This is a genomic window from Saccharicrinis sp. 156 (assembly GCF_050589685.1).
GTDB lineage: Bacteria > Bacteroidota > Bacteroidia > Bacteroidales > Marinilabiliaceae > Saccharicrinis.
On record NZ_JBNGOS010000020.1, the window covers coordinates 1 to 57,671 of the forward strand.

Sequence of the window (57,671 nt, forward strand, 5' to 3'; positions counted from 1 at the left end):
ATCCCCGCAACATCAAGTGCGATGAAATTTTAATGTAATTTTTTTACCCACGATAAATTCTTTGAAAGTAATCGGGAAAAGTTATGCCTCGTTTCAGCAACTCCTTGTTTTATCGTATTTTAAATACGCATTACATACCTCTAATACATAATCCGGGTTAAACCACGTAAACGTTTACTTCCATTTATTGGCAATTGCCACCAGCGACAACATTACCGGAACTTCTACCAAAACCCCGACAACCGTTACCAAAGCGGCAGGTGATTGCAATCCAAACAATGCAATTGCAACGGCCACAGCCAACTCAAAGAAATTGCTTGCACCAATCATAGCTGCCGGTGAACATACCGCATGTGGTAATTTAAGTTTTTTACCGCCAAGCCAGGCAATAAAAAAGATAAAGTAAGTTTGAATGACCAATGGCACTGCGACCAATAGAATTATCAATGGGTTTTCACTGATGGTATTTCCCTGAAACGCAAATAACAATACCAATGTTAGCAACAATGCTATAATGGAAACAGGCTTAAACTTAGGTAGAAATGATTCTGTAAACCATTTTTCTCCCCTTCTCTTTATTAACTGTTTATTGGTGATATATCCTGCCAACAGCGGAATAACCACAAATATTAACACACTTGCTACCAAGGTATCATAAGGGACTTGTACATTTGTCATTCCCAACAATAATCCTACAATAGGTACAAATGCAACCAATATTATTAAGTCGTTTACAGCTACCTGAACCAAGGTATAATTTGGATCTCCATTGGTTAAATAACTCCAAACGAAAACCATTGCCGTACAAGGAGCTGCTCCTAACAAAATGGCGCCTGCAATATATTCTCCTGCAAGTTCGGGCGAAATATAAGCCGCATAAATTATCGAAAAGAAAATCCATGCAAAAAAGGCCATGGTAAAGGGTTTTATCAACCAGTTTACAACAAGGGTTAATATTAAGCCTTTTGGGCGCTTTCCTACGTTTTTTATGCTGGAGAAATCAATCTGTAACATCATAGGATAAATCATCAACCACACTAAAATAGCGACAGGGATATTAACTTTAAATACCTCTAACGAGCTTAATACCTGCACGCTGTCCCCGGCAAAATTACCAATAAGAATACCTGCACCAATGCACAAGGCAACCCAAAGGGACAGGTATTTTTCGAAAAATCCTATCCCAGCTTTACTTTCAGCCATAAGTCAAATATTTGAAGTAATGAAGGGGCCGTCTCAAAATTAATTTATGTTAACAGTGAAACTTACGGATTGTAAGTTGGAAGGCAATAAATCCCCATCCATTCGTTTGGCGTTTACAATTCGTAAGTTTATCATTTTCATAAATTAAATTCCGAACACCCTCAAGGTGAAGTCTTAATTTAATTGAGGTTCGATTTTCTCAGTATATAACTTATGAAATCCTTCTTTAATCTCGTCCCTAACACGGATAAATTCACTCCAGATAAACTCCTCTGTTCCTTCTGCGTGCGACGGATCGTCAAACCCAATGTGCAAACGATTTTTTACTTTGCCCATAAATGCGGGGCAGGCTTCATTTGCTCCGCCGCAAACCGTTACGACATAATCCCATTCTTCGTCCAAATAATCGTTTACCGAATCTGAACTATGACCGCTGATATCCAAACCAATCTCTTTCATGGCCTTAACCGCTTTTTGGTTAAGTTTACCCGAAGCTTCGGTTCCCGCTGAACGAACCGTGATTCTCTCGTCAAAAGATTGTAAAAATCCATGAGCCATCTGACTGCGACAGCTGTTACCTGTACATAAAATTAATACCTTCATTGTTGTAAGTCATTTGAATCAGGAAAAATGAACACAGGGACACAAAGGAAAAGCGTTTGTTTGACTGCTTTTTGTTATTCCTATATCATTTTCCAAAGTTTATATGATTATTTACATTTATAATTTTTTGTGTTTAGCTGATCAAAGAAAGCAAGCGAAGTAAGCTTTAATTCATCGATCTTTTTCACATTTAAACAATACTTTGTTTTTACCCCTGCAATCTCACCTTCAATCAACCCCACTTCTTTTAATTCCTTAATATGCTGATTCACGGTTGTTCGCCCCAGGGGCAACTCATCCGATATGTCACCTGTAATACATGATTCTGATTCAGCGATGAATATAAGGATTTGCAACCTGGCAGGATGCGAGAGCGCCTTGAAAAGGTTCGCACTTTCCGTCAGGCTTTTTTCGAATAATTCCGATTTTGCTTGTACCATAACCCATTTGTTTGACGCAAATATACGTCATATTTTAACATGACGTATAAATACGACATTAATTTAATGTTAAAAAGGTAAAATTTTAATTTTCTTTATTCAAATCTAAAAACCAGTAGTACATAGCAAGAGATTGCTACTACGGCATTTTACTAACTTATAACAATGTATGACTGAACTTTTTGTGAAGAAAACTAAATAGGTTAAGGATAGCATCGCCTGTAGCGATTCTATCCTTTTTGTAAATCAAATACTATATCTGTTCGCTATTACGAACTTTATAAATTTTCTTTTGCTGTGATTCGTGGTTGGTTCGCATTAACAGATCCAAGGTAATACCTGTCATAATCAGCTGAAAACCGCCAAGCAGGAATACAATTGCAGCAAAAATCAAAGGACGTCCCCAAATATCCTCCCCCATTAATTTCACTACCAATAAGTAAGCCATCAGAACAACTCCAATAGCAAAACTACCTGCACCAATAGGCCCCAGAAAGTGCATTGGTTTTTGGGAGTATTTATTGGTAAATCGCATTAAAATCAAATCGCTGATTACCTTAAAAGTACGCGAAAGCCCATATTTTGATTCCCCTGCAACACGAGCCCTGTGATTTACCGGAATCTGTTCAACTTTTGCACCTTCATTAATGGCAAGGATGGCAATAAAACGATGCATTTCGCCGTATAGCGGGATATCCTTTGCAATATCACTTCTAAAAACCTTTATGGCACATCCATTATCAATGATAGGTGTATCGGACACTTTTCGCACCAGCGAATTTGCAATCTTCGAAGGTATTTTTCTCAGAAACATATCATCTTTGCGTTGTGCCCTGATTCCGGTGACAACATCGCATCCCGTTTTTTCCATCACCTCCATCATCTTGATTAAATCGGCAGGGTCGTTTTGCAAATCGCCGTCTAATGTAGCAATGATATCTCCTGTAGCATAATCAATACCGGCCTTTAAGGCAGGACATTGGCCAAAGTTTTTTCTCAAGTCGATTAAAACAACATTTTTACCTTTTTGCTGTTTAATTTCTTCAACGGTTTTGTCTTTTGAACCATCATTAATCAGTATCGTTTCAAAATCGTATTTTGAAGGGTTCAGTGCTTCGTACACTTGATTTACTAACGGCGTAATGTTACCCTGCTCATTATAAACCGGAATAACTACAGAAATCTTCATGTTATGTTTTTTTAAAAAACTTATTCTATTTTCAGCAAATATACTTTTTTTAAGGACTTTTCGCGTGTGACAGGATTTAAAAACTCACCGGACATCCTTGATATTAATCGATGTGGAAAAGCTTTTTCAAAACCTATCCTGGACGGCATCATCTCCTTGATATCCTTATAACCTTCCTCGTTGGTTACCACCCAATAGTTGGCGTTATTCATCACTTTTTCGAAATCTTCTTTTTCCTGGTACCAGGAAGAAATTTTTGAGGGGTAAAAATAAGTTTCGAACTGACGAAACTTATAGGTATATAAATCTTCTTGCGCATTAGCCAATTGGCTGTATGCATCGCTAGCCCTGATACCGCCATGATATTGAAACGCGCTGGGTATAAAATGTGCATTTAAAACAAAATTTAATACAATGGAGGAAATGGCTAATGGAACAATGATTTTTTGATACAATTCATGCCTGGGCAATACAAAATAAATAGCAACTGCCATCCCAACGATCACCGGAATCCAAATTGTCAAGTTTCCGGTTTTAAAAACATAGGTGAGTATAAAAACCAATGCCGCAGTGATAATGGCCAGCATTACATTACGTGCTCCCAGCAACCACTTGCCTAACATATGGTTTTTGCTTTCCACTATTCCCTGGTAAAGAAATTGGGCTACAATTACCGATAAAAACGGCGTAACCGGATATAAATAATGAGGTGCCTTCTGACTCGCCACGGACAATATTAAGGTATAAATTATAACCACTGCATAAGTCATATACTCGGGTCGCTTAAATCTTTCGCTTCCCTTTTTTACAAACATACCTTTGATATGATTCCCGATGGTAATCAGTGTGAACAAAGACCATGGCAAATAAATGTAAATCATGGTATGCAGATAAAAAGAGATATCTCCATCCACTGCACCTCCTTTGTTGTAGGCACCTTGAATTCTACCTACATTATTCGACCAAAAAAAGAATTCGATCCCTTCCCAGCCAAAATTATCGTAATTGGCCTTTAACGTGGGAAACAGAACCAACCCTAATATTGGAAACGCCAACAACCAAACCGGATTAAAAATGTTTTTCCAGTCTTTTTTCAACAATAAATGTCCGCCAACAGCAAAAACAGCCACTGCTAATCCAACAGGTCCCTTGGTTATCATGGCAAAACCAATAAACACAAAACCTAAAATAAAATTGATAGCACTTTTATGATGAAGAAAGAAAGCCAGGAAAGATACGCCTAGCACAACATTAGCCGTCAACAGGGCATCCGTATGTAAGTCGTTATGGTACAGAAACATCATTTCGGATGTGGCATACATTAAGGCAGCCAGCAATCCTGTTTGTTCGCCATAATACAGTTTAGCCATTCTGTAAAGCGCGATAACACTTGCTATCGAAAACAATAAAGTGGGTAGCTTAAAAGCAAATAAAGATATCCCAAACAAATGAAATGAAGCAGTGCTCAGCCAAAAGAAAAAATGAGGTTTGTGCAAATATGGATGACCGTGTATTTGTGGAGTCATCCAATCTCCGCGCTCAAACATGATTCGGCTTATGGCGGCATACTTTCCCGAATCGATACCAACTTCCGGAAATAAGCCAATTACATAAACAATCAGGGCGGCGATAAACAATCCCGCTCCAACCTTTTTATTGTTCATATTAAGTGTCAACTATAATGCGTTAAAATCGTCGGCAAATATATTACTTTAATCCACAACAATATGGTATTTATGCAATAAACCAACTAATCCGGGTACTGAAAACCTTGCATTGCGGATTGAATTTTGTTCGGGATTAATGGAGAAATTAGTCGCAGTCCTAAAATCCGCTTTTTCCAGGTTGCTCCGCTGGAATATCGCTCCGCTTAAATCGCAGTTATGAAATGATGAACCGGTAAGCACTGTTCCAGAAAAATCTACCTCGGTCATCCTACAGGTATCAAAACCAGTCTTTTTTAGCTTTAGCTTATAAAACGAGGAATAATCCAATATACATTCGCTAAACCGGAACGATAACGAAAAGGTATTGCAATCATCAAACTGCAGACCGATCATTTTACAGCTTTTAAAGTGTACATCCCTGAAAGCACAATCGGTCAGCTTCATATTGCTTAGGTCACATTCAATAAATTCACATTCTGAAAATATGTAACCCGACAAATCACCCTCGGAGAAATTGCAGTTACGAAATATACAATCGTCGTATTCGCCCAAAGGCAAATCAATCATGATCATATCTTTAAATTCTTTACTAACTTGATAGCTGTTAGACACCTTATTCTGATTTTTATGATGAATACCTCTGTTGTTTTTTGCAAAAGGTTGAGTGTATGATTTCGTCAGGGATTTCGGACCTCAAACCCATCCAGTTACCGCCCAAGATTGAGGCGGGTGATAGCACTTGAAAACCTCTAGAAACCTTATAAATTATACACATTATTGAACTAAACCTCACTTCGCTCGGTGGCCAAAAGTCACTCCATTCGACTACCTTAATAGCTTACATGTTCCATTAACAGTTTACAATAATGACAAATTTAAAAAAACATTCGATCAGAAGGCCATCCTTCGCAATATAAGTGAGCGCATACGGGAACGTTACTGGTGGCACAATAATGATTATGCCAGCTTCGTCGAAAAAGAGCCTGAACAAACCAGTATCGAAGAACTACGTAACGATTTCCAGGCCCAACTAACCGAAGGGCAACGTGAAGATGGGATATTACGCGCCCTCGCATTCCCTTTTCTCCAATGTGATCCACAAATAGCCTGAACGGAAAAAATACACCCGATTGTCAATGAAAATAAGGAAGATAATGAAGAACTAAAAAGAGGTTTGAGAATAACACAGCCAGGCGCGAGATGCCCTTACCGAACAGAAAGCAGAATATTAAACCTCTTTAATTAAAAGGCTATAATAAAGGGATTTAGCCCAACACAAATTAAAACCCAATTGAGCGCTGGTCTTGAAGATTCAGCAAAAAAAAACGGCAGCAGGGACTTTTCTCCCTGTTGTTTTTTTTGTGCTCCGCTGGGCTTTAATATCTATCCTATATGGTTAGCGATTCGTGCTTTTATTTCTTATTTTTTCAAACTTTCCTTTTCAAAAAAATCAACTAAGATATCACACAATAGTTGGGGGCTTTCAATAGCGGGGCAATGTCCAACGCCGGGAATAATGTGCAATTCTTTTTCGTCCTTGGACAAACCAGATAATGCATTGTAAATTAATTCAGCGTGCCCTGTACCAACCACATAGTCTTGTTCGCCCTGAATAACAATTGTGGGAGTTTTTATCTGCCTTAATTCCGGTTCAATATTGATGTTGTTGTACGAAGGTGTGTTTCGGAAAGCAGCATTTACGATTTCTGCTTTATCTCCAACTTCTGCATATTCCTTGGCTGTATATTTCATCAATTTCATTAAGGCAGTATCTTGAACTACATCTTTAAATGAAATAACCTTGGAAGTATCGGCAAAATAAGCGTTGAATCCAAGTTTTGGAGGCACTTCATGTTTCATCCAGTTTACATCGGTATGGAAGTGTGCAAAATTACTGCTTTTAATTCGTTTCAGTTCTGCGACAATATGCTCCAATTCAGCTTTTTGTTCTTCAGAAATTTTGGTTTGAAGCATCTCTTTTGCTCTATTTGTTTCAAAATTAATAAGTGATTGGTTTTGATATTGGCTGTTCACTTTTCCGTCAATACACGCATAAGCATGCACTTTAGTCTGGTCTTTTAACAAGTACAAGAAACCATACATTCCACCCCATGAGGTTCCCATGATATTTAATCTATCTTTCTGGTATCTGGCGCGCAGGGTATCGATTACAATATCTAAATCTTCAAGATACTGCGCTACTGTAAGTAATATTGTGTCTGAACATGCCAAAGATTTTCCGCATCCACGTTGGTCAAGGTATGCCACCAGAAATTTATCTTCCAGTCCCGGTCCCATCAACTTTATGTCTATCCCGGAATATCCGCCAGGGCCACCATGTAAATTAATGATTAATGGTTTGTTTGCATTTCCACGCACTCGGACATAGACTGCTGATTCGGGGACATCAACCATTATCTCCTGATCAATAATTTTAATTGGAGATTCATTTTGGCAAGAGTAGGCTAAAAAAATAGCTCCTGTAATAAATACAATAAAGAAGATTTTTATTTTCATGATATACATTCAATTATTTAAAGACAATTTGTGGTCGTTTTTCAAAAATTATTACCACCGGTTTCGTTTAAGAAACGTTTTAATGGCTTATATACCTTATTGAATACTAGACTTTGTTCAATATCGCTTTAATTCAGCGCATTACAGGTTATATTCCTTCTAAATTAATCATCTTATACCTTCCGGCAAAGGCGCCAGGTTTTTATTTAGTGATCATTCTTTTGTCTCTTTTATTTTACTTATGAGATATTTCAGATTAAAGATCATGGATAAAATAAAGAGTAGAATGATTGCAATAACTAATAAAGTATTATTATCCAGAATAAAATAATTGATTATAAAAGTCGTAAACCCAATCAGCATAAAACTCTGCCCTATAATTAGGGTCAAATAGTCCGTCTTCTTTTTAGTCATTTTTTCTGCTTATTTATGGTTTATAAAAAATCTTGTATCTCAAAAAATAGACTAATTTCAGCCTTACATACAACTCAAACATAGATAAACCTGTCAGTTTTCGAATATATTTTGCAGAGTTACAATTACAAATACTACTTGTTTTTTAAGGCGGATGGTCCAAGAATATAATTAGTATCATACCTAATTTTTAAAATAGCATATCCCAGGGAGATATTTTTTTAATAGGCCAACTACTCATCCTCCATGGATTTTACCGCATTGTTGGGTAGCTCCAATGGTTTAGAAGATGAATTATCATCAGACCTGTTTAGCGCAACATAGAGTCCGGTAATTGATTTAATGAGGGCAGCTATTGCAGTAAGAATGGCCGGTGTTATCATCCAAAATGAATTCTTTTTTTCTTTCATCTTTGTAGAATTTGCTGATTGACCATCATTAAGATACAAAAATTTGATCGTTTTTAATTGAATGAAAAAGATTATATCACAGCAAATTATCTAAGATATCTCATTTATTTTCATGAGCTAAGGGAACTATTTATCCCAGTTTGCTAATTTTCCTTAGGATATCTGGTTTTAGTATTTCAATATTTTTTCCGTCAATATCGATAATTCCTTCATTTTTAAATTCAGTCAACAATTTAATGGTACTTTCTTTTGAGATACAAGCGAAATCAGCTATATCTTTTCTTGTAATAAATTTGAACACGTTTTCGTTGTTAAATCTGTCTGCGGTCAAATATAACAAGGTATCCGCAAGCCTTCCTGGCATCTGTTTGTAACCGATACTTTGTATAATATTAAAACATAGTTTTTCCTGTCTGCAATACCGTTTTATCATTTCAGAAGCAAAACTTGCGTTGTTCTCCAGCAGTTTTCTAATGGCATTTTTATCAATAAGGCATACATCAGTTTCTTGAAGGGCAACGGCCGAATAAAAATAAATATTGTCACCGTATATAGATTCTATAGCAATAAAATCGGACGCTTTAAGTATTTTGATGTTGGTAAATTTATTATTCTTGTTTTCCAGATAAAGTTTTACCAGGCCGTTGGAAACATATAAAACATAAGAAGCAAAAGCTCCCTGTTTACAAAGGTTCTCACCTTTTCTATAGGTAATTTGTGTTTTCTTTTGATTAATAAATTCTAATTCGGACGGAATTAATTTCCTGAAGCATTTCGAACCTATCTTACAATCAATGCATGTGCTGGTTAAACTCATAATCGCCTAGTTCTATTACATTATAAATTTAGGATAAAAATCCCAATTCCGAACAGGTTAGATAACTCATTTATTTTTGTGAGCTATCTTAGTTGATACGTTAATGACTAAGATGGCTATTTCAAATTTTTAGACGTATTATCAGGTAACTTTGATATTGAGGAATTAACAACTAAAAAGGAGGTCGATATGCCAAACAGAAATGGAACAGGTCCGGAAGGTAAGGGAGCCAGAACTGGCAGAGGATTAGGCAACTGTAATCCTCAAGAATCCGGGAACCAGGACAGATTTCAAAGAAGGGGATCCGCTCATCGGCTTGGACGGGCAAGACGCAACAGATGGAGACAAGGTCGGAGCTGAAACGCATAGTAGGTTGAACGATAGGAGGATGCCCAAAACGATAATGGGATTTTAAGATTCTTACAATTTGGGAGTTTGTTTCTTGTATCTAACCCCTATCTCCCCTGAAGGGGACTTTAAGACTTCCGGAAGCTGCCGGAGAGCTTTGGAGGGGTAAAATGGAAGACATCTTGTAAATCGTAAGTTTCAAATTTTATAATTGTCAATTTTGGACATTCTCTTTAAATAAAAAAACATGAATACGTCAAAGATTGCTATCCCGGTTGATAACGGGCAATTAAGCAACCATTTCGGGCACACGCAACAGTTTAATATCTATAAGGTAAAGAAAAATTCGGTATCCGGGGAGGAAGTTTTGTCACCTCCTTGCCACGAATCAGGCCAATACCCCGGCTGGCTGGCTAATATGGGAGTAACCGACGTGATTGCCTGCAGTATGGGCCAAAAAGTAATAGCCTTGTTCAATCAGAAAAAGATAAATGTATTTGTGGGGGTGACCATTAAACCACCTAAAGAGTTGGTATTGGAATTACTTAACGGGACCCTTGAAACCAGTGATAATACTTGTCACCCTTAAGGCAGGCGCATATACAAGGATTTGTGGCCGTAAAAGTTGCGAATATGTTGCGTTAGTTACCGGAGCAACAGGCTTATTTTGGGAGGTTTAATGGGCTTTAAAATACAACAATGCTCCATTCTCATAAGGTAAACTCTGGAACCTAATTTTTTTTTTGCTAAAACATTTCTTTTAGCTCATCCTCAGCATAAAGTGTCCCACCGATTTTTACGTCAGTTTTTTTCTTCTCTGGTGTTGGTGTGCCGCTAAAGAATATTCCTCCCGGCTTTAGCACTCTTTTTAATTCTAGTATAAAATTGTCGATATTGGTAAAAAAGTTTAATGTCAGGTGACACAAGCTTAAATCAAAAAAATTGTTGCCGAATGGCATATTGTTGGCATCAGTAACATAGAATTCAGCATTTTCAAACACACTATGATTGAATTTTTTTGCTGCCATACCAAGAAGCCCCGAACTGATATCAGTGCCGATATATGAGTTATCATTGCGCAGAAATTCTACGGCATTCCCACTACCGGCTGCAATATCCAATATTTTTTGATGGTGAATGTCTTGAAATTCACCTTTTAAAATCTCGAAGTGCTTTTGAATAGAGCCATTAAACTTATTGGGGAAAACAGATTTGTCCATGATCATGTTGTACAGGAATGAAAACATATCGCCAAGCCAGGGTTTATATTTCCGAATTTTCCCGTTATCGTATAATACATTGAAAACTTTCTTCTCCTTTGTTACCCGCACCGATTCTTTACGTTTACGGGTGTTCATCATTAAGTGTTTTTATTTTATGTATACCGTTGCCATGGAACAATAAATAGATTTCCATCCTGGGCTGAAACACTATTTTTTTTGCTTTTTTGGTTAAGATGATTTGCTTTGGATAATGGAATTTGCCCGCCTTCTATTTTCAGGTTTCCCCTTAACGCATCTTTCTGGGGTCCGCTGTTTTTTCTGTTTTTCATGACATTTTTTTTACTGACTATATCATCCGCTCAGTTGGTGAATTAGTATAACACTGACTATTATTTCCGATAGTTACTTGTATGAATTCATCGCCCGTAATTGATTAAATCATAGAGAACAACTACCCGATTTAACTTATGAATTAAAAATCCAACGTTCGAATTAGGTTGTATTAGTTCGAGCGCTCATCCTCGAAAAGGTGTGAAGAACCTTTATCGGCTAAAATGTATAATCAACTTTTAGGATCCCAGATAAAAAGGATTAAAGTATCATCCTTCGATTCGAAAGGACCATGCTTTTCATGTGCTTTGAACATTTCATAGGATCCTGCCGGATATTTTTTATCCTTGCTGATATATTCGCCTTTGAGTACTAAAAATTGCTCGCAGGTGGCATGCGAATGACGATCTACATGGAAGCCTTTGGGAAGCTTGAGTAAAATCGTTTTTGCAAATTCATCATCGCGCAACACTTTTTCTTTTGTACCTTCGGCATATCCTTCTACGTCTTGCCAGTTTCGGTCGTCGAATAAATCTCTCATTTCATTCATTTTAATTTCTAACATTTTAATTTCCTCCATATTTGTTTAACCATTGCCTACACCTCAAATAATTATATATCAATCCTGATATAATTATAGCTGGCCACATTAATTTGTTATTTTTGGGTTCAAAAATCAATCGCATAAAACCATCCTCTATCTGCTCTAATAGTTTTAACTTTACCTTCCCCTTCCAGCACACCCAAATATTTGTTAATCTCATTATGATGGATTCCCAGAATTTTATGAAGATCGTCAAGCGTACAGGACCTCCTGGATATGGTTTCTACAATGGTGCTTTCAATATCTTTACGATAAGATGTCATGTCTTTTCGTTCAGGTATCGGTGCAATAATTTCAACATTATCCAGTCCCCATAATTCGATAATTTTTTGCAGTTCATCCCACCTAGCTGCCCGTAATCCATGTACAATACCCGGTCTGTCGAGTGTATTTAACTGAATCTTGTCCGGTTTAATTTTTAATATGGCGTCCTTTATTGAATTTAGGTTATCCATACCGTCGTTATATCCCGGTATGATCATTACCTCAAGCCAGATGGTTCCTTTGAACTCGTTCCTAAAATCAATTAATCCCGGAATATATTTATCAACTGTCAGCTGTGTTGCCGGACGGTTTATTTTCCGGAATGTAGTTTCTGTTGCCGCATCAAGCGATGGAAGTACAACGTTTGCACCCATTAATTCATGACGAACCTTTTTATTGTAAAACAATGTACCATTGGTTAAAACTGCAACCGGAACATCTTTTTTTATCTGTTTAACAAATTGTAATACCTCCCCTATTTTTGTGTTGAGGGTTGGCTCACCAGAACCCGAGAAAGTAATATAATCGGGATCGGGGTTGTTGGCAAAATAATGTTCTAACTCACTGGTGACTTTATCATAGAGAATGTATTCTTTTCTTTCGGTTGTTAATAGCGTGGTGCGCCCCACCTCGCAATAAACACAGTTGAGGGAGCAAACTTTTTTAGGCACTAAATCTACCCCCAGGGACATTCCAAGCCGCCGTGAAGGTACCGGACCGAATAGAAATTTATACATTATGATATCTTTTTATCGTACTATAAAAATGGTGTCGTATCCCGCCTGTCCCCGCAGATATGACTTGACACTGGCTATAAGCATTGTTGTTCCACATGTAATGTTTTTTCAATTTCCAGTACAATTTTAAAAATCGCAATAGATATATCTGCTTCCTTGTTTTCAAGGATAAAAGGTTTTCCTTTATCTGCGCATATCCTTACCTCCAAATGAATAGTTTTGTTGGGGCTCTTCTGTTAACATGGTATGTTCCTCCTTGTTGACCGACACTAATCTCTTGTTTGGTTATTTATTACAAAAACATGTTGGGACAAACAATTGATTCGGGAATGTTTTTACTTCCCGATTCTTCAAAGACTTTTCTGCAACTACTCCATATTGAAACCTTAAAAAACTATATGTCCTTAAGCCTCGTAGCATCCCGCACAAGATCCCTCTCTTCCTTTTCGATTCTTTTTAATAAACTAATAAATACCTCTTTGACTTCATCAATTTTTGTCTCCTCTATTAAACCTTTGTATAATTTGATAAGACAATTGTTCATCAACAGCGCACTATCCACTACTTCGTCAACGGACATATCAGGTTTAATCACCATTTTTTCCAGACACTCTGACGAGATGTTTCCAGGAACATATTTGAACCAGGTATCCATTACTTTTTCCGATGCTTCTTTCTCGTAATTGGCGAGTGTCTCTTCACGATGTTTTTCATGTTTACTCAAGTACTCAAGCAACATTTTCACCCTTTGTTTTTCAGATTTTTCATGTAGTTGCTCATAAAAATCATTCAATTTCTTATGAAACAACCGGGCATAATCAATAATTTCGAACGTTTGTTTATAAGCCTTCATAAGATCCTCCCTTTCTTATTATCAATAGTACGAAAACACATCGTTTATCCGGCAGGCAGTCTTTGCTAGAATACGTCAGATGACAGGAGCAATGAACTTTTACACATCGCCCTTGGTAAAATAAAGTTACTGAATTTTTAGGTTTTTTAAAAGGAGGAAAGGAGGGTGCAAATTATTAAAAAGCCTAAGATATCTCATTCATTTTTATGAGCTACTACTAATTTTGTAATGCAATGTGCCTTAAAATTCAAATTAGCATTGCAATGTTATTCATGGAATGGTTTCATTTATATAAAGGCAGGAGCTATCCTGCTTTTAAACGCATAACAAATCTGATAAATCACCCCCGAAAAATTAAGGTTACCTAATAAACTTCTCTCTACCTTGCAAATTAATCAATCCCCAGAGTACCGCGGCTATTGAAACCGAAATAATAATGAGCCTGTTTTGGAACAACATGGTTTGAAACAGTGACTCACTGATATTATTGGGTGTAGAAAACGGATTCAAAAACACATTCCATTTGGAAACATCTATGAAGCCATGTAAAAACCAAAGGCATAGCCCCACAATAACCATAACCACTGCAGTTCCGTTGCCGTTTTTTACGATGGTACTAAACAGGAATCCCAACGTTCCGAATAACACGAGTACCACAATCAATTGTGCACCCATTTCAAGCACCGGGAGTTCAACCAATAAATAATTGTTGATAAAAGCCAGGATGGTAACGATGATAAAAACCATGACAAAAATGATAGACAAACGTACCAACCATACCTTATATCGATAGTTGGGAATGCCGAAAAGTATCTCAAGAATCCTGGAGTCTTCGTCGTTTTGTATCCCAAAGGCGGTCGGAAAAAACATGAGCAGGATTCCCGGAAAGATCAGTTGATAATAAACATCTTCTACGTTAATCATTTCATCGGAAAATAGGGATATACCGGTGAACAATAGATAGAAAATAAGTGAAGCCCCCAAAAAATAAATAAATCGGTTACCGAAAATAATTTTTAGGTTGTATTTGATAATATGCAAAATGTTTGTCATGACTACAGTTTAGAGGATTAAATATCAAGCATTAAGATGAACAACGCTATTCAGGGATTAAGTATTATGGTTTTTACCGACCTTAACCAATGTTTTTAACGATGGCAAAGGCATAACTACTATTTGCTCAAATGTTCTTTTAATATACGGTCCAGTTCTTCCAGTTTACCCAGCGGCACCTCGTTGAGCGTTTTTACAAAATCAACCTCATGTTTCGGTTTTTTCAAGTTGTTCATCGGGTGATTTTCCGATATCTCTGTATTGGGTTCCGGGGTCCATTCCATAAAATCATTGGGGGTACACCTAAGCGCCAGGCAAAGTCGCTCAACGTCTTTAAGTTCCAGACGTTTGGCATTGTTGTTTTTAATTTTGGTTGCAAAATTATCCGAAAAGCCTGCTTTACGTAAGTATGCATGAACTTTTTCGATTCCTCTTGCCCTAAAAACTCTTTTAAAATTATATCGTAGCATCGTACCTGTTATTATCAATTGGTTTGTAAATAACTTGATCTATATTTTGACACATCCTTTTTACCATTTACTGGAGTCGCTTACGAACTTCTCATACGAAAAGTCGCTTTTTATAATCCTAAACTTACAATACATTGCAAAGTGCCACTTTTATGCGGTCTTTTTCCTTTCAAACCCTATAAAAAACCACTTATATAAAAGGATTAACTATTCATATCGGATATTTTACCACTCGTATATTAATTTATACCTTTTATAAAACCTTAAATACCACTTGCATAACACTATTAACCGCTTGTTTAATATTATTTACCGCTTGCAACCCATTTTTTTGTGCGTTTTGCCAAGAAACCCCGTTTGATGGCCTTCTATAGAGGCTTAATTCAAATCATGCGTTTATTGCGCGGATGTTTCATTCCTCAATAACCAAAGATACGAATCTTCGAGGCTTGAATGGACTTGCTCCGCGTTTTCCACCGGTTTATCGTTGGCCAGAACCCTAACCCGAACGGTCGCACCTGTTCCGATATGATGTACCACCTGATATTGCTTGTTAACTCGTTCAAACTCGTTGGCAGGAACCTCAAAAGTCCATACTTTACCTTGGGTGACCCGAGATAATTCGGAAGGTTTACCCCAATATTTGAGTTCGCCCCGTTTCATTACTGCCACCTGGTTACAAGAGCTGGAAATATCCTCGATAATATGGGTGGAGAAAATCACGATCCTGTCGCGGCTCAATTCCACCAACAGGTTACGGAAACGGATTCTCTCCCTCGGGTCCAGTCCTGCCGTCGGCTCATCTACCACTAAAATCCGAGGTAAGTGCAGCATGATTTGGGCAATTCCGATTCGCTGTTTCATACCACCTGAGAACGAACCGATTGCGTTGTCTTTCCTGTCCCACATGTGTACTGCTTTTAATACGTACTCCACTCGTTTGTATCTTTCTTCTTTTTTCCTGAGTCCCTTTAGCAAAGCCATATAATCCAGGAACTCGAACGAAGTCATATTTTCGTACGAACCAAATTCCTGGGGCAAATATCCAATCAGGCCTTGCAGTTCTTCCCGGTATTTAATCGAATCCAATCCATTCACGAATATCTTACCGTAGCTCTGATCAAGAATTCCGCAGATAATACGCATGATGGTTGTTTTTCCAGCGCCGTTAGGGCCTAACAATCCAATCATACCACTTTCCATGGTTAAGGATAATCCCTGGAGGGCTTTAAAAGACTGTTTTTGTTTTCCGATAACGGGGATAGAGCGCACAAAAACATACCATGTTCTGCGAATGCCGGCAAAGCGACCTTTCAATCGTTCTACGTTAATATTTTCTGATTGTAACTTTTTGCCGGTAACATAAATATAGATACCCAAATACCAAAGCAATGCCCAAACAATGGCAGATGCCACACTATCAAACTTATAGGCAAATAAGGCTAAGGTAACGGCAGGATATGCCCACAACATCGATTTAAAGATTATGTTATTCGCCGAGAACAAACGTTTAAACCGTCCTTTTTTGTCTGGCCATTGTCTCAAATAAGCCGTATAAGATAAAAAGATAAAATAGCTGACAAACAAGAAGATAAAGTTCCATAATGAGGTTTCAAGATAAAACCAGGTCATCCATATCAAGAAACCAAACAACGGTATTTGCCAGATAATACCTTCCCTATAATTCTTAACCCCTTTGGTGGCCTGTTCCCTGCCACCATAAAGTTTACCCATTTTCCATTCGCGCATAAACCTGTTGTCGCGGTCGTATACTTTAACCACACTCTGCAGGCGAATCGTAATGGGCTCATCGGGTTTAATCAGTTGCGTATTGGCCTGTCTTAAGCTGGTCAACACAAAATACATCGTAGCAGGAATACCAACAATACACGCAAAGTATTCCACCAGCATCCAAATAAAAGTATGGTTCAACACAAATTGGATCAATAAGATACCTATCCCCCATGCACTAAAAATAATAAGTTTATACACGATATTTAAGGAGCGGATCCAAGCCAATGCGGTTTCTAAACCAAAACTAAAAGTGGGTATAAAAACCAGGGTCAACAGGGTACTGACCAACAGACCGCCCACAACGGTTATGGCAAAGGGCGCTCCCAGACTACCTACATATTCCGATTTACCCATGGCCAGGGGCAACATGGCAATAATGGTGGTTGCTGCGGTTATCAGTATGGGCCTAACACGGGAAATTCCTGCTTGCAGCAAAGCCCGTGAATGTCGCATGCCCTTTTTCCGCAGTATATTGGAGTAGTCGATTAGGATGATTCCGTTATTCACCACAATTCCCAACAAAATCAAAAAGCCTATAAGGGTATTGAGGTTGAGCCATGAGTTACCTGTAAAAATGAGTCCCAGAAACGAGCCAATGGCAGCCAAAGGAATAGAAAACAACATGACGAATGGGGTCACAAACGATTCAAACACCGAAGCCAGAATCATTAATATTAAAATAAAAGCCGTTCCTATCAGAAAATAGAACTCCTCAAACTGATCTTCTTCATGTATCACCTCAATGGCTGTACCTGAGGGTAGGTTTACCTCGGCAACCAAATCGTCTACATCCTGACGGGCCTGCTCCAACAAAGATTTTGAATCATTAATTTCCTGGTCGAAGGAATATCTCACCGTTATTTCTTTTTGCTGGTTTACCCGAAGGATTTCCGCGCGTCCGCTGGCATAGATTATATCGGAAAAATCGCTCAAAGCAACCAGGGCGCCCGAGTTTGAGATAATATTCAGTTGTTGGAGGTCATCGTAGGTTTTGGGAGGTACTTCTCCATCATCATAAGGGTTTTCCTCTTTCATCACAATATCGTACTCCTCGTTGTCTAACCTTAACATGCCTCCCGAGCGTAATTCACTTTGGAAGGTGCTCAATTCGGTGAGCACATTCTGAGGCGTTATGCTATACATGCTCATCAAGCCCGGATCGAACTCCAGGTGCACCTCGGGGCGGGGAAACCCGGCACTGATCCTTACCGACCTCATTTCATCCATATTGTCTTCTAAAATGTACTTGATGTCCTCCGCCAACAGCAACATCTTGTCAAAATCCTCGCCTTTTATCACCACGCTTTCCTGCTGCTGCCCTATGCCGAACATGCCCATCAGGTTCATTCCCGGGTTATCGCCGAAACCGGAACCTCCGCCAGTGCTGGCACCTCCCTGTTCCAAAACGGTTTCAGAGTCATCGTAGCCATACAACTTTGATTGAATCTCGGCCTTGATTTCACCCAACGAGCGTTCCGAGTCCTTTTTGTAGTCCTCTTTTAACTTAACCACCAAGCTGGCTTTTTCCTCATAAACCTGGCTGATAATTTTATCATGTTCAGAAACGGTTGCAATTCTTTTTTCAAATTCTTTCACCATTTCGTCGGTAGCCTCCAAAGTAGAACCGGAAGGTCGTTCGATATTGATGACATACTCCGGTGTTTCAACTTCTTTGTTTACCTGGTAACTAACTACCAAACTAACAAATACGGTCAGAAAAAAAGCAAGCACTGCCATATTGATGGTTCGCGCAGGCAATCGCAAAGCATTTTTCAACAGTACCAAATACGATTGTATCATCCTGTTGTGAAGCGGCAAACGCCTTAATCGTTTCTGAACATCTGATTTTCCGTACCACAAAACGCTGTGTGTCATCATGGGTATCAGCAACAATGCAACAGCCAATGAGATAATGAGGGTACCTACAATGGATACACTGATGTTTTTGGCTACAAGCTTAAAATAGATATTGGATGAAAACACAAAAGGAAGGAATACCGTGATAGTAGTCAATGTTGCGGCCAATATAGCCCGCCAAACTTCCCGGGTCCCCAATATAACTGCCTTGTCCCGGTCTTTTTCGGTAGATGCTACCCGGTAAATATTCTCCATGACGACGATGCTGTTGTCGATGAGCATCCCCACGGCCAGGGCAATACCGATCAACGTTAAAGTATTGATGGTGATACCGAAAGCATAGAAAATGTTAAATGCCGAAAACACGGAAATGGGAATGGACAACATGACCAGGGAAACCAATGGTATGTTCTTGAGAAAAATCCATAATATAAAAACTGCCAAAAGGCTGCCAATCAAAGCTAAATCGATAATTTGGGCAATATTTTCCTCCATCGTTTCAGCCGTATTGGATGTTATGGTTACCTCAACACCCTCTGATTCAAGCTCACGATTAAGCCGTTCCACTTCGTCTTTTATTCTGGCAGAAAGTTCTATCTGATTAACCGTAGATTCCCTTGATAACCTGATGGTAACAGCCTCTTTGGCATTAACCCTACTGTAGGACGTTTCTTCTTTAACGCCAAAGACTATTTGCGCAATATCCTTCAGCAAAATTGGTCCTTCGGCAGAAATGACTACATTTTCCAAATCCTGAATATCATTATACTCTCCTTCCACATTTACAAACAAGTATTGGTTCTCGTCCACTACCCGACCTGCAAATGTTTTTTCTCCTTCATTATTCAGAATCATCCTTCTGACTTCCGAAGTGGTCAGGTCCAATGCTTCTAGTTTATCTTCGTTTAAGGTAATCTCCACCGTTTTTTCCCTTCCCCCATAAACCTCTATCCCCGCAACGCCATCAATGCTTTCCAGCTTTTCACTAATACGTTCATCTGTAATCGCTCTAACGCGGTCCACATCACCTTCGCCCAACACCTGCAATTGCATAAACTGGTTGGTGATCTGGTCCATGTCCATTTTTAACACCGTAGCCCTGTAATCATCAGGCAACAGGCTTTGTGAGGAGCTCACCTTTTCCGCAAGCTTTAAGTAAGCATATTTAAAATCAACCTCTTTGCTAAGGTATACCATTATGGTCGCCCTCCCCGGATTGATGCGGGTTTCCATCTTTTCTATGCCTTCCAAAGTACCCACAACACCTTCCATAGGTATTGCGGCTTCTTGCTCAACATATTTGGGGTCAGATTCGGTATCCCCAACAATCTGGACAAAAAGCATGGGAAGCTCAGTGTCGGGATATAGCTCTACCGACAGGTTTTTGTAAGACACAATCCCAAGTAAGGAGAGCGCTATGAACAGCATGCTTATCAGTACTTTTCTATGTATTATAATGTTCATTGTTTCAGTCAGCAGTATTCAGTTAGTAGTCAACGGTACGCAGTTAACCTTTAAATTATTTACGTTGGTTCTTCCTTTGGTCCATAAAGACAAGGGGAAGCACTGTACCAATGGTACAGGGGTGAGGATCAATACAAATCCTCATTTTTATCTATTCGTTTTTTAAAAACCCCATCAAAAATGTAATATACACAAGGTATCACCACCAGGGTTAACAGCGTTGACGTTATCAATCCTCCAATTACCGCAATGGCCATAGATGAGCGAATAGCGGCACTTTCTCCAAAACCGAATGTTAATGGCAGCAATCCTAAAATAGTTGTTAAACTAGTCATAAAAATAGGACGTAAACGGCTGTTGGCTGCGGCCAGAATGGCATCTTTTAATTTCAACCCTTCTTTTTTCAATTGGTTGATAGCATCCACCAGAATGATGGAATCGTTAACGGCAATACCCGCCAACATGACCAGTCCGATATACGCCATAATATTTAACGACTTGCCTAAAATCAAGAAAGCGGCAATGGCTCCAACCCCTGCCAATGGAATGGTCAGTAAAATGGTAAACGGATGAATAAGCGATTCGAACTGGGAAGCCATTACCATATACACCAACACTATGGATAACAACAAGGCAAAAGACAAACTGCCGAATGACTCTTTTCGCATCATTTCGTCCCCTTTTATCTGATAACGATAACCGGTTGGAAAATCAATTTTACTCAAAATACTTTCCACATTAATCGCGAGTTTATCTACCGGGATATTTCCTTTCATATGGGCCGTTATTTTTCCCACGCGGTTTTGATTGTTTCGGATGATCTCTTTGGGCGACGAGCCTATTGAAACACTGGCTAACTCTCCCAAACGGTACGTATCATCTCCGTTTTCTATTTCAAAATTCTCTAAATCTTTTAATTGATAATCCGGCATTTTTAAGGTTATATCGGTCAACTCCCCATCACTCTCGATGCTTCCTGCATCTTTACCCATCAAAAATTCCTGCAGTTGAGTAATAATAGTAGAGGCACTGATGTTAAATAGTCCAGCCCTGTACCTGTCAATGGTCACGTTTACTTCCGGAACACCTTTTTCGAATGAACTCTTCACATTATAGAGTTCCCCTTCTTTTTTTAATTCCGCATATACCTTGTCCGTCAGCATATCTAATTCTTCTAAATCATCGCCAATAATCTCCACAACGAATGGTGCAGCATCATTGCCCAGAATCTCGCCCAGTGCAGTCTCATCCTGAATAAATTCCAACTCTAAGTCGGTTATTCCAACGAACATTTGGCTCAAAACAGGAATAAAATCATCGGTTGTATACGGAGACTTATCTTTTAACACCACCTTGATAAAACCAGTATTCTCTCCTTCAAAAACACTTTGGTCGCTGCCCGACAAATCGGTTTGAGGACCTGAATGCGTGTATACAAATGCCAAGTGCTCGCCCATGCTTTCCTGAATCATTTCTTCCATGGAGTGCATGGTTGAAGCCGTTCTTTCCAAACCAACACCGGCCGGCAAAGTGACTTCTATAGAGAACTCTCTTGTTTTTGCCTGGGGCATAAATTCGCTTCCCACCAAAGAAATTGAAAAGTAACTTAATGCCACAAGAACAGCTGCCACCAATACCACCAGATATCTTTTATCAATCATAGTGCTTAAAAAGCGCGTGTATCGCGGATAGTCTTTTTCTTTAACTTTTATCTTTTCGGGTCGTTTACCCAATAATAAAACACTTAAAATGGGAATGATGAGTATGGCCACAAACAAAGACGAAAGCAAAGAAAAAGCCACGGTCCATGCCTGATCTTTGAAAAGCTCGCCGGACGCACCATGTAAATAAACGATAGGCAAGAACACCACAACAGTAGTTAAAGTAGATGCTACCAAAGCACCACCGACCTTCGCTGTTCCTTCAACTGCTGCTTCACGCAAGGGCCTGCCTTTTTCCAGCAGGCTAAAAATGTTTTCCACAACAATAATGGCATTATCCACCAACATACCGGCACCCAGCGCCAATCCGCCCAACGTCATGATATTTAAGGTGAGGCCATTAAAATACATCAGGTTAAACGTGGCGATAATGGAAATGGGAATGGCTGCGCTTACCACCAAAGTAGTACCGATTCTGCGCAAAAACAAGAACAATACCAGCACGGCAAATACAATTCCAATCAACGCACTGTCTTCTACCTCGGAAATGGCATCTGTAATAAATTCTCCCTGGTTTTTTATTACTGTTATTTTATAACCCGGCAGTGCTTTTTTCACCTTATCAAAACCTTTGTTTAAGGCATCAATGGCAGCTACCGTATTAAACTTTGTTTCCTTGTAAATGGACAATCCTATGCACCTATTCCCATTTAATCGAACGATATTCTGAGGATCTTGATTTTTATAGGAGACGGTGGCCACATCCTTCAAAAGCAAAGGCACTTCAACCATTTGACCCGTTTCGTTCTGTTCCAGGGTTCTTCCTACAACCAAATTTCCCAAATCCTGTGGCGACTGATATATACTAACCCCTTTAATAATGTACTTCTGCCCCAGTTCTTCGATAGAACCACCGGATACGTTACGGTTATAATTCTCAATTTTGGTAACGATTGTGGAGGAAGTTATTTCATGAGATTCCAGCAGATAAGGGTTTGTTTCTATAAGTATTTCTTTGGTCTCATCACCAGATAAACGAACATCCGCTATGCCATCAATCCTGATTAGCTCGTTGCGAATATAGTTTTGCGCCACTTTGCGCAGCTCGTCCATATCTGTAATATCAGGGTTCGTAACGGCTGCCAGCATAATTGGCGAAGCATTGGGGTCATTTCTGTAGATATTCAGCTCCTCAATATCTTCATCCTGACTATAAGGGGTCAATGCCTTTTGCAGGTCTAAAAAAGCCTCGTCCATATCCTGGTCCCAGGTATATTCAACGGTGATCTGGGCAGAACCTACCTGGCTTAAAGAACTTACATTAACAACACCGCTCTGGCGGATAATGGTACCTTCCATCTGCTCCACATACTGCTTTTCTATTTCTTCGGGAGGTCTTTCGCCGGATTCGATTTCGACCACGATTCGCGGGTTGTTCAAATCCGGGAACAAATCAGTGCCCAATCGGGAGAAGGATATAAATCCCAACAGCACAATGCCCAGGATAATCATGGCCACCGTAACGGGGTAATTTACAGAAAACTGTGCAAGTTTTTTCATGTTATTCTAGATAAAAGACAAAAGATAACCTGCCTTTAGGCAGACAGGGAGACAAAAGACTGATTGCCACGACTCTAAATAGAATCCCTTCATCAGCTAATCCTTTTATCAGATAATCTTCATCCGTACATTTTATTTATTTAAAACTTTAATTTTGGAACGGTTTTTCAGTGTTTCGAAGCCTTTGATAATTAAGCGTTCTTCGGGTTTAAGCCCATCTACTACTTCAATCATACCGGCATTTTCCATTCCCGTTGAAATTTTACGTTCACTGGCTGTCTCCCCGCGTGTAACAAACACTACTTTACCATCTGTTCTGGCCAGAATAGCGTCCTTGGGTATCACGACCACACTGTCCTTTTTATCCACAATTATATCGGCCTTCACAAACATACCAGGTCTAAGTTTCGAGTCAGAATTATCAATAACCAACCTGGCTTTAAAAGTTCTGGAATCGACATCAACTGCCGGAGAAATTTCTTTTAGTTTCCCCATGATGGTATCGTTGGGTAAAGAGTAGTTGGTTACCCAGGCTTGCTGGTTGATAGAGACTTTAGTAATCTGGCTTTCCGGCAACATTAAATCCATGACCATCTCTTTATAACTCATTATTTGAAGCACTTCTTCATTTGCCGCAATATTAACACCTTGCGAATAAAATGGCACATCCGTAATTACACCATCAAAAGGTGCCGACACCTTCATCTTTTCCAATTGAATTAGGGCGTTTTTGTAGCTGTTTTGCGCTGTTACCCATGCTTTTTCACCTGTTACCTTTTCACGAAGCGTTACGCCACCTTTTTCGTACAGTGCAGTTTGCTTTTCGTATTCCATCTTCGAAATCTCCAATTCAATTTCCGCACCTTTTAAATTAATACTGTTTTCATACTCTTCATCCTCTATTTTAATGATTACCTCCCCTTTTTTAACCAGGTCGCCCATTTTGTATTTTTGTCCTGTGCGCGGGTTCCTTTGCAAATAATAGTCACCAGACGATTCCGCGGTCAAAAGACTTTCATATTCAGACATGATGGTACCTGTAGCCGTAAAAACCTCTTCGATGTTATCCAATTTGACTTCCTGAACGGTAACCGGAACCGCTATATCCGCCGAGAATTGATTTTGCTGATTGTTACAGGCCACAGCTGCCAGACTTAAAACTGCGATGGGAAAATATTTTTTAAACATAGTCATTGAATTATTTCTTTTTAAATTGTGGAGCAAGTGGGGTATTGTTTTCAAAGTCGTACATACTCTGAATTTTCATATTCAGTAACTCAAGCTTATAATCGATGATGGAATTGGTTAGCTCGTTCTTGGCACTTGTTAACTGGTTTTGTACTAAATTTAAATCCATACTGGTTAAATCACCGTTTTTATATTTTTCAAGGTTGATTTCGTATGTCAGCTCTGCATTAGCGAGGTTTTTGCGTGCGATATCAATCTGACGCAAATTATTTTCTAAACTCCTAAATACCTGGCGTATGTTAAGTTTAATATCAATTTCTTCGTCTCTCAAATCATTTTGATTTATTTCGAGCGATGCCCGGGCAGCCTTCATTCGGGCTTTTTTCTCTCCCCAATCCCATAATGGTATGGTTAACCCAATGGAAACATTTTGACTGTTGGTGGGATCATTAAAAACGTTTTGCAATTCCTCATTTTCTCCAAACAGGCCTAATTTCAAGGTTAAGTCCCCTTTAAATTCGTTCAGTGCATTTGTGCGAATCAAGTCAAACTGGCCGTTTTCTATGGCTATTTGTCTTTGCCTTAATTCCATCCTGTTGTTCAATCCTTGTTCTATTGCTTTATTTAGGTCAACATCTACCGGTAAAATTGAGACGTCAGCCAATAGCATGATCTCTTCTTCCAGCGGGATACCCAACAATTGTTTAAAGTTATCCTTGTTGTTTTCAAAGTTTACCTCATAATTTTTCATGGTAGATTCACTGGTCATTAAATCCAACTCCGCCTGGTATAACTCTTCTTTTGCCGTTAATCCGCCGTCCACTTTATTTTTTATGATCTCGTAACTTTCTTTACGGTTTTCGTATTCTTCACGTGAAGTGTTCAAGGACATTTGCGCTACATAAACCGTATAAAAAGATTGGGTTACCAAGTTTTCTACCGTTAATTCTTCCAAGGCAAAACTCAACGCTGTATTCTCGTAGCTCAATTCCAGTTCCTGCAGCTCAACTTTCGTTCTGTTGTAGGTAAACAAGGGTTGTTCCAGGGTTAAATCTACACTGTTACTAAATCCCTTTAAGCCACCACCGGAAGCCGCTCCACTTGTACTTGAGTTATCAAAATATTGTAATGTATTGTTTAACGAAAGAACGCCATCTGTCCAGAGTATAGGTTGTGAAATATTAAAATTTCCCAAACTACTATAACTTTCTATAGTATACCATTCCGACAGCTGGTTACTGAAGCGTCGTTCATGGGAATAATCCAACGGATTTATATTTAAACTAAAGTTGGATTTTAACGCTGCTCTTTGCGCTTTCAGGTTTTCTTCGCTCCGGGTTAGGGACAACCTTGATGATTGAATGCGCGGACTCGTTATCATGGCTTGTTCTATCGCTTGTTGCAAAGAAAGTATTCGTTGGGAGAATACACCGGAGGCACAGAGTAACCCCAGCATCACAAGCGTAATTTTAATTTTATTGAAACTCATATATTTATGGTTATTTTTCAAATAATACAATCTAATTTATTTCTCTTACAGCTTCACCCATTTAACGGCATCGGCAATCACCACCCTTTTGGTTGTTTTGTCAGAGAGCTCTACAACGGCGTCCCCTTCCGAAAAATAATATTCTCCAAGAAAGGCCCAATCGGCGTCGTCCTGGTCAACAGGCACTTCTACCATGTCTTGGCCATCATCATGATATACGGTAAATGTATAAACTGCATCCTTCGGGTCTCGTCCGCGAAAGTTGCCCAGTCGTTGGGATGGGATCATCGCGTACAGGTTATATCTTCCTGTCTCTCCTAGTTTGGCTTTGAATTGGGCCACGGCGTTACCATCCCCAGCCTTTTTATAGGACACTGATTTAGTATATTCTCCAAAGGCCAAAGAATTTAACACGGGGGTCCATCTGGCCGGCGGTCGGAAAAAAGATAATGTTTTATATTCCGATCCGTTCTCCTCATTTTCTTCGTCCTGACTGGTCAATATCATCTCCTTTAAGGTTTTTCTACCGGATGTGTTCACCACGGAGAATCCCTCATTTTCGTTGTCTACGATTATCTCGTTGGGTTGAGTTAGTTTTATCTCCTTTTTTAACGGCGTTTTACCAACAAGAGCACTAAACCCGGCAGGTGCCTCTTCAAAATCGGCCATCGGGAAACGTACATCCGAAGGAACATTTTTTGAAAGGTATGTGTGAATAGACATCATACGCGGTGCATTATCCAACACGATACCGATTTGCACATTTTGACCTTTCTCAATCAGGTAAATTTCTTCAAAACTGGATGTCATTCCTCCTCGTCCTCCGCCGGGGCCACCGCCGCCGCGGTTACCGCCGCCGCCGCGACTACCTCCACCATCTCGTCCACTTCTACCTCCAAATAAGGAAGCTTTAACAATACCGTCGGTTTCACCTTGGTTTGCAACCTCTATACTTACATAATATCTTTTCCTGTTTCCGTCCTTAAATTCATAAATCTGGCTTTCGCCAAATAAAAAGGAAGGTAACGCGATACTGGTTTCCGCATCAATCGTGTTTTTTCCATGCTTATCGCCTGTAATCAGCTCATTTAGTATTCCCTGGTCGATCACCTTCATTTTATTTGCACCCAGAAGGCTATCGATGTAGGTGCTGAAGTTATCCACCCCCACTCTCGATTGGGCTATGGCAAACTGATTGTTTCCAACCGTTACAATAATATCGGCTATGCTAATTTCCAGGTCATCCTTATCCACCAGCTCCTTTAAACTTCCTTTATTCTTATTTAAAAACAAAATAGACTTGTCGGTAGAGCTCATCCTGCCAAAACGGCCACTGGAGCTGTGCACACGATTTAGCATGTAGGACTCCAGACACATATTTAAAAAGGGCAAGTCGTTCTCGTTTAATGCATATACATAGTTATAATACAGCGGAAAAACAGAATAGGCACTCCAACTATCCAGGGTTCGACCCACATTATTTTCGTTCCTGAAAAACCTTCGGCTCTGAACAGGCTGAGCAAAAGTATTACCAATCAGGTTCATGAAAACATTGGTCTCCAATTCCTTATCCAATAATTCAAGATTATCTCTTTTTGCTCTTCGCTCCTCGTTCTGGAACCTGCTGGCCAGGTTAAAATCATTAATTCCTGCTCCTACCTCGGGCACAAAAATCATTTCGGGATGGGTATTGTCGTTACTGATGGACCAACCTCTAAAATGTGCATAAAAATGCAATGGTACCTCTACAACTGACAATCTGTTATAAGGGTACCTTACGCCAAGTTTTCTTTCGTAGTCTTCTTTAATTTCGGTAATTAAGAATGGTAAAGTATCGCTTAGATTTTCGAAATACTTCTCAAAGAAAAAACCATCTTCACGAACCGAGACCGCGTAATTAACACTATCTACATCAATGGATTTAGTTATGTAATGCCCCGCAGCCAAACTAATTTTAGTATACGGCTTATCCCCTTTAAAATAAGTCCATCCGTCATTGTTTGTTTTGATTCCTTGCGAAATAAAATTTAGCCCGTTGGATGACTTCACCTTCATGTTATAAGTGAAGAATTTTTGTATTCTTAGCGCATTGCGTTCTGCCACAACCGGGTACCAATAACTCTCTTTAGTAAGTAATACATAATTGGAAGTAGAAAAACAGCTTTTTTTATCGGCTACCAATGGATCATAGCGATGCAAAGCATCTCGTTCCTCCCGGCTAATATCGAAATAGGCCAGTTTATCGTTAGGTGTTCCTTTAAATGATATACGAACAGGAAGCGATTCGGCAGATTTTAAATTATTGTTGATGTACAAAAGGTTTAATTCCTGAGTAAAACTCACCCGGCTCCCATTTAACAGAATCTCTTTCACCTTAAGTCCATTGTTGAAAAAGAATATTAACTGAGCGGGGAAATTTTCATTTTTTGAGGAAACCACATTGAAGCTAACACTACCAGTTAGATGATTCCCTTTATGCTCCATCACAATATCGTAGTCGGATATCTCATACCCTGCATTTATAGGGAGTTCTTTTTCGAGTTGGGCTTGACGTTGTATTTGTTTTTCATTATTAATTTTACCCCATAAGTAATAACTTATTCCGGAAAGAGCCATAAACATAATCAGCACAGCGGGAAGCACCATGACCTTACTGCCCAATTTTGTTTGTGATAACCGAGGTAATTTATATATGGTCAATAAAATAAAAGCGATACCAATTAAGAAATATCCGCCTCTAATTAAAAGTAATTGGGTTACATTGGTAAAACCTACATACGATGAATATGCCAGGGGGGTATTAAAAGTGATAAAATCCCATACGCCAAAATGTTTTCCTTTTAAATAAAAAATTGTGGTGGCGATATATCCCAGCACCAATATAAATGTAACGGACTGGTTCCTGACCAATTGCATTATAAAAAACGACAGTCCCAGAATAAATACCAAGGTTGGAAATGAAATGATCAGGGGATACAACACATAGGTTAGCAAACTAAAACCGGCATCGGGGCTTATGAAATTCATAACGAAGGTGATGGCCAATGCGACCAGATTAAGTCCGCCGAATACGGTCAGGATACCCAAAGTTTTACCTATAACATACTGAAAATTGGACATATTACGCACATAGATAACCTCTGTGGTATCCAGCTTTTTATCCCTACTTAAAAAATCGGCGGAAAGAAATACGGCAATAATAGCTTGTACGATATTTAATACCCACAGATTCATATAGGGCAAACCACCTACCATCATCCTATCGGGCCAATTAGCCCTACCTATTTCTGTAGCAGCACCAATATTAAAGACTAATAATACGCCAATAGCAATAAGCGAGAATATTCTGAAAAACCAGCTGCGCAATAATGTTTTAACTTCGAATCGGGCTACTGTAAATAAAGGGTTATACATTGATAATTACTTTTCCTCGGTTTATGATATTAGATTTTAATTTTAGGTCGGATTAAACTTATCTTTTTAAATATGTAAGATACTCTCCGGACTTGTCTCATATTCCATAAAATAAACATAAGCATGTTCCAGGTTCGGTTCAATGGACAGCCCGTTAAACCCGTTCGAATTTGGAGCAATTAATTCCACCTCATACCCGTTGGCATCGGGAATAGTTGTGATTACCGGATATTTTTGTTTAAATTCTTCCATGAGGTCAAACCCCACATGTGTTCGCCAAACCTTTCCTCTCGACATTTCCAAAAACTCATTTGGGCTACCCGTAAAACCAATTTTCCCTTCGTTGAGCAATGCCATCTGAGTACAAGTACTGGAAATATCTCCAACAATATGTGTAGATAAGACTATAATAACATCTTTCTGGCTTAAGTCGGCCAGTATATTCCTAAAACGGATGCGTTCTTCCGGGTCGAGTCCGGTGGTTGGTTCATCCACAATAACAATCTTGGGATCTCCGACAATGGCTTGTGCGATACCCAATCGCCGTTTCATACCCCCGGAAAGTTTATTGGCAAATCGGTTTCTGACCTCAAACAAACCTACCTGTTCCAGTAATTTCTCTACTTCGTCCCTTCTTTCTTTTCTGTTGTTGATACCTGCCAGGGAAGCGGCATAGTCTAAAAACTCGTAGGTTTTTAACTTGGCAAAAAAACGGAAATCCTGAGGTAAGTAGCCAATCATAGCCCGCACCTCTTTCCTGTATTTACTCAATGGTTTACCATTTACCATGATCTCGCCACTGGATGGCTTGAGTAAAGTAACCAGTATTTTCATTAAGGTAGACTTACCTGCTCCGTTAGGGCCCAACAAACCAAACATTCCCGAATCAATGTTTAGGTTAACATCAGTTAGTGCCTGATAATTATTTTTGTATACCTTGTTCAGGTTTTGAATAGAAATATCCAATGTGAAGAAGTTTAAGAATTAGAAGATTGCCACCAAATATATATAAAATGAAAGGATATAGTAGCACTTTGGTTTTAAATTACTTTTATGAATATGTCAATTTGCCACACATTCACTAAATCGCTGCCGGAGTGCATCTGAAACAGAGCACTCCGGCAGGAATAAAACCAAACCACTGTTATTCTTGAATGTCGATTTCTACATCAAATTCGGCATCTGCACCGCCCAATCTCTGACCTGGACGGCCTTGCCCTTTCATTCTCTTTTGAAAATCACCTTGACGCCCCTGACGTCCTTGACGCATTGCTTTACCAGGTCCGCCTCTGCGCCCTTTTGCGGCATGTGCGTCAAAAATAACCTTTTGCTCATCGGTTAACAAACTGCGTACTTTTTGTTTATTGGCAAAAAGTTTTTTGGCCACTTCTGTTTTGAGCTTACCTATCTCATCCAACAGCCTGTTGACCGCTTTGGTATCTACGTTATCGCCCGTTGAAGCAGCTTTTAGCTCAGCCATTTTAATACCTATCTCATTTTTTACAGGCGTCATATCCTTCATAAAGCTAATTTTTAAAGCTTTTATTTCTTCCTTTTGGGCATCGGTTAAATTCAATCCGTTTTTAGGGCCAAATTCACCATGTCCTGCTTTACCTCTGCGACCATCCTGATCACCGTAACCCCATGCGCTGCCAATTATTAATACGCCCATTAATGCAAACGCTGTCATCAACTTTACTCTTTTATTCGTTTTCATTGCTTTAAAATTTAATTTTTTTTTTTTGTTTTTCGTAGTCTAATCTGGTTATCAGGCTTAAACATTACTTTTCCATTTTCATAAATGTTCCATTATGAATTAAACGAATACTTATGCCATTGGATTAAATCAGAAACCAAACTAAGTTCCTACAAGACTATTACCTGATATTTCACTATTATTCCCGACGCTCAGAGCTCTCACTACGTTTATTTTTGCCACGGGATTTTCCCGGTTCTTTAAATACATGCGAATGTTCCATGATTCTTATTATGAGCTTATCAAATATTTGTTTTTGCTCATCGTTACATATGCTGCGCATATTAACAAAGTGTTGCATGGTAAGCTGTTCCATCTCCAATTTATAAGATGCCATTTCCTTAAACAGAATTTCTCTGGATGCTGTATCGCCTGATTCGCTAATGGTATTGACCAAACGCTTACGTATCGCGTTCATACTATCTTTAACTAGTTCCACATCCTTAAAATATGACTTTTTTAATTGTTCGAAGTCCTTTTGTTGCGCTGGAGTGAGTTTCAATCTTTCAGCAAAAAAACTCATTCCTCCATCGCCACTTCTTCGGCTGCGGCCTTTTTCGATTTGCTCCTTATTATTTAGGTCGCGATGCCTTGGCGATTCCCACCAAATCCTCCACGAAAAAATATTGAGAACAACCAGGACAGCAATGATTATAATGTAATGTTTCTTCTCCATCTAAAGTAATTAATTGTCAGTTATGATATCATCGGTTAAAATGAAATCACTGTTCCAGGCAACATAATCGTTAACAGCTAACTCCATATTGTTATTGTTCGAAGTTTCTGCAATTGAAGATCGATTGTACATGTAATAATTAACCATGTTTACAATAACCAATAAAACTAAAACCGGCCGTAATACCAACGATAACCTTGAAAACCAGACTTGTTTATCTTCCAACTGCTCAACTTTACCTATCACATTGGTGGTAAAAAAAGGAGACGTATTTACGTTTTCCCTTTTTACTCCGCTTTGCAATATTCGGTCAATCTCATGATCTATTTTTTTATCCAGCTTCTTCATGTTCTTGCTCCTTTCTTTGTTAGACGACAACTTAGTTTTATCCCCTCACTTTTTTACAAATATTCTTTAATTTGTTTTTCGAGTACCGATTTCAGTTTTTTGCGACCTCGCATAACCAATGATTCCACACTCTTTACCGAAGTATTCATTATTTCGCTCACGGTTTGTTGATCCATTCCTTCAATCTGGGTCAATACGAAAGCTTCTTTTTGTCTGGCGGGCAACTTTGCAAGTCCGCTATACAACAATTCCTTTCTTTGATTTTGAATCATATCTTCGTCCGGATGCTCCATATCTCCTGCAGACCAATCATTATTTTTAAAATCCTCGATATATGATGTTAATCCTGCTCCCCTCTTTATTCTTTTTTGTTTACGAATATGATCCAGCGATTTATTGGAGGCAATCCGAAACACCCATGTTGATAAAGAAGAATCGCCTTTGAATTTTTTCAGCGATTTAAATACCTCCACAAATACTTCTTGTGATATGTCTTCGGCATCCGTTAAATTATTGGCATAGGAATAGCAGATATTAATAACCCGATCTTTAAATACGTTCACCAACGCTTCAAAGCTCCGGATATCACCCGCTAATATTTGACTTACAAGTTCTTGTTCTTGTTGCACCATATGGTTCCAATGCTATTTAGGAGTTTAGACGACTTATCTGAAAATACCCCTCACCAAAATTAAAATAAAATCGACCATAAACTATAATTTGAAAAAGCCAACTTTCAGCTTTTTTTCTATCTTTATTAAATCAATGGATCTTTAATTTTTTTTAACATAAGGCTTTGGACTGATTATATGTTACTTAATACCGATACAATGTCAAAATCGTCCATCTTATTGCAATCATCTTGTTTTAACATTAACAACTATTGATACCTAAAACAACAACATATTTTATAGTTAAGTCACATGAAATTGTCCCTGTCAATCATTGCATTACTCCTGTTATTTGTGGAGGCACGAGGAAAAGAAATCAAGGAAATTCTTTTACTCCAATCCTATCACACAGGTTATCAATGGACGGATGACATAACAAGAGGAGTAATGGACGGTATTGGGCCTAAGGATGAAACCCGTGTTTTTGTAGAATACATGGATTATAAACGTTTCCAGAACAAAGCTACCTTTTATGAACTTGAAAACCTGTATAAGTTTAAGTATTCGGAATTAGATATAGATGGTATAATATGTGCCGATAATTACGCATTTGAGTTTTTTCTGGAAAAGGGAGATAGTATCTGGAATAAAAACATCCCTGTAACTGTTTGTGGAGTAAATAATATCGAATTATTCGAATACGATGCCGAAAGAATTAAAGGCGTCAAGGAAGATATAGACGTTCGAAATACCTTAAACACTATTTTTCTTCTTCAACCCAATATTGATTCACTTATAATAATTTCCGACCAAACCCTCTCCGGTAAAATATTTCTGAACCAGTTTTTAGACAGGCTGAAGAGGTATAACCAAAGAATCCCTTATCAGATTTTAGATGGAAGTAGTTACGAAGAGATTAGAGACACTCTTAAAAAAATCGTTCCGGACCATAAGGCCATCATACTTTTAAGTTTATATTCCAACAAATATCAAGTTCCCGTTGAGATGAAAGATGTTGGAAAAGAATTATTGGAGGATATCAATATACCTATATACAGCTTTTGGAATTTTCTTCTGGGAGATTTTATCGTTGGAGGAAGCCTGATCTCTGGATATGATCAAGGTTATGAAGTCGCCAGTATATTAAAAGAGAAAATAGAAAACCCGGACAAGCATTTTGAAGATCTGATAAACACAAAACACAATCTGACGTTTGATTTTAACCTGATAAAAAAATACCATCTTAAATACACCAATTTACCGTCTCGGGCTATTTTCCTGAATAAGCATATCCCATTTTACGTAAGGTTTAAAAAGCAGTTGTTATATTTTCTAAGCACCTTGATCGTCTTGATTGGTATCATTTTTTTGCTGATGACCAATATCATCAGAAGAAAAAATGTAGAATTAAAATTAATGGAGAGTGAAGAAAGGTTAGAACTGGCTTTAAATGGTGCCAATGAAGGACTCTGGGATATTCAACTGAGATCAAAAAACATTGTATATAACAATAATTTTGCTACCCTTTTAGGTTATCCTTCCGCCAGTGAATTAAAAATTGGTATTACCAACTGGCGCCAACTATTTCGACCGGATGATATACCGCAAATAAAGGAGGCCTTGTTGCTTCATCTACATGGTGCCATACCTATTTTCAAGCTGGAAATACAGATGTATACCCAAAGCGGGACATTAAGGTATTTCTCTATCAATGGCAAGATTACCGAGCGCGACCTAAATGATAAGCCTGTGCGAATCACGGGAATCATCATGGACATATCGGCCCAAAAAGAATTTGAAACCCGGCTAAAAATAGCAAAAGACAAAGCGGAGGAAAGTGACCGCTTAAAATCTTCGTTCCTGGCCAATATGAGCCACGAGATACGAACACCGATGAACGCCATACTCGGCTTCTCTGATATTTTGATGTGTCAGGATTTGAATGCCGAAGAAAAAACAAGTTACCTTGCCCAAATAAAAAACAGTGGCGAAAACCTATTGCATATTATCAACGACATTGTTGATATTTCTAAGATTGAATCGGGGCAGTTGATGATCCGAAAAGAGAAATTCGATCTCAACCATTTGTTAAATAACATACAGTTTGCAGGTAACGCCTTAATCAAAGCCAGAAACAAACCTATATCGTTGATCATTGACAAAAATATCAAAGAAACACCCCACTATATATACTCTGATCCTTATAGGCTAGAGCAGATAATTTTAAATCTTGTTTCTAACGCGGTAAAATTCACGCACGATGGAGGAATAGTGCTGAAATATGTAAATGGGGAAAACAACATGCTCACCATTAGCGTGTCTGATACCGGAGAAGGAATTACGCCTGAAGATCAGTTAATAATCTTTGAACGCTTCAGACAAGCGGAAAAATCTTCAAAGAAACTCCTTTCGGGAACCGGCCTGGGATTATCCATTACAAAAAGTTTGGTTCACCTTTTGGGCGGAGAAATTTCTGTAGAATCAAAACCCAACCACGGATCTGTCTTTACCTTTACCATTCCTTCAGCGTAGACTCTATATCTTAACCATGGTTGCACCAAAGCCATATTGTTCAAAGGAGGCGTCTTGATAGCTATGCCATGAATATTTCTTATTTAGGCTTTTGATGATTTCGGACTTAAGAACCCCATTGCCCTTGCCATGAATAAATACTATTTTTCGATTTGACCGATTTTTATTCTCATTCATAATTTCGTGGAACTTACCCAACTGATACTCCAGTATTTCCTTGTTTGACATACCTCTGGTATCATCTAACAGTTCGTGTATGTGTAAATCGATCTCCAGAATTTCATTATCGTCCCTTCGCACCGCTTTCCTAACCCTTGGTTTCTGTTCCTTTTGGGCCACCGCTTTTTTTATTTCCTGGGTCGATAATTCTTCCAGTTTTCTTTCGAAGGTATCTTTCAGCAGATATATTAAAAAGGCTTTATCCTCTAAATAGGCATTATTAGAATAACTATTTTCTTTTAAAAGTTTGGAACCGGAAAATTTAAACCTCTTCTCCAACGGTTTAATGGGCGTATATTCTTTACTTTTCCTGAATAAAACCAACTGGCATTCATACTCCACGCCATCTACAAAATTAATGGCCAGATTATCGAGTGCTAACTTGGTATTAGGCTCTATGGTGCCATGATACGCATTAATGATGTTAGCATTGTTGCAACGCCCTATACTATAAAAGGCAAAAAAGTTAGAGTCGTTTATTAAGTAAAGTCTGATATTACCGGGTAAATCCTTATCGCTGGTGCAAGCCAGCAAAAGCTTCGGTTCACCCTCCTCGTCGCTCTCCTCAAACTCATAACCATCCGGCTCCATTTCGCCAACGGCATTGCCCGGGGTATTCACCTTGCTATGCTTTTCCACTATAACGACTTCGGTTCTTAACGCCGGGACTTCAAATCCGTCGTCATCCAGCACGTATACCATTTCGTCCCCCTCCGTCCGACTTACAACTCCTCCACCAACTTCATTCAAAAACCTTACCTTATCTCCAACCGAAATTTTCATGTGTTTATTTTTAGTTCGATGAATCTATCGCGAATAAATGCATCATACTTTAATACATCCGTTGCTTATTCGATTCACATGATCATGTACTTAAATCCCTACAGTAAAAATACGTTATTAACGCATTAACATTGCCTTGTTTAATTACGCAAAATACGATAATTTGTTACCTATTGTATCACCTATTTTCATAATCACAAAGGCAGCAAATATAAGTTTATTATCACAAACTCAACCAAGAATAAACGCTCCTTAAGAAACATCAATCTTAATTAGAATCATTCTAAGCCAACACTGCATAACCACAGGCAAACATAGCATCCTTAGCTAACACTCCTTTTCCGATAAATTAACGTTGCTTTATACAATTTGCTTGGTTACCTAACGGCTAAATGATTATTTTTGCATGCGAAATTAATTACAGAACGATGAATATACAGGAGATAAGAATTGAAGATTACACGTATGATTTGCCGGATGACAGAATTGCAAAATACCCGTTGGAAAACCGATCGGATTCCAAACTTCTTGTCTTTAACAAAACAATAACCGAACATAAATTTAACAACATACCATCTTTACTACCTCAAAATAGTCTACTGTTGTTCAACAACACCAAAGTAATCCAGGCACGGTTAAAATTTCAAAAAGAAACCGGAGCCATCATCGAAGTTTTTTGTCTGGAACCCGTTGAACCGTCTGATATAGCCATGATTTTTCAGGTAAAAGGAAGGGCAACATGGAAATGTATCGTTGGCAATTCAAAGAAATGGAAAGAAGGAAGCCTTTCAAAAACCATAGTCATAAATGGCCAAGTGGTGCACTTAACCATAACGCGAAAAGAAGTTTTAGAAGATGCCCAGCACATAGAGTTTAGTTGGGATCAGGAAGATATCAGTTTTGGTGATTTGTTGGACGCCATTGGAAATACTCCGATCCCACCATATTTGAATCGCAAATCTGAAGAAATAGATACTTTGCGTTATCAAACCGTATATTCGAATCATAAAGGATCGGTTGCTGCACCAACGGCAGGACTTCATTTTACAGATGAAATACTGAACAAAATAAAAGAGAACAATATTAAAACGGCGCCGGTTACACTTCATGTTGGTGCCGGAACATTCAAACCTGTCAAGTCTGCATCTATCGGTGACCACGAAATGCATATAGAACACTTTTTTGTGGATATGGCAACGCTGGATCTCATTTTAAAGTACGAAGGGAATATAACAAGTACGGGAACCACTACCGTTCGCACGCTGGAAAGTCTGTATTGGATTGGTGTAAAATTATTACAGAACACAAACGAACTATTTATAAACCAATGGGATGCATACAGCCTGCCTCAGCATTACTCGCTACAGGAGGCCATAGGCAGGCTCAAACAATATTTAATGGATGAGAATAGAACCATCCTTGAAAGTTATACGGGTATTTTAATCGCCCCGGGTTACGATTTTAAAGTCGTGGACAGGTTAATTACCAACTTCCACCAGCCGAATAGTACATTACTTTTACTTGTTTCCGCTTTTACAAAAGGCGATAATTGGAAAAAAATATATGAATATGCGCTCAACCACAATTTTAGATTTTTAAGTTATGGGGATAGTTCATTATTGTTTAGGGGCTGATGGGCATATAAAGGATCCGCATTACAACACATCATTCATATTTTTCTTGACATATCAATCGAAGTTAACGGTAAAACAAGTCGTTTTATAACAAAATAACTAACGGTAGTTTTACGATGAGTTCAATAAGTGACCTTGCACATTAAACCAAAAGTCAAGTTATTTCTTATCTTTAGTGATATTCGAATAATATATTTGGTTTATGGGAAACTCTTCAACAAAACGGGGCATATTTGACAAAATGCTTAATTGGACCGAAAAGGCCGGCAATGCACTGCCCCATCCGGCAACTCTTTTTGCCTTATTTGCCTTATCAGCCTTAATCCTTTCCGCCATCGGGAGCTTTTTACAATGGGAAGTCATTCATCCCGGAACCCAGGAAACCATTACACCGGTTAATCTTCTTTCGAAGGATGGCCTACACCGCATTATTCTGGATATGGTTGACAATTATACCGGTTTTGCGCCTTTGGGAATTGTGCTTGTGGCGATGTTGGGCATTGGCATTGCGGAACAGAGCGGACTCATCAGCGCCATCATCCGGTTATTGGTGTTAAATTCCAGGCAACATCTACTCACTTTTATTCTTGTTTTTACGGGCATCCTCTCCAACCTCGCCTCCGATGTTGGCTATGTATTGTTGATTCCTTTGGCGGGAGTCATTTTTATGGCCGTTGGCCGGCATCCAATTGCCGGTATGGCAGCTGCTTTTGCCGGGGTTTCGGGTGGTTTTAGCGCCAACCTGGTACTGGGCACCGTTGATCCCTTGTTGGCCGGTCTTTCGCAGGAAGCAGCCCACATCCTGGATGCTAATTATCAGGTAAACCCAACAGCCAATTATTATTTTATGGTTGCCTCCACTTTTGTGATCGCTTTTGCCGGAACAATTGTTACCGAAAAAATAGTGGAACCCAGGTTGGGCAGTTATACTAAAAACGAGGATGACCTGAAAGAAAAATTTGATCACCTTTCGAAATTGGAAAAGAAAGGATTAATGTACGCCGGGATATTGTTTCTGACGATTCTAATGGTCACCCTTGTGGGAATCATACCGCAAAACGGATTTTTCAGGGGAACAGAGGGAGGCCTCCTTAACTCTCCTTTGATTAAAGGTGTTGTGTCTATGTTATTTATAGTGGCAGGATTAATGGGTTTGATATACGGTTTTACCACCAAAGCTTTCCGCAATGATGCGGACGTCATGAACGGGATGGGCAAATCAATGAAAACGCTGGCCTCGTATCTGGTTCTGGTCTTTTTTGCCGCTCAATTTGTCGCTTATTTCAAATGGAGCAACCTGGGCATTATCCTTGCTGTTAAAGGGGCCGGTCTTCTGATGTCGTCCGATATTGGTCTTATACCCTTGATGATACTGTTTATTCTGCTTTCCGCAGCCATTAATATGCTGATGGGTAGTGCCTCTGCCAAATGGGCCATCCTTGCCCCTATCTTTATACCCATGTTTATGATTATGGGCTACTCACCTGAACTCTCTCAGGTAGTGTATCGAATTGGTGATAGCGTAACCAATGTAATTTCCCCCATGATGAGTTTTTATGCCCTTATTATTGCTTTTGTTCAGAAATATGACCCCAAAGCCGGCATAGGAACCATTATTGCTACCATGCTTCCTTATACCATGATTTTTTTGGTGGTGTGGATTTTGCTTTTGGTTGTCTGGCTATTAACAGGATTACCTCTTGGACCTGGTGCGGAGATATATTATAATCTGCCATAAGTATTTTGTGCCGGATTCTTGCTAACCGTTTGAGTATTAAAACGTACGTATATAAAACCTAAAAATATGAAGACTATACTATTTGTTCTTTTTATACTATTCATGCATCATGTGTCCGCGGCTGCACAAAAAACAAACCCATGTTACGATGCCGAACTGGCCAAAAAATTTGGTGCTGACGATTACGGCATGAAAAGCTATATACTGGTGATGCTAAAAACAGGCGGCCATAAAACTACGGATAAGGCTTTCATAGACAGCTGTTTTACAGGTCATCTGCAAAACATAAAGCGGCTTGTTAAAGAAGGAAAAATGATAGTGGCAGGCCCTTTGTCAAAAAACGATAAGTCCTACAGAGGCATATTTATTTTAGATGTTCCTACCACAGAGGAAGCTGAAATCTTGCTCAAAACAGATCCTGCCATTAAAGAAGAACTTCTGGACGCAGAATTATATGGCTGGTACGGTTCTGCGGCCTTACCGGATTACCTGGAAGCTTCAGACAAAGTTTGGAAAGTAGGTTTCTGATACAGCGAAGGCATTCCCGGTAGCTTCAAATCCTATTTCTATTTGTTTAGCAGTAACTCCCAAAGTTAAAAGCATACCCCTATCCCTCCGCCTGAGATGGTGTTCTCCCCCAAGTCTCAGGACCTGGGGAAGAATGTATTCCCGTGAAATAGTATTTCAACCTGCAATATGCATTAGATAATCTATTACACATTGAAATTACTTTTATACAAGACACTTCGTTGCATCACTTCAACTCACCAGAACGGTGCTCCCGAAAGTAATCGGGACAAGTGATGCCTCGTTTCAGTAAAGCCTTGTTTTATTGCACTTTCAATGTTCACGACGAAGCTCTAATGCATAATCCGGGTTCAATTATTTTTTCTTCTTTTTACCGAAAAGGCCTTCGATGGCGTTTTTTACGTTATCATCTTTCAGGATATCCTTCACCACTTTTTCGGCTTCCTTTTCCAACTCCTTACCCACTTGCTTTTTAGCTTCGGCAAGATCGAGACTGAGTTTTGGATCTTTGGCGGTACCTTTAACAATAACGTCCACCATCACATCATCACCCGAGGTAGAAAAACCACCCCCCAGAAAACTCATAGCACCTGCTATGTCCTTGCGAGAAACGGGTGTTTTAACCACATAATTTAAAGATTGGTCAAACCCCTGCTCCCCACTTACCTCTATCCTACTTCCAAATACCTTTGCCGTAAAAGGTTCAACAATTATTTTACCATCTTTCATGATAAAGTTGATATCTAAATCCTCGGCTTTCATTTTACGGTATTTTTCCTTTTTAAGCAAGTCAGCCATGTTATTCAGCACTTTGGAATTGCTTACCTCAATAGCTTTCGATTTCAGGTTTCCACCTCCGGTAATGGAGGCAATTACCGGCATCATCTCTTTGTCTAGCAAGCTATTGTATTTAAAGTCGGCCGAAAATTGCCCTTTGGAGCTCTTGGCAATAGGCATTAATGAGTCGATGATACTAAACGAATTGGCTGTTTTGGTTATATCGATATTCCCTGCATCAAAAATAAAATCGACAAAAGGTTTCTTCACATCTTGCGTGTTGTACTCCCCGGCCATCTTCATCTCGCCATCCAGCAGCTTCATGGACATTCCGTTTAATACAACTCTCCCATCTTTAACCGTTATCTTACCTTTCGTATTATTGATCGTTAACTTATCGTATACTATCTTTCCAAAAGATGATGTGAACACAAAATCTATATTTTTGGGCACTTCAAAAAGCTCGAGGGCAGTAGTGTCTTCCGCTGCATTAGCTTGTTCCTCTTCAAAACCTTCCAAAAATTCGTTTACATCTAATAGATGAGACGAATGCATTAAGGAGCCTTTGATCGTTTCATCTTTAAATAGGTATGGCAAATAGTTCTCTATTTTACCACTCAAGTCAAAATCCGATCTCCCAACGTTACAAACAAACTTATTCAAGGCTATACTTTTCGGGCTAAACGTCATCAAGGCCTCACTAATAGTAACTTTGGGTAAACCGGTGCTTGTATACTCAAAGTCGTCCAGTTTCATTTTACCATTCACCTGAACCGATTCATAATCTTCTTTTTCGATCATCTCCATATTACCGTCCAAAGTCACATCGGCATCCACAACACCTTTAATGTCGAAGCTATCCATTGGAATGGCATCTTTCAATGATCCCAAATCGATTACACCGACCATACCTCCTTTAAACCGGGCATTGCTAACGGGTGTTTTCAGTAACAAGGAAGCATCAAAGGGGTTTTGACCCAATTCGAAATGGAACTTCTCAATATTGGTTACCGTATTATCCGGTGATCCTCCGGGATTATTGACCACAACATTAATATTGATGTCGTTGATAGATTTTGGCAGATCGGGATATTTGATTTGACCATTATTGACTTTCAATGTAGCGTCAAAGGCCGGCAGGTTATCTGTATCTTTATAAATACCTTTTGTTGTTGCTTCCAGTGTGAGGGTCCCTTGAGTCTGGACACCTTCCAAATCGGTTAAAAATTCTTTGGGAACCAAGGCCAACAGGGATTTAAATGTAGTTTCTTTGGCCCCCAACTTCAGATCCAGATGATAGCCTTCGTCCAGCATTCCCACATGACCGTCAAATCCAAGATTAAGATCGTTCACCATCAAATCATTTTCCTCAAAGGTAAATACCATATTGGTCATATCAGCCAAAATACCCGCAACCAGACTTACCTTTACCTGGTTAAGATATTTGGTTTTTTCCATGCTCACGTTTACGGCCTCAATGGAACTTTCCAACATAAGGTTGGTCGTGGCAGCCGACATATCACCCGAAAGATTTAAATGAAGGTTGTGGATGGCTGCTTCCAGGTCCATCGTTTCGTCCACATAAGTGATGATGGCATCTTTTACTTCAAAACTTTTTAACCTGATGGTAAAATCACTACTTTCCGCGTCCGCAGTTTCTACTTCTTCTATTTCTCCGGTAGCCTTATAAATATCCCAATTTACCGTGGAATCGGCCAATACTTTGGCATGAATCATCGGTTTGTCCAAAAGAATATGTTCTACCGACAAACTTCCACCCATGGCGCTCATCAAATCCGCCGACAACGCAAATTCATTTAGGTACAGCAGGGTATCATCCTCAAATTTATCGACCCCAACAACACTTAACCCGGACATCCCCACCGAGATATTCGGAAAATCTTTTATCAGTGAGAGGGAAAACTTTCCCCAATCTACCTTCGCAACAACTTGATTATTCACCTCTTCCTTAACTAACCGTTCAATTTTACCCTTAAAAAACAGGGGGGTAACCATTAATAATATAAGGATAAAGAGGACTATTCCACCTGTGATTTTTAAAAACTTCTTCATATATACTGAGTTGTTTATTATTCTATTTTTAATAACGGTTGTACTTATTAAAATTGCATAACCAAAGTTAAACAATAATACTTATCATCTATAATTGAAATTTGTTTTAAACTATAATTAATAAAACCGGCATGGCCGGGCCTTTAAAAATTTAACACCGGCAGTTTTCTGCCATTCCGCGGAGCAGGTTATGCTGGTCCATTCCCGTAAAATCAGGCCGGGCTCAAATATTGTACGTCGACACGAATTTTTAAACATATAAAACTTGCCTAACGCTCAAGCAAAAATCAGACAAAATATGAATATTTCAAAGTAAAGTTCAAAAATCAGTATTCAGACTAAACATTTGTTTGACTGATTGCTTAATTAAAATGCATACTTTTATATTCGTGATCGCATTAATAAAACGGACCGTTAAGCCCGGGTTATGTATCAGAGGTAGGTAATGGGCATTTAAAATACCATAATATGCAAATAGATAAGAATCACGTAGAAAAACGCGAAAAATCGTATGATGATATTTTAGTGGCCAACAAAGCTTGGGCTAAATCAATGACCGATAAGGACAAAGATTATTTTAAACGTCTGGCTTTAGGTCAGTCCCCGGATTATCTATGGATTGGTTGTTCAGATAGCAGGGTACCTGCCGCCGGGGTTTCCCAAACAGATCCCGGGGAACTCTTTGTTCACAGAAACATCGCCAACCAGATTATCACCAACGACTCGAACCTTATGAGTGTTATTAAATACGCCGTTGACTATCTGAAAGTAAAACATATTGTTGTTTGCGGCCATTATGGTTGCGGTGGTGTAATCGCAGCCATGGAAAAAAACAACGATGAATATCTGGGTGACTGGCTCTCGAGCATTAAAGATGCGTACAAAAAAAATAAAGCCGAGATAGAAGCGATTGATAACGAAAAAGGAAGAATCAACCGTATGTGTGAAATAAACGTGGAGCGGCAAATTGAAAAACTAGCTTCCACATCTATCGTTCAGCATGCCTGGGACAAAGGACAAGAGCTTCAATTACACGGCTGGATATTTGAAATTGAAACCGGCCTGATTAATCCACTTACCGATATATTGTCCAACCCAAACCAATGACATAATTTGACTGTTTCGCAGTTTTAACAAGCAAATCCATTCGTTAAATTCGCGTAATGAATGGATAAAAAAAAAGGATGCTCCGAAGTTAATCAGAACATCCTTTTATATTGTAGATACCGGGATTATTACAAACCAGCCAGGTAATCGTTTACGTTCTTTCCGATGCGAGCGATCACGTTGCTGACATCTTCCTTAACGAATTTATCTCCTGTAATACTTTCGTATAATTCAATATAACGCGCGCTGACCTGGTTCACAAACTCTTCTGTCATTTCCGGCACCTTTTGTCCTTCTTTGCCTTGAAATCCATTCTCCATTAACCATTCGCGCACAAATTCTTTTGATAACTGTTTTTGATTTTCACCTTTATCAAAACGTTCCTGGTATCCATCTGCATAGAAGTAACGGGAAGAATCAGGCGTATGAATCTCATCGATTAAGTAGATTTTTCCGTCTTTTTTACCAAACTCATATTTTGTATCAACAAGTATGAGTCCTTTTTCTTTAGCCATTTCTGAACCACGCTTGAATAATTCCAATGAAATACGTTCCAGCTCCACGTAGTCTTCTTCTGAAACCAAACCTTGTTGAATGATTTCCTCACGCGAGATATTCTCGTCATGTTCCCCTTGCTCAGCCTTTGTTGTTGGCGTTAGCAAGGGTTCAGGAAAAGCCTGGTGTTCTTTTAAACCTTCTACCAATGGCACACCGCAAATATCACGGCCGCCTTCCTTGTATAAACGCCATGAACTTCCGGTTAAATAACCACGTACAATCATCTCTACCGGAAATGGTTCGCAATAATGACCTACCGTAACCGTTGGATCAGGAGTAGCCACCTTCCAGTTAGGAACAATATCAGAAGTCGCATCTAAAAACTTTTCAGCAATCTGGTTCAAAACCTGCCCCTTATAAGGAATACCTTTGGGCAACACAACATCAAAAGCTGAAATCCTGTCCGAAACCACCATCACCAAATACTGATCGTCGATGTTATACACGTCGCGAACTTTACCTACATAATGTCCCTTTTGCTTTGGGAAATTGAAATCGTTTTGAACAATTGCTTTACTCATTTCTCAAAAAATTATAATTTATTATTGTAAAAGTTTTTCCATGGCAGCAGCCTCCGGCTTCATCTCCAATCGCAAATAAATATTTTTCAAATATTTGACATATTTTTTTTCCGATGGATATTGTTTCCTTAAATCCTCAAAAAGCCCTTTGGAAACCCTGTAGTTAGCCGAAACCTTTTTCAAATCACGTTTCAGATAAACGTAGGCCGTATAGGTTTTGTTTTGGTTATACTTGGCCATTTCGCTTTGGTACCCTTCCTCGGCCATAGTATAATAGTACACTGCTTTCCATTCTTTGGCTTGATTATACGAAGGATTCTCGTTAACCAATTTACTACAGAAATCCAGTGCTTCTTTCTTGTTGCCAGCCTCCTCTAGCGCTGACAGATAAGCCATACTTTGCTCTTCGTTGGTGTTTTTTAACTTTGGGAATGTACTTAAAATAGCATTATTGTCCTTCTCATTTAAAGCAATGTCAAATTGCGCTTTGGTAAGATAGTCTCCCTCACCATTCTCATTTAAAAAACCGGAATATTTGCTTAAAACCGAACTTAACATCCTGTTGTCGCCCAGCCCTTTTATACTCCCTATATAGCCTTTTACACCTTTCAGGGTAACGCTATCGTTCAGTGCCTGCGAAAAATAGCCAGCGGCACCATCAAAGTTTTTTAGCCTTGAAGCACAATCGGCAGCCTTAAGATATATATCGTGGGGGACCTTTATGTTGGCCATGTTATAGTTGCTAATTAGTGCAGATAGCTGGTTGTACGCTTGAGAATAGTTTTGACTATCATAGGTAGCCATGGCAGCTACTTTAGAAGCATCTAATTTTTTTACAGGACTACAACTATTTAATACCCCTAACATTACACTTGCAACAATAAAACCCTTAAATAATCTCATAAAAATATGTTTAAAATTTTAATAGCGTATTTTTATATAGTTCTAGTACTTTCTATTGCCGCAAAGATAAAAAAAAGCCTATTGGAAACCAGTCTATTTAAGATTTAGGCGTGTTTTTTTTCGGCATAGCGTATGTAATTGTAAAATTAAATTCTATTTTTGTCAGCGCAAAATCAAAGCCACATACGCACACACGGGATTAGCTCAGCTGGTAGAGCACTGGTCTCCAAAACCAGGTGTCAGGAGTTCGAGTCTCTTATTCCGTGCCAACAAAACTTGGAGAGGTGACAGAGTGGCCGATTGTGCACGCCTGGAAAGCGTGTGTACCCGTGAGGGTACCGGGGGTTCGAATCCCCCCCTCTCCGCTGATTAAGATGTCAATAAAAGACACAAAAAAGACAAGTCCTACAATATCAGATTATTGTAGGACTTTTTTTGTGCTTTTTTGTTTTGTATGCCTTCTTTAAAATACCATTAAACGACATAGTTTTGTCGCTAAATCGTTACCTGTTTTTAAAATGTATAAATAGGTCACAACTTGTCTTAAATTGGCTTTACCATGTCCGACATTGTCTAGCCTACAATTATTTCATTTTGAGATTGATAAATATATTTACAATTTAAAAAATGAAGTTTATGAGAAGTACATTTAAAGTTCTTTTTTACCTTAAAAAGAATGCGCAAAAGAAAGATGGAACAGCACCTATTATTGCTAGAATCACGGTTAATGGAAAAATGGCACAATTCAGCACAAAACTCTTCATCAAACCATCTGCTTGGAGTGTTGAATTAGGTAAAGCAAAAGGAAGAAACACCGAATCCAAAGTTATAAATAGTGTTTTGGAAGAAATTAAGACCGCCATTCACAAAGCATATAATGAGCTTGTCCCAAAAGAAATAATAGTAACAGCCGAAAAAGTTAAAAATACCTTCTTAGGAATTGGACAAGAACAATACTTATTAATGGAACTGTTCGAAGAATGTAACAACACTCTCAAAAAGCAGGTTGGTATAACCAGGGCAAAGGCCACCTACCAAAAGGCAGAAATTTGCAAACAACATTTATCAGATTACATTAAAGCCGAATACAGACTATCAGATATTGATTTAAGGGAAATTAATCACTCCTTTATTGTTGGATTTGAAACCTACCTTAATACACAACGTCAGTGCAACTATAATACAACCGCCAAGTTTATTCAGAAATTTAAGAGCATTGTCATAACTGCTCAAAAAAACGGCTTGCTACATAACGACCCATTCGCCAATTACAAAATATCTTTAAAGGATGTTGACCGTGGTTATTTAACCGATGACGAGCTAATGCGCATAATACAGAAAGAGTTCAACACAGAGCGTTTGGAGCGTATTCGTGACATCTTTGTTTTCTCTTGTTACACAGGATTAGCCTATATCGACATTAAAAACTTAAGAAAGGAAAATATTAGCAAAGCTTTTGACAACAATCCCTGGATTAAAACTAAACGACAAAAAACGGGAACACAAACCGTTGTGCCATTATTAGATGTTGCCCAAATGATTCTGGATAAATATAAAGGGCTGCCTAATGGCGTATTATTACCAATACCTACCAATCAGAAAACCAATGCTTATTTAAAGGAAATTGCTGATGTATGCGGCATTAATAAAAACCTGACTTTTCACTTGGCTCGACACACTTTTGCTACAACTATTACTCTTTCAAACGGAGTACCAATTGAAACCGTAAGCAAGATGCTCGGTCATACTAATATCAAAACAACACAGATATATGCTCGTATTACAAACGAAAAAATCAGTTCGGATATGCAATTATTATCACAAAAATTAAACATGTCTGAAATTAACTGGGCTTGATTCTTCCTTCATTATTCAGATTATTCCCAAACCACCTAGAACTCTACTACACATATCAATAAATTTTTAAAAGGTTGCCTTAATGCATTAGGCAACCTTTTTATTATTATACAATTGATTAACTTCATAAGCAGAAGATTTGCATTACATTTAACACAGCCGTTAACCAATCGACAATCTAGCAAACTCTCAATTCATCTCTATATGGTATAGTATATACTATTTATCAATCAATAACTTATTTATCGATAAATTAGTTTCTGATTTTAGTTTAAGGATATAGCAACCGCACCCCAAACCGTTGAGATTCATCTGAAAATTTCCTCCTCCAGAAATAATATCATATCGACATTGTCTACCGTTTATATCAAATAGGTAAACTTCAACAATTTCAGAATTATTTTCAGGTAAATCTATATTTACAAAACCTTTTGCAGGGTTTGGATATACTCTGCAAATTCTAATAGTGCTTTTCTCAGCATGAAAAATATCAGTATCGTCACTTAATGATGCTGATTTTAATCCGATTAATTCAATTTGCCATTGTTGATAGGCATCACCAGTATAATCATGCTGTTCTACAGGAATGCCATTATTCCTTCTTTTTGAAGGAAGAGCTAAGACCTTACCACTGTTTTGGTTTACGATTTTATAGTAACCATCCCCAAGCGATTCAATATTCCATAATTGACTTTGATTAGCAAGATTATCCCATTGCACAACAGCTGCCCCCTCTGAAGTCGAACTACCATCAACTTCTAAGGCTTTATTACTGTGTTTAGCCAACAGCTTGTATGTTCCATTACCACCATCTATAAATTCCCATCGCTGATTATCATTACCAGCATCGGAATTCTGCTGCACTACTGCACCATTATCCTGAGATGCACTATTTACTTCAAGTACTTTTCCACTATAACGGAGAGTTAATTTATAAATATTACCATATTGAAATTCAGCTGTACTTATTGTATAGTCGGCTGTAGCAATATTAGAATCCTCCAAACCAGAAGCAGTTGCATATGCTCGAATTGTAGCTGTATTCGCAACATCTATAGGAGTACTATAAATTAAAGAAGACGTAGATGGTACTGAACCATCTAAAGTATAGTAAATGGTCGCCCCTGAAGTGGTGGTTGTTAGTGCTATCGACTGAGGTTCTGAGTATACTCCACCAGGAATACTAAACTCAGGAGTAGCAACTGAAGGGTTCTGATAAGAAGGACAATTCTCAATAGTTAAAGCATATGAATGGTTATACACATCTATAATATGCTGTGTTTCATTATTAGAAGCCAACATTTCATTCCAAGCACAGAACCACGACCATCTTGCATCTAAGTCAATCGCTTCACCAATTTCAGGGATTGGTCCATTCTCTGTCATTGCTACAATTTTACTACCATTACCTAATTCATGAAAAGTATCAAACATGCTTTTCTGAATTGTGTAGTTATATGCTCCAGGGTAAGAATCAAAGCCAAGAATGTCTACTTTATTATCACCAGGGTACCATTCTGATTCAGGGGTAGACCAGCACCAGATTAAATTATGAAGACCGTGATAATTAGTTAATCTGTCTCTTACCATATCCCAAAGAGCCAAACAAGGTTCTGCACCTTTAGCCCCCCACCAAAACCAACCTCCTCCAGCTTCATGAAGAGGACGCCAGATTACAGGGATGCCTGCATCCCGAATACGAATTAGTTGCTCCGCAACCGCATCTATATCACGCAACGCATCAGTATTCTCCTGTGTGCCAGGGATTACCGCTAAAGAAACATCAAAGGTTGTTTCTGAAGTAAAGAATGTACTTGTACCAGCAACTCCACCAGACGGAGAATACCAATGCCAATGGATTTCGACAACTCCTTTTTGACCAGTTGTATTATACCAGTTAATTACCTTATCCGTTTCTCCATTGTCAACAGCGCCAAAAGCATGACCACTACCATCCCAATAGTATGGATACATTGGGGTATAAGTCATCAAATCAAAACCTCTAACTAACGGATTCTTACCAGTTATACTTACAACATCATCATAATAATCAGATGTCTGTCCGGTCATTATTTTATGACCATACTGAGACCTTATAAAATCATATAAATTCTGAGCCGAATTTTCTATTTGGGAATCAGAAAGTGTTGATGTAATATTATATAAATTTGCGGCCTTAGAATAAACAGAAAACTTATCCACATCAATATAACCCCAACTTTTTACAATTTCGATGGTATTTGTACCTGCATTAAGAACGACAGCAATAGCAGTCATGTCCTCAAAATCTGCATTTGTTGTAAATCCAACACTTGACCAGTAATTACCATTAATATATAAATCATTAAACTTGTCTCCAAATATTGATCTATACCTAATTACCAAATCATAAGTTCCGGCATTTACCATATCAACGGTAATCGAAACTTTATCTCCATCTGCGTCAAAGCCTGTAACAAACTGCCCACTGGAGGCTCCTTCAGGACCGGCAATATAAGTGCCAATCAGGCTACCACTTTCGGCCTCGACCTCCGTAATAAGATTTTGCGCCTGGATATTTAACATACCAAGCAATAAATAAAAAATGAAATAGATTTTACTCATAACAAATTGATTTTAATTTAAATAAATACTTATGAATTATCTTAAGAGAATTCTAGATCAGAAAAGTTCTGGGATCAATGCAACCTCGATTTTCAAACTGACTAATACAACCAAAAGTGTAATCTGTATAAATATCAATTCGTTTATGACCCAGTTGTTTTTATAAATGAATTTCAATAAGACATTTTTCAACTTTTTGTAGTAAAAAACATATACTCACTGAAATGTAGTAGATGCAAAACATCTCTTCTCGAGTTTTCTTTATGTATAGATACTATTTTGCTAAAAAACAAAGTAGTTCTAGATGATTATGTACCATTATTGGAGCCCGTTTTCTTGTATGATTAATTACAGCAAATAAGAATAAAATATCAGACAATAATGGAATAGATATTTTATCAAGTTCATCAGTGCAAAACAATTTTGATTCACCATTCTTATAGTGTATTGAAATACATTCAATATCTTTACGTTTTATATAAAGAATACTTCCTTGCTGTTCTTTACGCTCTATATATTCACTAACTGACATGTTCTTACTTTTAAAAAATTCGAACTAATAGTTACGTTTACTTTCTAGTTCAGAAGAAATGTCTGCCATAAATTTATCACTTAGTTTGTATGAAAGAAATAATGTCCCAGAAAGTGCTGATATTATACCTGGATAAATACTAATCATCAAACGAATGCCTTCTAATGATTTTGCTGTTTGCTCCGCATTTGCTTCAAAACCGTAGGTTCCCAGAATATATAAAGGAAGGACTCCTCCGGCCATCAGACCTAATTTCTGAGACATGGATGAAGATGAAAACAAAAGGCCTGTTGCCCTGCGTCCAGTTTTCCACTCTGAATAATCGGCAATATCGGCATACATCGACCATACAAGTGGCAAAACAATACCGGCACTAATTCCGTTTATAAGATTCAAAGCAAAAATCAGAAATACCTGTTGTGGATTTAACCAATACAATAAAACACTCAACAGAGCCGACAAAAACATGGCTATTATAAATGTATTCTTCTTTCCAACCTTGTTTGACACAGGAATAGCCAGCAAAACACCCAGCATATTAGCCACCAACCAAATGGTCATGTATGCACCTGACAATTTTCCCCAAGTTACATCCCCAAAAACAGGTAGGCTTTGATCTTCCACAAAATACTTAAAGTAATACAAGATACTAGACTCCCTGAAGGTTATAAACACGAGCATTAAAACCCCTGCTCCAAGCATGATAAACCATTGTGCATTTTTAGCCAAGTCTTTTAAATCACTCCAGACTGAGTTATTTTCTTTAATGGCTTTTACATGTTCTTTTGTCCATAAATAAGTCATTACAAAGAAGAAAGCAGCAACAATAGCATAAATAGTAACCATATATTGGTAACTCTCTGCATCGTTAAACCCTGCATTTTTAAAGTACTCCAGAATGTAAGGTGCAGAAGCCGTCATGGCAATACCTCCAGAGTAAGCACCTATAAACCTGAAGGAAGCTAGACTGGTTCGTTCTTTAGGATTATCAGTCATGACTGCCATTAAAGAACCATACGGAACATTAATTGCAGTATACACCATCATCATAAGCGTATAAGTAATATAAGCATATATTATTTTACCAGAAGGACCAAAATCAGGAACTAAAAATGTTAATACGCCAATGATTCCGAACGGAATAGCTATCCACAAAAGATAGGGACGGAACTTCCCTTTTGATGTGTTTGTCCTATCTGATATTATACCCATCAAAGGATCGTTTAATCCGTCCCATAGCCTTACCATGATAAACATAAACGCTACTGATTCGGGTGACAACTCTACTATATCAGTATAGAAGAATGTCAGATACATGGCAAATATCTTCCAAAACATGGATGATGCAAAATCACCAAAACCGTAACCTATTTTTTCTTTTATATGTAATTTTTGTGACATAATATGTAGATTATAAACACTGAAACTCAAGGTGGTAATGTGCCTTTATTTCATATCAATTTTATACTTATTTAATCTCTCAATGATTTCCATCAAAGCTCTGCAGTTATGATAAGGGCATTTCCAAAAGCCTACTTTATCTTCCTGAGTATGTGGCACTCCTTTTTTGTCAACACTCCAGTACCATTCTCCGTTAACCGTATCAACCAGCATATTCTTAATGAATATCCAGAGCTTATCAATAGCCGACAAATAATCATTATTTCCGGAAATCTCCCAGGCATCAAACAAACCAACCATGGCTTCTGCCTGTGGCCACCAATGTTTATCCGAATCTAAATGATCACCATCTTTTTCATTAAACAAAGAGCCATCTTCGTCTAATCCTTCTCTTAATGTGATATCAACAAGATTAAGCGCTGTCTCTCTTACACTTTCTATAACCCCAGGATCACCAGTAACTTCTGCAGCTTCATGCATTAACCAGGCACCTTCTATATCGTGCCCAAATGAAATTCCATGAGATTTAGCTGACCAATTCATATCAAAAAACAGATTATAATGCCCTGTTTCCGCATCAATAATTTTATTCTGGAAAATTCCAATTAGTGATTTGATACTTTCTTTCAACTGACGATCGGGCCATATTCGATACAAATTGGCATAGGGCTCAAGAATATGCAAATGGGTGTTCATCGATTTAGGCAAGTTGGCATCTTTATCGCTTAATCGCATATCTTCAAGACAAGACCAATCTTTGTTTAAAGCTTCGATGTAACCATCGTGTGCTTTGTCCCAATATTTGCTTTCGATAATATAATATAACTGGCGGGCATATTCTAATGCCTGTGTATTACCGGTAGCCCTATTATACTCAGCCAGCGCATAAATCCCAAATCCCTGGGCATAAGTTTGCTTCCGTTCACTAGTTACATTTCCTCTATAATCAACAGCCCAAAAAAATCCACCTTCCTTTTTATCCCAAAATTTATTGATGAGATAATGGAAAGCTAGGTCTGCTACTTCTTTATAGTTTTCTTGTTTGGTTATCCTATATGCAGAAGCGAAAGTCCATAAAATGCGGGCGTTCAACACAACTCCCTTTATGGCTTTCGGATACTTATTCCCAAAATGATCTATTCTTCCTATAAAACCACCATTTTCAGGATCTAACGTTTCTTTAATCCAGAAGTCAAGTAAACGCTGTAGCTCTGCTTCCATTTCCTTAGCCAGTTCGAATATTTCTGACTTTATAATTCTTTTCTTTGTTACTTCCATTTTATCCGGTAATTTATATCAGCTAAAGTTAGATTAGGTGAAACGAACATGAAAAATTGATATGCAATTTTCCATATCTGAGGATGAGTAAATTTTTCTTAAGAATTCAATTTGAACGTTGGGAAAAAAATTAAACATACGATATCGATTATCCAATCAAAACCATATAAAAGGGTGGTTAGAATGTAATACTCCTTGTTCCCTAACGCTACACTCTAACCTTCACCCTAATTCTAAATCAAATTCATGAAGTTCTTATTCTTATCTATCAGTTCATTTATGGTTTGTACCGACAAATTAGAATGCAATTTATCTTGTGGAGAATTCATACAATAATCAACTAACTGGTTTACAGTAGATGTTGCCACATGCATTCTTGTATCTGAGGATGCGTAATAGATATATACCTTCCCGTCATCATCCGTTATCCAGCCGTTGGCAAACACTACATTAGGTACATCTCCTACTCTCTCTTCCTTTAATGGAGCTATAAAATGCCCGTGTGGTTTATGCGTTACAAGCCAGGGTTTTTCCAAATCTGTCATAAACATGTAAAGTGTGTATCTTAATCCGGCTGCTGTATTTCTTACTCCATGAGCCAGTTGTAACCATCCATGTTCTGTTTTTATTGGGGCTGGCCCTAAACCATTTTTTACTTCATAGATGGTATGATAAGTCTTTGCATCAACGATTACCTCTTCTTTAACTTCCGGTTTTTCAATAGTATCAGATAAGCCAAAACCAACACCTCCACCTTTACCTGTATCAATAAATCCATCTTGTGGGCGGGTATAAAATGCATATTTACCTTCAATTAAATGAGGAAAAAGCACCACATTACGTTGCTGACCACTTGTGGAAATTAAGTCAGGAAGTCTTTCCCATTCTACCAGGTCTTTTGTCCTGGCTATTCCAGCTGATGCAACTGCACTGGAAGTATCTCCTTCTGGAGCATTGGGATCTTTTCGCTCGGTACAAAATACACCATAGATATATCCATCATCATGCTGCGTTAAACGCATATCGTAAACGTTGGTATCCGGATTCTCTGTCTGGGGAAGTGATATCGGACGATCCCAAAATTTAAAATTATCGATCCCATTAGTACTTTCCGCAACGGCAAAAAACGATTTACGATCGTTACCCTCAACTCGAACAACCAACAAATATTTTTCATTCAATTTAATAGCTCCCGCATTAAAAGCCGCATTAAAACCAATACGCTCCATTAAAAACGGATTAGTCTCTTTATTGAAATCATATTGCCAGTGTAGTGGTAAATGCTCCCTTGTAATAATTGGATTCTTGTAACGAGCATACACTCCATTATCGCTAAATATTTCTTCATTCTTCTTCTCAATTAAGGTTTTATGTTCTTCCTTAATTCTCATCAACCTTTCTTCAAATAATTGCATTTTCATAACTTTCTTCATAAGTCACCTGAGTCCTCCGATGAAAGACGCTAATGAACATGATTAATTTCTATTCTTGAACTAACTCTTTATAATTCTCTAGCATTAATATATTTTCCACATTACAAAATTCTTTAGCATCATCTGCTGCTGGATGTCCCGGATAAGGAAAGAAAAAATGTGTTTTTGAATCATTGCGCCAAACCATTGTATAACTTAATTCTGCATTTATCAAAGAATCTTGCAACACAACTCCTAACTTTCGAGTAAACCATAATGAGTCAGGTATGTTCTCAGAACCCGTTTCTGTTAATGCAGCAAGTTTGTTTTTTTCTTTTGCTGCATTAATAACAACATGAAGCTTTCTTATTACTTCTTTCTCTCCTTTATACTGTCCAAAATCCCAATAATTATCCATTCCCATAATATCGATAACATCATCTCCCGGGTACCATGTAAGATACTCATCTTTAGTATCGAAATTCCTATCTGGTGAATACGCTACTGTCATTTGAGTTAATCCCTTTTGATTTCTTAAATATTCAATAGTAAATCTAAATAAAGTCTTAAATTCCTCTGAAGTACAAGACTTTACTCCCCACCAAAACCAACTTCCATCCATTTCGTGCCACGGACGGAAAATGAATGGAATATTTTGTCCATTTTCATCCTTTAACTGACTAAAAAAATCCGCAATCCTATCTAATTGTGCTTTAAAGGCTATATGATGACTTCCTCCTGGTATAATGTACTTTGCAACAACAGCTCCTCCTGTCCAGGAGCTCACACTATCTATTGGAGAATGAGGATGCCAACTAAAGGTATTAATCCCTCCCTGTTGATGCCCCCATAAAGCTAATTTTCTCATGGTGACAAACGGCACGCTATCAAGATTATGTGTTTTATCAAGCTCAATACCTCCCAATTCCCATCCAAAAATAGATGGGTAGTCTCCTGTGACTCTCTTTACGTCAGATTCTCCATCCTCATAGCTCCATCCTATACCATAGGCCAAATCATCCTGATGCCCAAATAGAATACCTTTACCTTTGGAGCATTTAAGTTGTTTAATTATTGAATTGTCAATTAATTCAGAACATCCCTTACTCTCAAGGCCACAAGCCATTAAGAGTCGCACTGTTATTACCAATAAAATTAGGTATAAAAATATTTTTTTTGCTTTCATAAACTTCTTTTTTAATCAATACCCATACATTAACTGCACATATATAATTATAAGGTGTGAATTTTTATATATTACTCCATGCCAATGGTCTAAATTTACTTTGCACCTGTCGGATTTTGGGAATTCGTATAACTAATTGCAATTCTTCTTGTTATTTAAAATGCAACAACACCACAAATCCAATACTCTTAATTGGATAAAGTATAGAGGTAATCTAAATTGCTCTGCGAATACAAACAGACTACCTCTAATTTTGATCTATTGAAACCAACTCTCCCCATACCTATATTCCAATCGACCTACAAGTCACCTCCTGAATAAATTAAGTTTAAATAATGGTTTATTTCCGGTAAATCACAAACCCATGCATACCATTAAATTAATATACGCTCATTAAGGTTACATGTAGTTATTCTAAACTCTTAATCCGGGTGCCGACTTTATTTTTTAGTAATACGAATCATTAAAGCATCGTTCACACCAATTTTTGCTTTCAACGGTTTAGAAGTGTCTCCTAAATTTTTATTATTAAATAAATCCTTTATTTCGCAGATATCATTCTTAAAATCAATGGACTTGTTGTTAATATCATCACCCATATCATGTTTAAGCCAATCCCATTTCAACTCAAAATCCTCTTCATTCAAATTTACAAAGACAATAGCCCAATCATCATTTGCAAGAGGTTTTATCCATGTTTCAATATTATCCTCGTTGCTAAATCTAAAGCCTTGAATTCCCAACTTATCCTGATTAACAGCAATTACACCTTTATTTGATAAAGTTTTATTAGTTTCAGCAGATGCCTCACGAATATCATTACCCATAATTAGAGGAGAAGCCAATATAGACCACATTGCAAAATGACTTCTATTTTGAGCATCAGTCAAATCATTACCAACCTCCATCATATCAAGATCATTCCAATGTCCGGGTCCGGCATACTTGCGAATATCCTTACGCATATTTATGATTTTCCATATTCCCCACGAAGACCATGAGCCATGTCCTACTTCGCAATCCCAACAATTAATTATATCCCCGCTAACACGCCACAAATGACCAATT

The 57,671-nt window shown here is 38.3% G+C and carries 45 protein-coding genes and 2 tRNA genes (1 of these 47 running past the window's edge); 10 read left to right on the forward strand and 37 right to left on the reverse strand.

From position 1 onward, the window contains the following. Positions 1-174 precede the first annotated feature (174 nt). The 9 genes from arsB to ACRD64_RS13545 form a co-directional block, all read right to left on the reverse strand. Entirely contained in the window at positions 175-1,203 is a 1,029-nt protein-coding gene (arsB, locus tag ACRD64_RS13505) for an ACR3 family arsenite efflux transporter (RefSeq protein ID WP_430933918.1), read from the reverse strand. Between the two features lie 174 nt (positions 1,204-1,377). Continuing rightward, a complete protein-coding gene (locus tag ACRD64_RS13510; RefSeq protein WP_430933919.1) occupies positions 1,378-1,806 on the reverse strand; it encodes an arsenate reductase ArsC in 429 nt (142 codons plus the stop codon). A 107-nt stretch (positions 1,807-1,913) separates the two neighbouring features. After that, a complete protein-coding gene (locus ACRD64_RS13515) occupies positions 1,914-2,246 on the reverse strand; it encodes an ArsR/SmtB family transcription factor (RefSeq protein ID WP_430933920.1) in 333 nt (110 codons plus the stop codon). A 253-nt stretch (positions 2,247-2,499) separates the two neighbouring features. After that, on the reverse strand, positions 2,500-3,435 hold the full coding sequence (locus ACRD64_RS13520; protein ID WP_430933921.1) for a glycosyltransferase family 2 protein: 936 nt from the start codon (positions 3,433-3,435) through the stop codon (positions 2,500-2,502). A 20-nt stretch (positions 3,436-3,455) separates the two neighbouring features. Then, a complete protein-coding gene (locus ACRD64_RS13525; RefSeq protein ID WP_430933922.1) occupies positions 3,456-5,099 on the reverse strand; it encodes an ArnT family glycosyltransferase in 1,644 nt (547 codons plus the stop codon). Between the two features lie 48 nt (positions 5,100-5,147). Next, positions 5,148-5,714, reverse strand: coding sequence for a pentapeptide repeat-containing protein (locus ACRD64_RS13530; RefSeq protein WP_430933923.1), 567 nt, complete (start codon positions 5,712-5,714; stop codon positions 5,148-5,150). 807 nt (positions 5,715-6,521) lie between these two features. Further along, entirely contained in the window at positions 6,522-7,619 is a 1,098-nt protein-coding gene (locus tag ACRD64_RS13535) for an alpha/beta fold hydrolase (RefSeq protein WP_430933924.1), read from the reverse strand. Positions 7,620-8,266: 647 nt separating this feature from the next. After that, complete coding sequence (locus ACRD64_RS13540) at positions 8,267-8,443, reverse strand: hypothetical protein (protein ID WP_430933926.1); 177 nt, start codon at positions 8,441-8,443, stop codon at positions 8,267-8,269. Between the two features lie 130 nt (positions 8,444-8,573). Further along, positions 8,574-9,260: a Crp/Fnr family transcriptional regulator gene (locus tag ACRD64_RS13545; RefSeq protein ID WP_430933928.1), complete on the reverse strand. Its 687-nt coding sequence runs from the start codon at positions 9,258-9,260 to the stop codon at positions 8,574-8,576. Between the two features lie 189 nt (positions 9,261-9,449). Between ACRD64_RS13545 and ACRD64_RS13550 the strand changes: the two genes are divergently transcribed. Both ACRD64_RS13550 and ACRD64_RS13555 read left to right on the forward strand, forming a co-directional pair. Then, positions 9,450-9,620 carry a DUF5320 domain-containing protein gene (locus tag ACRD64_RS13550; RefSeq protein ID WP_430933929.1) on the forward strand — a complete coding sequence of 57 codons (171 nt, stop codon included), beginning with the start codon at positions 9,450-9,452 and terminating at the stop codon, positions 9,618-9,620. Between the two features lie 235 nt (positions 9,621-9,855). After that, positions 9,856-10,197: a NifB/NifX family molybdenum-iron cluster-binding protein gene (locus tag ACRD64_RS13555; RefSeq protein ID WP_430933930.1), complete on the forward strand. Its 342-nt coding sequence runs from the start codon at positions 9,856-9,858 to the stop codon at positions 10,195-10,197. A gap of 157 nt (positions 10,198-10,354) precedes the next feature. On the opposite strand, the gene ACRD64_RS13560 is transcribed toward ACRD64_RS13555, so the two are convergent. The 17 genes from ACRD64_RS13560 to ACRD64_RS13640 all read right to left on the reverse strand — a co-directional run bounded on the left by ACRD64_RS13560 (position 10,355) and on the right by ACRD64_RS13640 (position 32,981). Then, positions 10,355-10,969 (reverse strand): class I SAM-dependent methyltransferase, encoded by a 615-nt coding sequence (locus tag ACRD64_RS13560; protein ID WP_430933931.1) that lies wholly within the window; start codon positions 10,967-10,969, stop codon positions 10,355-10,357. Positions 10,970-10,983: 14 nt separating this feature from the next. Next, positions 10,984-11,160, reverse strand: coding sequence for a hypothetical protein (locus ACRD64_RS13565; RefSeq protein ID WP_430933932.1), 177 nt, complete (start codon positions 11,158-11,160; stop codon positions 10,984-10,986). A gap of 233 nt (positions 11,161-11,393) precedes the next feature. Further along, on the reverse strand, positions 11,394-11,702 hold the full coding sequence (locus tag ACRD64_RS13570) for a cupin domain-containing protein (RefSeq protein ID WP_430933933.1): 309 nt from the start codon (positions 11,700-11,702) through the stop codon (positions 11,394-11,396). Between the two features lie 128 nt (positions 11,703-11,830). Further along, entirely contained in the window at positions 11,831-12,766 is a 936-nt protein-coding gene (locus ACRD64_RS13575; RefSeq protein ID WP_430933934.1) for a radical SAM protein, read from the reverse strand. Positions 12,767-13,160: 394 nt separating this feature from the next. Continuing rightward, complete coding sequence (locus ACRD64_RS13580; RefSeq protein ID WP_430933936.1) at positions 13,161-13,619, reverse strand: hypothetical protein; 459 nt, start codon at positions 13,617-13,619, stop codon at positions 13,161-13,163. Positions 13,620-13,979: 360 nt separating this feature from the next. Next, the gene (locus ACRD64_RS13585) at positions 13,980-14,672 is read right to left on the reverse strand and encodes a hypothetical protein (protein WP_430933938.1); all 693 of its coding nucleotides are present in this window, start codon (positions 14,670-14,672) and stop codon (positions 13,980-13,982) included. A gap of 119 nt (positions 14,673-14,791) precedes the next feature. Further along, on the reverse strand, positions 14,792-15,142 hold the full coding sequence (locus tag ACRD64_RS13590) for a helix-turn-helix domain-containing protein (RefSeq protein ID WP_430933940.1): 351 nt from the start codon (positions 15,140-15,142) through the stop codon (positions 14,792-14,794). A 396-nt stretch (positions 15,143-15,538) separates the two neighbouring features. After that, on the reverse strand, positions 15,539-20,257 hold the full coding sequence (locus tag ACRD64_RS13595; protein ID WP_430933942.1) for an efflux RND transporter permease subunit: 4,719 nt from the start codon (positions 20,255-20,257) through the stop codon (positions 15,539-15,541). A gap of 128 nt (positions 20,258-20,385) precedes the next feature. After that, positions 20,386-23,478 (reverse strand): efflux RND transporter permease subunit, encoded by a 3,093-nt coding sequence (locus ACRD64_RS13600; RefSeq protein WP_430933943.1) that lies wholly within the window; start codon positions 23,476-23,478, stop codon positions 20,386-20,388. A 132-nt stretch (positions 23,479-23,610) separates the two neighbouring features. After that, on the reverse strand, positions 23,611-24,666 hold the full coding sequence (locus tag ACRD64_RS13605; RefSeq protein ID WP_430933944.1) for an efflux RND transporter periplasmic adaptor subunit: 1,056 nt from the start codon (positions 24,664-24,666) through the stop codon (positions 23,611-23,613). A gap of 10 nt (positions 24,667-24,676) precedes the next feature. Beyond that, positions 24,677-26,155, reverse strand: coding sequence for a TolC family protein (locus ACRD64_RS13610; protein WP_430933945.1), 1,479 nt, complete (start codon positions 26,153-26,155; stop codon positions 24,677-24,679). A 45-nt stretch (positions 26,156-26,200) separates the two neighbouring features. Further along, the gene (locus tag ACRD64_RS13615; protein WP_430933946.1) at positions 26,201-29,569 is read right to left on the reverse strand and encodes a hypothetical protein; all 3,369 of its coding nucleotides are present in this window, start codon (positions 29,567-29,569) and stop codon (positions 26,201-26,203) included. 66 nt (positions 29,570-29,635) lie between these two features. Continuing rightward, a complete protein-coding gene (locus ACRD64_RS13620; RefSeq protein WP_430933947.1) occupies positions 29,636-30,535 on the reverse strand; it encodes an ABC transporter ATP-binding protein in 900 nt (299 codons plus the stop codon). 178 nt (positions 30,536-30,713) lie between these two features. Then, on the reverse strand, positions 30,714-31,286 hold the full coding sequence (locus tag ACRD64_RS13625) for a Spy/CpxP family protein refolding chaperone (RefSeq protein ID WP_430933948.1): 573 nt from the start codon (positions 31,284-31,286) through the stop codon (positions 30,714-30,716). Between the two features lie 178 nt (positions 31,287-31,464). Further along, the gene (locus ACRD64_RS13630) at positions 31,465-32,001 is read right to left on the reverse strand and encodes a Spy/CpxP family protein refolding chaperone (RefSeq protein WP_430933949.1); all 537 of its coding nucleotides are present in this window, start codon (positions 31,999-32,001) and stop codon (positions 31,465-31,467) included. A gap of 9 nt (positions 32,002-32,010) precedes the next feature. Next, the gene (locus ACRD64_RS13635) at positions 32,011-32,349 is read right to left on the reverse strand and encodes a hypothetical protein (protein WP_430933950.1); all 339 of its coding nucleotides are present in this window, start codon (positions 32,347-32,349) and stop codon (positions 32,011-32,013) included. A 53-nt stretch (positions 32,350-32,402) separates the two neighbouring features. Further along, entirely contained in the window at positions 32,403-32,981 is a 579-nt protein-coding gene (locus ACRD64_RS13640; RefSeq protein ID WP_430933951.1) for an RNA polymerase sigma factor, read from the reverse strand. Between the two features lie 291 nt (positions 32,982-33,272). On the opposite strand from ACRD64_RS13640, the gene ACRD64_RS13645 reads away from it, so the two are divergent. After that, positions 33,273-35,492 (forward strand): sensor histidine kinase, encoded by a 2,220-nt coding sequence (locus ACRD64_RS13645; protein ID WP_430933952.1) that lies wholly within the window; start codon positions 33,273-33,275, stop codon positions 35,490-35,492. Positions 35,493-35,495: 3 nt separating this feature from the next. On the opposite strand, the gene ACRD64_RS13650 is transcribed toward ACRD64_RS13645, so the two are convergent. Continuing rightward, a complete protein-coding gene (locus ACRD64_RS13650) occupies positions 35,496-36,494 on the reverse strand; it encodes a DUF2027 domain-containing protein (RefSeq protein WP_430933953.1) in 999 nt (332 codons plus the stop codon). Positions 36,495-36,922: 428 nt separating this feature from the next. Between ACRD64_RS13650 and ACRD64_RS13655 the strand changes: the two genes are divergently transcribed. From ACRD64_RS13655 to ACRD64_RS13665, 3 genes are all read left to right on the forward strand, one after another. Continuing rightward, the gene (locus ACRD64_RS13655; protein WP_430933954.1) at positions 36,923-38,128 is read left to right on the forward strand and encodes an S-adenosylmethionine:tRNA ribosyltransferase-isomerase; all 1,206 of its coding nucleotides are present in this window, start codon (positions 36,923-36,925) and stop codon (positions 38,126-38,128) included. 202 nt (positions 38,129-38,330) lie between these two features. Continuing rightward, positions 38,331-39,866: an AbgT family transporter gene (locus ACRD64_RS13660; RefSeq protein ID WP_430933955.1), complete on the forward strand. Its 1,536-nt coding sequence runs from the start codon at positions 38,331-38,333 to the stop codon at positions 39,864-39,866. Between the two features lie 66 nt (positions 39,867-39,932). Further along, positions 39,933-40,394, forward strand: coding sequence for a YciI family protein (locus tag ACRD64_RS13665; protein WP_430933956.1), 462 nt, complete (start codon positions 39,933-39,935; stop codon positions 40,392-40,394). A 354-nt stretch (positions 40,395-40,748) separates the two neighbouring features. Here the strand turns inward: ACRD64_RS13665 and ACRD64_RS13670 are convergent, their stop codons facing one another. Further along, entirely contained in the window at positions 40,749-43,244 is a 2,496-nt protein-coding gene (locus ACRD64_RS13670) for an AsmA family protein (protein WP_430933957.1), read from the reverse strand. Between the two features lie 468 nt (positions 43,245-43,712). Here ACRD64_RS13670 and ACRD64_RS13675 point away from each other — a divergent pair, with 468 nt between their 5' ends. Further along, positions 43,713-44,351: a carbonic anhydrase gene (locus ACRD64_RS13675; RefSeq protein WP_430933958.1), complete on the forward strand. Its 639-nt coding sequence runs from the start codon at positions 43,713-43,715 to the stop codon at positions 44,349-44,351. A 128-nt stretch (positions 44,352-44,479) separates the two neighbouring features. Here ACRD64_RS13675 and ACRD64_RS13680 read toward each other — a convergent pair whose 3' ends face one another. Next, entirely contained in the window at positions 44,480-45,430 is a 951-nt protein-coding gene (locus ACRD64_RS13680; RefSeq protein ID WP_430933959.1) for a phosphoribosylaminoimidazolesuccinocarboxamide synthase, read from the reverse strand. Between the two features lie 21 nt (positions 45,431-45,451). Beyond that, positions 45,452-46,333 (reverse strand): hypothetical protein, encoded by an 882-nt coding sequence (locus ACRD64_RS13685; RefSeq protein WP_430933960.1) that lies wholly within the window; start codon positions 46,331-46,333, stop codon positions 45,452-45,454. Positions 46,334-46,526: 193 nt separating this feature from the next. On the opposite strand from ACRD64_RS13685, the gene ACRD64_RS13690 reads away from it, so the two are divergent. The 3 genes from ACRD64_RS13690 (at position 46,527) to ACRD64_RS13700 (ending at position 48,190) form a co-directional block, all read left to right on the forward strand. Then, a tRNA-Trp gene (locus ACRD64_RS13690) sits at positions 46,527-46,602 on the forward strand. A gap of 9 nt (positions 46,603-46,611) precedes the next feature. Continuing rightward, positions 46,612-46,698, forward strand: a tRNA-Ser gene (locus ACRD64_RS13695). 271 nt (positions 46,699-46,969) lie between these two features. Then, on the forward strand, positions 46,970-48,190 hold the full coding sequence (locus ACRD64_RS13700) for a site-specific integrase (protein ID WP_430933962.1): 1,221 nt from the start codon (positions 46,970-46,972) through the stop codon (positions 48,188-48,190). A 219-nt stretch (positions 48,191-48,409) separates the two neighbouring features. Here the strand turns inward: ACRD64_RS13700 and ACRD64_RS13705 are convergent, their stop codons facing one another. The 7 genes from ACRD64_RS13705 to ACRD64_RS13735 all read right to left on the reverse strand — a co-directional run. Continuing rightward, complete coding sequence (locus ACRD64_RS13705; protein WP_430933963.1) at positions 48,410-50,794, reverse strand: glycosyl hydrolase; 2,385 nt, start codon at positions 50,792-50,794, stop codon at positions 48,410-48,412. 274 nt (positions 50,795-51,068) lie between these two features. Continuing rightward, positions 51,069-51,326, reverse strand: coding sequence for a hypothetical protein (locus tag ACRD64_RS13710; RefSeq protein ID WP_430933964.1), 258 nt, complete (start codon positions 51,324-51,326; stop codon positions 51,069-51,071). A 24-nt stretch (positions 51,327-51,350) separates the two neighbouring features. Beyond that, positions 51,351-52,727, reverse strand: a complete 1,377-nt coding sequence (locus ACRD64_RS13715; RefSeq protein WP_430933965.1) for an MFS transporter — start codon at positions 52,725-52,727, stop codon at positions 51,351-51,353. Between the two features lie 45 nt (positions 52,728-52,772). Then, on the reverse strand, positions 52,773-54,005 hold the full coding sequence (locus tag ACRD64_RS13720) for an AGE family epimerase/isomerase (protein ID WP_430933966.1): 1,233 nt from the start codon (positions 54,003-54,005) through the stop codon (positions 52,773-52,775). A gap of 233 nt (positions 54,006-54,238) precedes the next feature. Continuing rightward, positions 54,239-55,426: a glycoside hydrolase family 130 protein gene (locus ACRD64_RS13725; protein WP_430933968.1), complete on the reverse strand. Its 1,188-nt coding sequence runs from the start codon at positions 55,424-55,426 to the stop codon at positions 54,239-54,241. Between the two features lie 61 nt (positions 55,427-55,487). Further along, positions 55,488-56,603 (reverse strand): glycoside hydrolase family 26 protein, encoded by a 1,116-nt coding sequence (locus ACRD64_RS13730; protein ID WP_430933969.1) that lies wholly within the window; start codon positions 56,601-56,603, stop codon positions 55,488-55,490. Positions 56,604-57,043: 440 nt separating this feature from the next. Continuing rightward, positions 57,044-57,671: the 3' portion of an alpha-galactosidase gene (locus tag ACRD64_RS13735; protein WP_430933970.1), read on the reverse strand. It continues 581 nt past the right edge of the window; 628 of the gene's 1,209 nt are visible here — the last part of the coding sequence; the start codon falls outside the window, past its right edge — the gene reads right to left on this strand; its stop codon occupies positions 57,044-57,046.

What these genes read in the sequence shown, in the direction of transcription:
- ACRD64_RS13665 (WP_430933956.1), top strand. Translation starts at nt 39,933, where the DNA reads ATGAAGACTATACTATTTGTTCTTTTTATACTATTCATGCATCATGTG.
- ACRD64_RS13635 (WP_430933950.1), bottom strand. Translation starts at nt 32,349, where the DNA reads ATGAAGAAGCTGGATAAAAAAATAGATCATGAGATTGACCGAATATTG.
- ACRD64_RS13580 (WP_430933936.1), bottom strand. Translation starts at nt 13,619, where the DNA reads ATGAAGGCTTATAAACAAACGTTCGAAATTATTGATTATGCCCGGTTG.
- ACRD64_RS13535 (WP_430933924.1), bottom strand. Translation starts at nt 7,619, where the DNA reads ATGAAAATAAAAATCTTCTTTATTGTATTTATTACAGGAGCTATTTTT.
- ACRD64_RS13625 (WP_430933948.1), bottom strand. Translation starts at nt 31,286, where the DNA reads ATGAAAACGAATAAAAGAGTAAAGTTGATGACAGCGTTTGCATTAATG.
- ACRD64_RS13715 (WP_430933965.1), bottom strand. Translation starts at nt 52,727, where the DNA reads ATGTCACAAAAATTACATATAAAAGAAAAAATAGGTTACGGTTTTGGT.
- ACRD64_RS13630 (WP_430933949.1), bottom strand. Translation starts at nt 32,001, where the DNA reads ATGGAGAAGAAACATTACATTATAATCATTGCTGTCCTGGTTGTTCTC.
- ACRD64_RS13680 (WP_430933959.1), bottom strand. Translation starts at nt 45,430, where the DNA reads ATGAGTAAAGCAATTGTTCAAAACGATTTCAATTTCCCAAAGCAAAAG.
- ACRD64_RS13560 (WP_430933931.1), bottom strand. Translation starts at nt 10,969, where the DNA reads ATGATGAACACCCGTAAACGTAAAGAATCGGTGCGGGTAACAAAGGAG.
- ACRD64_RS13550 (WP_430933929.1), top strand. Translation starts at nt 9,450, where the DNA reads ATGCCAAACAGAAATGGAACAGGTCCGGAAGGTAAGGGAGCCAGAACT.
- ACRD64_RS13555 (WP_430933930.1), top strand. Translation starts at nt 9,856, where the DNA reads ATGAATACGTCAAAGATTGCTATCCCGGTTGATAACGGGCAATTAAGC.
- ACRD64_RS13675 (WP_430933958.1), top strand. Translation starts at nt 43,713, where the DNA reads ATGCAAATAGATAAGAATCACGTAGAAAAACGCGAAAAATCGTATGAT.
- ACRD64_RS13565 (WP_430933932.1), bottom strand. Translation starts at nt 11,160, where the DNA reads ATGAAAAACAGAAAAAACAGCGGACCCCAGAAAGATGCGTTAAGGGGA.
- ACRD64_RS13590 (WP_430933940.1), bottom strand. Translation starts at nt 15,142, where the DNA reads ATGCTACGATATAATTTTAAAAGAGTTTTTAGGGCAAGAGGAATCGAA.
- ACRD64_RS13685 (WP_430933960.1), bottom strand. Translation starts at nt 46,333, where the DNA reads ATGAGATTATTTAAGGGTTTTATTGTTGCAAGTGTAATGTTAGGGGTA.
- ACRD64_RS13540 (WP_430933926.1), bottom strand. Translation starts at nt 8,443, where the DNA reads ATGAAAGAAAAAAAGAATTCATTTTGGATGATAACACCGGCCATTCTT.
- ACRD64_RS13655 (WP_430933954.1), top strand. Translation starts at nt 36,923, where the DNA reads ATGAATATACAGGAGATAAGAATTGAAGATTACACGTATGATTTGCCG.
- ACRD64_RS13600 (WP_430933943.1), bottom strand. Translation starts at nt 23,478, where the DNA reads ATGAAAAAACTTGCACAGTTTTCTGTAAATTACCCCGTTACGGTGGCC.
- ACRD64_RS13705 (WP_430933963.1), bottom strand. Translation starts at nt 50,794, where the DNA reads ATGAGTAAAATCTATTTCATTTTTTATTTATTGCTTGGTATGTTAAAT.
- ACRD64_RS13570 (WP_430933933.1), bottom strand. Translation starts at nt 11,702, where the DNA reads ATGAGAGATTTATTCGACGACCGAAACTGGCAAGACGTAGAAGGATAT.
- ACRD64_RS13650 (WP_430933953.1), bottom strand. Translation starts at nt 36,494, where the DNA reads ATGAAAATTTCGGTTGGAGATAAGGTAAGGTTTTTGAATGAAGTTGGT.
- ACRD64_RS13515 (WP_430933920.1), bottom strand. Translation starts at nt 2,246, where the DNA reads ATGGTACAAGCAAAATCGGAATTATTCGAAAAAAGCCTGACGGAAAGT.
- ACRD64_RS13545 (WP_430933928.1), bottom strand. Translation starts at nt 9,260, where the DNA reads ATGAGTTTAACCAGCACATGCATTGATTGTAAGATAGGTTCGAAATGC.
- ACRD64_RS13670 (WP_430933957.1), bottom strand. Translation starts at nt 43,244, where the DNA reads ATGAAGAAGTTTTTAAAAATCACAGGTGGAATAGTCCTCTTTATCCTT.
- ACRD64_RS13660 (WP_430933955.1), top strand. Translation starts at nt 38,331, where the DNA reads ATGGGAAACTCTTCAACAAAACGGGGCATATTTGACAAAATGCTTAAT.
- ACRD64_RS13730 (WP_430933969.1), bottom strand. Translation starts at nt 56,603, where the DNA reads ATGAAAGCAAAAAAAATATTTTTATACCTAATTTTATTGGTAATAACA.
- ACRD64_RS13720 (WP_430933966.1), bottom strand. Translation starts at nt 54,005, where the DNA reads ATGGAAGTAACAAAGAAAAGAATTATAAAGTCAGAAATATTCGAACTG.
- ACRD64_RS13700 (WP_430933962.1), top strand. Translation starts at nt 46,970, where the DNA reads ATGAGAAGTACATTTAAAGTTCTTTTTTACCTTAAAAAGAATGCGCAA.
- ACRD64_RS13605 (WP_430933944.1), bottom strand. Translation starts at nt 24,666, where the DNA reads ATGTTTAAAAAATATTTTCCCATCGCAGTTTTAAGTCTGGCAGCTGTG.
- ACRD64_RS13575 (WP_430933934.1), bottom strand. Translation starts at nt 12,766, where the DNA reads ATGTATAAATTTCTATTCGGTCCGGTACCTTCACGGCGGCTTGGAATG.
- ACRD64_RS13725 (WP_430933968.1), bottom strand. Translation starts at nt 55,426, where the DNA reads ATGAAAATGCAATTATTTGAAGAAAGGTTGATGAGAATTAAGGAAGAA.
- ACRD64_RS13710 (WP_430933964.1), bottom strand. Translation starts at nt 51,326, where the DNA reads ATGTCAGTTAGTGAATATATAGAGCGTAAAGAACAGCAAGGAAGTATT.
- ACRD64_RS13645 (WP_430933952.1), top strand. Translation starts at nt 33,273, where the DNA reads ATGAAATTGTCCCTGTCAATCATTGCATTACTCCTGTTATTTGTGGAG.
- ACRD64_RS13585 (WP_430933938.1), bottom strand. Translation starts at nt 14,672, where the DNA reads ATGACAAACATTTTGCATATTATCAAATACAACCTAAAAATTATTTTC.
- ACRD64_RS13510 (WP_430933919.1), bottom strand. Translation starts at nt 1,806, where the DNA reads ATGAAGGTATTAATTTTATGTACAGGTAACAGCTGTCGCAGTCAGATG.
- arsB (WP_430933918.1), bottom strand. Translation starts at nt 1,203, where the DNA reads ATGGCTGAAAGTAAAGCTGGGATAGGATTTTTCGAAAAATACCTGTCC.
- ACRD64_RS13610 (WP_430933945.1), bottom strand. Translation starts at nt 26,155, where the DNA reads ATGAGTTTCAATAAAATTAAAATTACGCTTGTGATGCTGGGGTTACTC.
- ACRD64_RS13520 (WP_430933921.1), bottom strand. Translation starts at nt 3,435, where the DNA reads ATGAAGATTTCTGTAGTTATTCCGGTTTATAATGAGCAGGGTAACATT.
- ACRD64_RS13615 (WP_430933946.1), bottom strand. Translation starts at nt 29,569, where the DNA reads ATGTATAACCCTTTATTTACAGTAGCCCGATTCGAAGTTAAAACATTA.
- ACRD64_RS13595 (WP_430933942.1), bottom strand. Translation starts at nt 20,257, where the DNA reads ATGAACATTATAATACATAGAAAAGTACTGATAAGCATGCTGTTCATA.
- ACRD64_RS13525 (WP_430933922.1), bottom strand. Translation starts at nt 5,099, where the DNA reads ATGAACAATAAAAAGGTTGGAGCGGGATTGTTTATCGCCGCCCTGATT.
- ACRD64_RS13640 (WP_430933951.1), bottom strand. Translation starts at nt 32,981, where the DNA reads ATGGTGCAACAAGAACAAGAACTTGTAAGTCAAATATTAGCGGGTGAT.